Source organism: Parvularcula dongshanensis, from assembly GCF_014199615.1.
Taxonomy (GTDB): domain Bacteria; phylum Pseudomonadota; class Alphaproteobacteria; order Caulobacterales; family Parvularculaceae; genus Parvularcula; species Parvularcula dongshanensis.
Window position 1 is genome coordinate 57,672 of the sequence record NZ_JACHOB010000005.1, and the last position, 56,570, is coordinate 114,241.

53 protein-coding genes (2 of these 53 cut by a window edge) are annotated in these 56,570 nt (G+C 67.1%); 24 read left to right on the forward strand and 29 right to left on the reverse strand.

Annotated features, from left to right (window positions below; genetic code table 11):
* Positions 1-90: the start of a PEP-CTERM sorting domain-containing protein gene (locus GGQ59_RS11260; protein WP_183818637.1), read on the reverse strand. Its footprint begins 495 nt before the window's first position; 90 of the gene's 585 nt are visible here — the first part of the coding sequence; its start codon is at positions 88-90; its stop codon lies off the left edge, out of view.
* A gap of 569 nt (positions 91-659) precedes the next feature.
* The gene (locus tag GGQ59_RS11265; RefSeq protein WP_183818639.1) at positions 660-1,235 is read right to left on the reverse strand and encodes a PEP-CTERM sorting domain-containing protein; all 576 of its coding nucleotides are present in this window, start codon (positions 1,233-1,235) and stop codon (positions 660-662) included.
* 281 nt (positions 1,236-1,516) lie between these two features.
* Between GGQ59_RS11265 and GGQ59_RS11270 the strand changes: the two genes are divergently transcribed.
* From GGQ59_RS11270 to GGQ59_RS11280, 3 genes are all read left to right on the forward strand, one after another.
* On the forward strand, positions 1,517-2,785 hold the full coding sequence (locus GGQ59_RS11270) for a putative DNA modification/repair radical SAM protein (RefSeq protein ID WP_183818641.1): 1,269 nt from the start codon (positions 1,517-1,519) through the stop codon (positions 2,783-2,785).
* 87 nt (positions 2,786-2,872) lie between these two features.
* The gene (locus GGQ59_RS11275) at positions 2,873-3,703 is read left to right on the forward strand and encodes a DUF1206 domain-containing protein (RefSeq protein WP_183818643.1); all 831 of its coding nucleotides are present in this window, start codon (positions 2,873-2,875) and stop codon (positions 3,701-3,703) included.
* A 31-nt stretch (positions 3,704-3,734) separates the two neighbouring features.
* Positions 3,735-3,911: a CsbD family protein gene (locus GGQ59_RS11280; RefSeq protein ID WP_183818645.1), complete on the forward strand. Its 177-nt coding sequence runs from the start codon at positions 3,735-3,737 to the stop codon at positions 3,909-3,911.
* A gap of 45 nt (positions 3,912-3,956) precedes the next feature.
* Here the strand turns inward: GGQ59_RS11280 and GGQ59_RS11285 are convergent, their stop codons facing one another.
* On the reverse strand, positions 3,957-4,739 hold the full coding sequence (locus GGQ59_RS11285; protein WP_183818647.1) for a hypothetical protein: 783 nt from the start codon (positions 4,737-4,739) through the stop codon (positions 3,957-3,959).
* A gap of 65 nt (positions 4,740-4,804) precedes the next feature.
* Between GGQ59_RS11285 and purD the strand changes: the two genes are divergently transcribed.
* Complete coding sequence (gene purD / locus GGQ59_RS11290; RefSeq protein WP_183818649.1) at positions 4,805-6,052, forward strand: phosphoribosylamine--glycine ligase; 1,248 nt, start codon at positions 4,805-4,807, stop codon at positions 6,050-6,052.
* On the opposite strand, the gene pdxH is transcribed toward purD, so the two are convergent.
* Positions 6,043-6,726 (reverse strand): pyridoxamine 5'-phosphate oxidase, encoded by a 684-nt coding sequence (gene pdxH / locus GGQ59_RS11295; RefSeq protein WP_183818651.1) that lies wholly within the window; start codon positions 6,724-6,726, stop codon positions 6,043-6,045. The two genes, purD and pdxH, sit on opposite strands and share 10 nt — an antisense overlap.
* 43 nt (positions 6,727-6,769) lie before the next feature.
* Between pdxH and aroC the strand changes: the two genes are divergently transcribed.
* On the forward strand, positions 6,770-7,888 hold the full coding sequence (gene aroC, locus GGQ59_RS11300) for a chorismate synthase (protein WP_183818653.1): 1,119 nt from the start codon (positions 6,770-6,772) through the stop codon (positions 7,886-7,888).
* Positions 7,889-7,920: 32 nt separating this feature from the next.
* Positions 7,921-8,256 carry a DUF6460 domain-containing protein gene (locus GGQ59_RS11305; RefSeq protein ID WP_183818655.1) on the forward strand — a complete coding sequence of 112 codons (336 nt, stop codon included), beginning with the start codon at positions 7,921-7,923 and terminating at the stop codon, positions 8,254-8,256.
* A gap of 54 nt (positions 8,257-8,310) precedes the next feature.
* Here GGQ59_RS11305 and recA read toward each other — a convergent pair whose 3' ends face one another.
* A complete protein-coding gene (gene recA / locus GGQ59_RS11310; RefSeq protein WP_183818658.1) occupies positions 8,311-9,381 on the reverse strand; it encodes a recombinase RecA in 1,071 nt (356 codons plus the stop codon).
* A 236-nt stretch (positions 9,382-9,617) separates the two neighbouring features.
* Between recA and GGQ59_RS11315 the strand changes: the two genes are divergently transcribed.
* Entirely contained in the window at positions 9,618-9,812 is a 195-nt protein-coding gene (locus GGQ59_RS11315) for a DUF6324 family protein (RefSeq protein WP_183818660.1), read from the forward strand.
* Entirely contained in the window at positions 9,809-11,905 is a 2,097-nt protein-coding gene (locus tag GGQ59_RS11320; RefSeq protein ID WP_183818662.1) for an AsmA family protein, read from the forward strand. The genes GGQ59_RS11315 and GGQ59_RS11320 overlap by 4 nt, the downstream gene beginning before the upstream one ends.
* Here GGQ59_RS11320 and GGQ59_RS11325 read toward each other — a convergent pair.
* Positions 11,880-13,586, reverse strand: a complete 1,707-nt coding sequence (locus GGQ59_RS11325) for a long-chain-fatty-acid--CoA ligase (protein WP_183818664.1) — start codon at positions 13,584-13,586, stop codon at positions 11,880-11,882. The two genes, GGQ59_RS11320 and GGQ59_RS11325, sit on opposite strands and share 26 nt — an antisense overlap.
* Before the next feature lie 178 nt (positions 13,587-13,764).
* On the opposite strand from GGQ59_RS11325, the gene GGQ59_RS11330 reads away from it, so the two are divergent.
* Both GGQ59_RS11330 and GGQ59_RS11335 read left to right on the forward strand, forming a co-directional pair.
* The gene (locus GGQ59_RS11330; protein ID WP_183818666.1) at positions 13,765-14,553 is read left to right on the forward strand and encodes an SDR family NAD(P)-dependent oxidoreductase; all 789 of its coding nucleotides are present in this window, start codon (positions 13,765-13,767) and stop codon (positions 14,551-14,553) included.
* A 12-nt stretch (positions 14,554-14,565) separates the two neighbouring features.
* Positions 14,566-16,194, forward strand: a complete 1,629-nt coding sequence (locus GGQ59_RS11335; protein ID WP_183818668.1) for an alpha-amylase family glycosyl hydrolase — start codon at positions 14,566-14,568, stop codon at positions 16,192-16,194.
* Positions 16,195-16,196: 2 nt separating this feature from the next.
* On the opposite strand, the gene GGQ59_RS11340 is transcribed toward GGQ59_RS11335, so the two are convergent.
* Together GGQ59_RS11340 and panD are read right to left on the reverse strand one after the other, a co-directional pair.
* A complete protein-coding gene (locus tag GGQ59_RS11340; protein ID WP_183818670.1) occupies positions 16,197-17,837 on the reverse strand; it encodes a M20/M25/M40 family metallo-hydrolase in 1,641 nt (546 codons plus the stop codon).
* A gap of 67 nt (positions 17,838-17,904) precedes the next feature.
* Positions 17,905-18,261 carry an aspartate 1-decarboxylase gene (panD, locus tag GGQ59_RS11345; protein ID WP_183818672.1) on the reverse strand — a complete coding sequence of 119 codons (357 nt, stop codon included), beginning with the start codon at positions 18,259-18,261 and terminating at the stop codon, positions 17,905-17,907.
* 125 nt (positions 18,262-18,386) lie between these two features.
* On the opposite strand from panD, the gene GGQ59_RS11350 reads away from it, so the two are divergent.
* Complete coding sequence (locus tag GGQ59_RS11350; RefSeq protein ID WP_183818674.1) at positions 18,387-19,166, forward strand: ferredoxin--NADP reductase; 780 nt, start codon at positions 18,387-18,389, stop codon at positions 19,164-19,166.
* A 53-nt stretch (positions 19,167-19,219) separates the two neighbouring features.
* Here the strand turns inward: GGQ59_RS11350 and GGQ59_RS11355 are convergent, their stop codons facing one another.
* The 4 genes from GGQ59_RS11355 to GGQ59_RS11370 form a co-directional block, all read right to left on the reverse strand.
* Positions 19,220-19,723, reverse strand: coding sequence for a type III secretion system chaperone family protein (locus GGQ59_RS11355; protein WP_183818676.1), 504 nt, complete (start codon positions 19,721-19,723; stop codon positions 19,220-19,222).
* A 235-nt stretch (positions 19,724-19,958) separates the two neighbouring features.
* Entirely contained in the window at positions 19,959-20,225 is a 267-nt protein-coding gene (locus tag GGQ59_RS11360; protein ID WP_183819054.1) for an accessory factor UbiK family protein, read from the reverse strand.
* Positions 20,222-20,710 (reverse strand): CreA family protein, encoded by a 489-nt coding sequence (locus GGQ59_RS11365; protein WP_246408767.1) that lies wholly within the window; start codon positions 20,708-20,710, stop codon positions 20,222-20,224. Before GGQ59_RS11365 ends, GGQ59_RS11360 begins: the two co-directional genes overlap by 4 nt.
* 56 nt (positions 20,711-20,766) lie before the next feature.
* On the reverse strand, positions 20,767-21,468 hold the full coding sequence (locus GGQ59_RS11370) for a PspA/IM30 family protein (protein WP_183818680.1): 702 nt from the start codon (positions 21,466-21,468) through the stop codon (positions 20,767-20,769).
* A 106-nt stretch (positions 21,469-21,574) separates the two neighbouring features.
* Here GGQ59_RS11370 and GGQ59_RS11375 point away from each other — a divergent pair, with 106 nt between their 5' ends.
* Genes GGQ59_RS11375 through GGQ59_RS11390 form a run of 4 tightly spaced genes read left to right on the forward strand, consistent with a single transcriptional unit; the run spans position 21,575 to position 24,447 of the window.
* Positions 21,575-22,582 (forward strand): ion channel, encoded by a 1,008-nt coding sequence (locus GGQ59_RS11375; RefSeq protein WP_183818682.1) that lies wholly within the window; start codon positions 21,575-21,577, stop codon positions 22,580-22,582.
* Entirely contained in the window at positions 22,582-23,223 is a 642-nt protein-coding gene (locus GGQ59_RS11380) for a DUF2491 family protein (protein WP_183818684.1), read from the forward strand. The genes GGQ59_RS11375 and GGQ59_RS11380 overlap by 1 nt, the downstream gene beginning before the upstream one ends.
* 15 nt (positions 23,224-23,238) lie before the next feature.
* Positions 23,239-23,661 (forward strand): DUF350 domain-containing protein, encoded by a 423-nt coding sequence (locus GGQ59_RS11385; RefSeq protein WP_183818686.1) that lies wholly within the window; start codon positions 23,239-23,241, stop codon positions 23,659-23,661.
* A 57-nt stretch (positions 23,662-23,718) separates the two neighbouring features.
* Positions 23,719-24,447, forward strand: a complete 729-nt coding sequence (locus GGQ59_RS11390; RefSeq protein WP_183818688.1) for a DUF1190 domain-containing protein — start codon at positions 23,719-23,721, stop codon at positions 24,445-24,447.
* A 3-nt stretch (positions 24,448-24,450) separates the two neighbouring features.
* On the opposite strand, the gene GGQ59_RS11395 is transcribed toward GGQ59_RS11390, so the two are convergent.
* On the reverse strand, positions 24,451-25,485 hold the full coding sequence (locus GGQ59_RS11395; RefSeq protein WP_183818690.1) for a PAS domain-containing protein: 1,035 nt from the start codon (positions 25,483-25,485) through the stop codon (positions 24,451-24,453).
* A 123-nt stretch (positions 25,486-25,608) separates the two neighbouring features.
* Here GGQ59_RS11395 and GGQ59_RS11400 point away from each other — a divergent pair, with 123 nt between their 5' ends.
* Positions 25,609-27,096 (forward strand): phosphomannomutase/phosphoglucomutase, encoded by a 1,488-nt coding sequence (locus tag GGQ59_RS11400; RefSeq protein WP_183818692.1) that lies wholly within the window; start codon positions 25,609-25,611, stop codon positions 27,094-27,096.
* 68 nt (positions 27,097-27,164) lie between these two features.
* Here GGQ59_RS11400 and GGQ59_RS11405 read toward each other — a convergent pair whose 3' ends face one another.
* The 13 genes from GGQ59_RS11405 to GGQ59_RS11465 form a co-directional block, all read right to left on the reverse strand.
* The gene (locus GGQ59_RS11405) at positions 27,165-28,169 is read right to left on the reverse strand and encodes an SDR family oxidoreductase (protein WP_183818694.1); all 1,005 of its coding nucleotides are present in this window, start codon (positions 28,167-28,169) and stop codon (positions 27,165-27,167) included.
* Between the two features lie 83 nt (positions 28,170-28,252).
* Positions 28,253-28,585 carry a hypothetical protein gene (locus GGQ59_RS11410; RefSeq protein ID WP_183818696.1) on the reverse strand — a complete coding sequence of 111 codons (333 nt, stop codon included), beginning with the start codon at positions 28,583-28,585 and terminating at the stop codon, positions 28,253-28,255.
* 56 nt (positions 28,586-28,641) lie between these two features.
* A complete protein-coding gene (gene mgtE, locus GGQ59_RS11415; protein ID WP_246408768.1) occupies positions 28,642-30,120 on the reverse strand; it encodes a magnesium transporter in 1,479 nt (492 codons plus the stop codon).
* A gap of 79 nt (positions 30,121-30,199) precedes the next feature.
* Positions 30,200-33,154 carry a response regulator gene (locus GGQ59_RS11420; protein ID WP_183818698.1) on the reverse strand — a complete coding sequence of 985 codons (2,955 nt, stop codon included), beginning with the start codon at positions 33,152-33,154 and terminating at the stop codon, positions 30,200-30,202.
* A gap of 169 nt (positions 33,155-33,323) precedes the next feature.
* The gene (locus GGQ59_RS11425) at positions 33,324-33,569 is read right to left on the reverse strand and encodes a DUF1467 family protein (RefSeq protein ID WP_183818700.1); all 246 of its coding nucleotides are present in this window, start codon (positions 33,567-33,569) and stop codon (positions 33,324-33,326) included.
* 2 nt (positions 33,570-33,571) lie between these two features.
* Positions 33,572-35,239: a ribonuclease J gene (locus GGQ59_RS11430; RefSeq protein ID WP_183818702.1), complete on the reverse strand. Its 1,668-nt coding sequence runs from the start codon at positions 35,237-35,239 to the stop codon at positions 33,572-33,574.
* Between the two features lie 40 nt (positions 35,240-35,279).
* Complete coding sequence (locus tag GGQ59_RS11435; RefSeq protein ID WP_343074332.1) at positions 35,280-36,056, reverse strand: type III pantothenate kinase; 777 nt, start codon at positions 36,054-36,056, stop codon at positions 35,280-35,282.
* Between the two features lie 42 nt (positions 36,057-36,098).
* Positions 36,099-36,824 carry a biotin--[acetyl-CoA-carboxylase] ligase gene (locus GGQ59_RS11440; RefSeq protein ID WP_183819060.1) on the reverse strand — a complete coding sequence of 242 codons (726 nt, stop codon included), beginning with the start codon at positions 36,822-36,824 and terminating at the stop codon, positions 36,099-36,101.
* A complete protein-coding gene (gene nuoN / locus GGQ59_RS11445) occupies positions 36,821-38,263 on the reverse strand; it encodes an NADH-quinone oxidoreductase subunit NuoN (protein ID WP_246408769.1) in 1,443 nt (480 codons plus the stop codon). The genes GGQ59_RS11440 and nuoN overlap by 4 nt, the downstream gene beginning before the upstream one ends.
* Positions 38,260-39,867: an NADH-quinone oxidoreductase subunit M gene (locus GGQ59_RS11450; RefSeq protein ID WP_183818706.1), complete on the reverse strand. Its 1,608-nt coding sequence runs from the start codon at positions 39,865-39,867 to the stop codon at positions 38,260-38,262. Before GGQ59_RS11450 ends, nuoN begins: the two co-directional genes overlap by 4 nt.
* A gap of 9 nt (positions 39,868-39,876) precedes the next feature.
* Positions 39,877-42,036: an NADH-quinone oxidoreductase subunit L gene (gene nuoL, locus GGQ59_RS11455; RefSeq protein WP_183818708.1), complete on the reverse strand. Its 2,160-nt coding sequence runs from the start codon at positions 42,034-42,036 to the stop codon at positions 39,877-39,879.
* Positions 42,037-42,040: 4 nt separating this feature from the next.
* Complete coding sequence (gene nuoK / locus GGQ59_RS11460) at positions 42,041-42,346, reverse strand: NADH-quinone oxidoreductase subunit NuoK (protein ID WP_183818710.1); 306 nt, start codon at positions 42,344-42,346, stop codon at positions 42,041-42,043.
* Positions 42,343-43,020, reverse strand: a complete 678-nt coding sequence (locus GGQ59_RS11465; RefSeq protein WP_183818712.1) for an NADH-quinone oxidoreductase subunit J — start codon at positions 43,018-43,020, stop codon at positions 42,343-42,345. Before GGQ59_RS11465 ends, nuoK begins: the two co-directional genes overlap by 4 nt.
* Before the next feature lie 364 nt (positions 43,021-43,384).
* Here GGQ59_RS11465 and GGQ59_RS11470 point away from each other — a divergent pair, with 364 nt between their 5' ends.
* From GGQ59_RS11470 to GGQ59_RS11495, 6 genes are all read left to right on the forward strand, one after another.
* Positions 43,385-46,450 (forward strand): TonB-dependent receptor domain-containing protein, encoded by a 3,066-nt coding sequence (locus tag GGQ59_RS11470; RefSeq protein ID WP_183818714.1) that lies wholly within the window; start codon positions 43,385-43,387, stop codon positions 46,448-46,450.
* Between the two features lie 95 nt (positions 46,451-46,545).
* Positions 46,546-47,931 carry an MATE family efflux transporter gene (locus GGQ59_RS11475; RefSeq protein WP_183818716.1) on the forward strand — a complete coding sequence of 462 codons (1,386 nt, stop codon included), beginning with the start codon at positions 46,546-46,548 and terminating at the stop codon, positions 47,929-47,931.
* 7 nt (positions 47,932-47,938) lie between these two features.
* Entirely contained in the window at positions 47,939-48,691 is a 753-nt protein-coding gene (gene ccmC, locus GGQ59_RS11480) for a heme ABC transporter permease CcmC (protein ID WP_183818718.1), read from the forward strand.
* Positions 48,692-48,788: 97 nt separating this feature from the next.
* Complete coding sequence (locus GGQ59_RS11485) at positions 48,789-49,277, forward strand: cytochrome c maturation protein CcmE (RefSeq protein WP_183818720.1); 489 nt, start codon at positions 48,789-48,791, stop codon at positions 49,275-49,277.
* Positions 49,278-49,311: 34 nt separating this feature from the next.
* Complete coding sequence (locus tag GGQ59_RS11490; RefSeq protein ID WP_183818722.1) at positions 49,312-49,752, forward strand: hypothetical protein; 441 nt, start codon at positions 49,312-49,314, stop codon at positions 49,750-49,752.
* 23 nt (positions 49,753-49,775) lie between these two features.
* Positions 49,776-51,113: an MFS transporter gene (locus tag GGQ59_RS11495; protein ID WP_183818724.1), complete on the forward strand. Its 1,338-nt coding sequence runs from the start codon at positions 49,776-49,778 to the stop codon at positions 51,111-51,113.
* A gap of 3 nt (positions 51,114-51,116) precedes the next feature.
* Here the strand turns inward: GGQ59_RS11495 and GGQ59_RS11500 are convergent, their stop codons facing one another.
* Together GGQ59_RS11500 and GGQ59_RS11505 are read right to left on the reverse strand one after the other, a co-directional pair.
* Positions 51,117-52,301, reverse strand: coding sequence for an NAD-dependent epimerase/dehydratase family protein (locus GGQ59_RS11500; RefSeq protein ID WP_183818726.1), 1,185 nt, complete (start codon positions 52,299-52,301; stop codon positions 51,117-51,119).
* 197 nt (positions 52,302-52,498) lie between these two features.
* Positions 52,499-53,971 carry an undecaprenyl-phosphate glucose phosphotransferase gene (locus GGQ59_RS11505; protein WP_183818728.1) on the reverse strand — a complete coding sequence of 491 codons (1,473 nt, stop codon included), beginning with the start codon at positions 53,969-53,971 and terminating at the stop codon, positions 52,499-52,501.
* A gap of 263 nt (positions 53,972-54,234) precedes the next feature.
* On the opposite strand from GGQ59_RS11505, the gene cysQ reads away from it, so the two are divergent.
* Together cysQ and queG are read left to right on the forward strand one after the other, a co-directional pair.
* Entirely contained in the window at positions 54,235-55,032 is a 798-nt protein-coding gene (gene cysQ, locus GGQ59_RS15055) for a 3'(2'),5'-bisphosphate nucleotidase CysQ (RefSeq protein ID WP_246408770.1), read from the forward strand.
* Positions 55,020-56,069: a tRNA epoxyqueuosine(34) reductase QueG gene (queG, locus tag GGQ59_RS11510; protein ID WP_246408771.1), complete on the forward strand. Its 1,050-nt coding sequence runs from the start codon at positions 55,020-55,022 to the stop codon at positions 56,067-56,069. The genes cysQ and queG overlap by 13 nt, the downstream gene beginning before the upstream one ends.
* A gap of 48 nt (positions 56,070-56,117) precedes the next feature.
* Here queG and GGQ59_RS11515 read toward each other — a convergent pair whose 3' ends face one another.
* Positions 56,118-56,570, reverse strand: the 3' end of a protein-coding gene (locus GGQ59_RS11515) for a cytochrome c1 (RefSeq protein WP_221401015.1). 489 nt of this gene lie beyond the right edge of the window; the window shows 453 of its 942 coding nt (coding positions 490-942); the start codon falls outside the window, past its right edge — the gene reads right to left on this strand; its stop codon occupies positions 56,118-56,120.

Consider the following 56,570-nt stretch of genomic DNA (forward strand, 5'->3'; position numbering starts at 1 on the left):
GTTGTAGACGACGACGCCAGCGTTGGCGGCGGCAAAGCCGAGGGCGGCAACCGAAGCGGCGGCCGCGAGGCTGAGTTTACGCAGTTTCATTCTATGCTCCCATCATTGCTCCGGGGAACGAGACGGACGACCCGTCTTGCTGCCCCGCAGTAATCATTTGGAAAGCATGGAGGGTGCCGACGCAAGCGATTTGGAAACCAAGTCCGGTCAAGTTTTCGTTGATACAAGCCGGACAAGTCGTAGGCGACCCAAAATCGCCTAAAAGGTGTGGAGTTCCTGTCAACCGGCGAAGATTTCTGACGTTTTCGTGACCTCACCTCACGAACGCCGACGGTTCGTAACGACGAATCGAACATCTGTTAAGCACGTTTCGCAGCAGACCGGTGATTCGCGAGGATGAGGAGAACCGGCCGAGGGTCGGGTTCGAATCCGGTACAGCGCGATTGTTCAGTTCGGGACGATGCGACCGCGCTCACCTCTCCGCCCCAACTGCCGGGAAACTCGAAGAGGGTCGGCCCATTAGCCGGACCCGAAGGGTCTCCCCTGCGCGATCTTGGCTATGCGTATGGGCGATCTTGGCCGTGCGGCTGGACGATAGAAAAAGGGCGCGTCCGACTGGACGCGCCCTCATAGGCTTCGGTGATCCTGTATGCCGAGGCTTACGCGTCGGCTTTCTTCTTCTTGCGCATCAGGCCGCCGCCGGCAGCCGCGGTCAGGAAGAGAAGGCCCGCAGCGGGCACCGGAATGGCGTCACCGTTGATGATTGCCGTGTACTGCGGCGAGAAGGGGTTGTCCCTCGAGAAGCCCGTCCCGCTGAACACCAGGGTGAGGGTCTCACCCGGCATGACGCCCAGGGTCGCCAGGTTCAGGATCTGGTTGCCGTTTCCAGCTTCGTCATCCGTGATCGTGAACATGCCGGTCGTGCCCATGTCGCCGTTCACGGACAGCATGAAGTCGTAGATCCCAACGCCTTCCGGGGTCGGCATCGACTGATCGACGTCGAAGCTGAACGTCAGAAGCCCGACATCGGCGCCGGCCACGATATCGATCGTGTTGTTGGCAGGCACGAGGACGCCGCCATCGTTGACGTCGTTGTTCTCGATCCGCACCGGCGAGGTCGAGGTAACGACGTTGCTGTCGCTCACGACGACGATCTCCGCGTGGGCCGCGGTGCCAATGCCGAGCGCCAGAGCGCTGACCGCACCGATCGCGCCGAGTTTCTTCGCAAACTTCATTGCTTCCCTCCTTCTGCAACTTCGCAACAAGAACCAGGGGACGGCTGTCCCGCCAACTCAGTGAAAGGCTAACACAACGTAAAAGTGGTCGGTAAGAGGCGAGCGTGTGGAATCGTCCTTAACTGCAGCGTTTGTGAAGTTAACGCCCCGTCACGACAACCGGACGATGAAACGGACGGCACGAAACTCCCTCCTCAGTAGTGCGTTTGCCCTAGGCTAATCGGTATGCCTTTTGGGTTAACCTTATTGAACGTTTGGGTTTTCCGCACCAAATACCGGTCATGCCGCTCAGCAGTAAGACCGTCGAGAAGCTCCGCATCCTCGCCGATGCGGCCAAGTACGACGCGTCGTGCGCGTCGTCCGGCTCGACGAAGCGCAACTCGATCGGCGGCTCCGGCGTCGGCTCCATCGAAGGCATGGGCATATGCCACGCCTATGCCCCGGACGGACGCTGCATCAGCCTGCTGAAAGTGCTCCTGACGAACTACTGCATGTTCGACTGCGCCTATTGCGTGAACAGGGTGAGTTCGAACGTCGAGCGGGCGAGCTTCACTCCACGCGAGGTCGCCGACCTTACCCTCGACTTCTACAAGCGTAACTACATCGAGGGGTTGTTCCTTTCCTCCGGTATCATCCGCTCGCCGGATCACACGATGGAACAGATCGTGGAGGCAGCCCGCATCCTGCGCGAAGAGCACGACTTTCGCGGCTACCTCCACCTCAAGACGATACCCGAGGCGGACCCGACGCTAATCGAGGCGGCGGGACGTCATGCCGATCGCGTGTCGATCAACATCGAGCTGCCTTCGGTCCGCAGCCTCGAGGCGTTGGCGCCCGAGAAGTCGCGTCCCGGGATAGAAGGCGCCATGGCCAAGGTGCGGGCGCAGATCGACGGCGCGAAGGACGAGGCGAAGTCCGCGGCGAGGGCCGGCCACAAGGCGGCGAGCAAGCTGTTCGCGCCGGGCGGACAATCGACCCAGATGATCGTCGGCGCCGATGCCGAGACCGATGCGCAGGTGATCGAGACCGCCGCTTCGCTCTACGGCCGGCACAAACTGCGGCGGGTGTACTACTCGGCCTACTCTCCCATACCCGATGCGAAGGCGGGCCTTCCGGTCGACGCGCCGCCGCTGGTGCGGGAGCACCGACTGTATCAAGCCGACTGGCTGACGCGGTTCTACGGCTTCGAAGCTTCGGAAGTCGCGAGCACCCTGAAGGGCGGCATGCTCGATCTGGACCTCGATCCGAAGACGGTCTGGGCCCTGCAGAACCGCGGTTTCTTCCCTCTCGACATCAACATGGCGGACCGTGAGGCTCTTCTTCGCGTCCCGGGCCTCGGCGAGAAGGGCGTCGAGAAGATTTTGGCTGCGCGGTCCAAGGGCGTTCTGCGCTATGCGGACCTCACGCGACTTGCGGCCAGCGTGAAGCGGGTCGCCCCCTTCGTCGTCACGCCTGACTGGCGGCCCGGGGGTCTTCTCGACCAAGAGAGCCTCGAGATGCGGTTCAAGCCCAAACCTCGGCAGGCCGACCTCTTCGGGGCCGCCGCTTAGCGGGGTCGTTGACCAAAACGCAGTGCGGATTGGGAGAGTCCGGCCCCCGCACGTGTTCCTTCCGCGCTGACAACGCACGGGGAACAGATGACGCCAGACCGCAAGAACCTCTACCAGAACATAGCGCGCGCCGGCTTCGCCGCTCGCGGCGTGACCTACTGCCTCGTCGGCGGGCTGGCCTTCGCCGCGGCGATCGGCTCGGGCGGGCAGACGACGGGCAGTACGGGGGCGCTGCGGACGCTCGCAGACTCCACCTGGGGCACCGTTCTTCTGGTCCTGATCGGCGTCGGCCTGTTCGGCTACGGCATGTGGCGCTGCCTGTCCGCCGCGCTCGATCTCGAGAATCAGGGCGGCGGCGCCAAGGGGAAGGCGCGACGGATCGGTCACTTCTTCAGCGGTCTCTTCCACTTCGTGCTCGCGGTCTATGCGTTCATGCTCGCCTTCGGCCTCACCGGCGGTGGCGGCGGCAACCGGGCCCAAAGCTTGACGGCGCGGATCATGGAGTGGCCGGGCGGGCGATGGATCGTCTTGGCGCTCGGCGTGATCGGCGTGATCGTCGCCCTCGAGCAGGCCGACAAGGCGATCCGCGAACGCTATCGCAAGCGGACCCGCATCCCCGAGAAGGGTGGCTGGGTGAACCGCGGCATCAAGATCGGCGTCCTCAGCCGGGCGGTGGTCTTCGGAATCGTCGGCGGGTTCCTCGTCTATGCTGGCCTGACAGCCAATCCCGACCAGGCGCGCGGCGTCGGCGGCGCGCTCGACTGGCTCCAGTCCCAGGCTTGGGGCGGTATCCTATTGGCGGTCGTCGGCCTCGGTCTCGTCGCCTTCGGCCTCTTCGGCTTCATCCAAGCCCGCTACCGCATCATCCCCGATCCCGAGGACGGTGCGTCCCACTCCCACCGCGCTTACCCGGCGTAGCGGCGGCAAGCGAAACTCAAGGAGACGTCCAATGGCAGACGAACAGCACGCGAAGGGCGAAGCGAAACGCACCTCCGGCACGATCAAGGAAGGGGCCGGCAAGCTGACCGGCGACCGCGACCTCGAGGCCGAGGGCAAGGCGGACAAGACCGAAGGCTCGCTCCGGAAGGCGGCGGGCAACGTCAAGGACGCGTTGAAGGGCAAGTAGCCCTCTTACGGACTCCGTGCGCCTTCGGGCGCACGGGGCCCGCTTTCACTCCCCTTCGGCGCCGTCCTGCCCGCTGCCGATGAAGTTTTGCGGCGTGAGGTAGTCCGACGCGCCGCCATTGTTGAGCGCGCTCGCGCCGCTCGAGGTCATCGGTGAGTTGCCTCTCTGGCGCTGACGGTAGGCCTTGGCCCTCGCTTCCTCGCGAAGCGCCCTCGCCTCGTCCGGCGGTACGCCGGCCTGCGGCGCATTCTCCCAGACGGTCCACGCTTCGCCCAACGCTTCCAACGGGTCCGGCCCGTAAGCCGGACGCGGCACGCCGCCGCGCCAGCGGTCCTCGGCCGTTCGCGACCAGTCCTCGCCGTGCCGGATCGCGTTCTGCCAGCCCGGCACCTCTGCGCCGCCCGCGCAGGCGGCCGCTCTTTCTTCCTCTTCGAAGACCGCGTTGCAGTCGATGCCGAGGAGGCCGGAGGGGCCTTGCGTGACGTCGGCGTCCGGCAGGGAGACGTCGGGCAAGGCGCTCCGCGGTGTCGGCGCGGGGGGCGGCGCGGGCGCGGGATCGGGTCGGTCTTCCGCAGGTTCCGGGGGCGCCTCGTTCGGTTCGGCGCCCTCCCCCTCGCGCGCCCGGACGACGGCCGATCGGGGAGTTTCGGGCACGACGGCGACGATGGTGACCGGGATCGCGTCCGGCCGGCGCTTCGGCGGCTCGGGATCGAAGGCGAGGAGCAGCACGGCGCCGAGGCCGAAATTGATCGCGAGCGCGCCGACGACCGGCCCGCCCCGGCGCCGAGCGCGCGCCGCCAGACCGTCACTTCCCCCGAATCGTCCCATTGCGCGCAAAGTGCGGTGCCGCCACACGGAACGCACCTGACAATCGCGCAAAAGGGGACGCTGGCATGGACATCCTGCTGATCGGTTCGGGCGGCCGGGAGCACGCCCTGGCCTGGAAGATCGCAAAGAGCCCGCTGGTGGGACGCCTCGTCTGTGCGCCCGGCAACCCCGGGATCGCGAACGTCGCCGACTGCGTTCCCCTTCCGGAGGACGTGGCGGCCTACGCCAAGGCAGAGGGCTTCCACCTCGTCGTCGTCGGCCCTGAACAGCCCCTCGCCGAAGGGCTCGCCGACGCCTGCGAGGCGGCGGGGGTGGCCTGCTTCGGGCCGAGCAAGGCCGCAGCGCAACTCGAGACGTCGAAGGCGTTCGTGAAGGCGCTCTGCCGAGAAGCGAACATCCCGACCGCGCGGTCAGAGACCTTTACGGACGCGGCGTCGGCCCATGCCTACCTCGCCGAGCGGTCCGCGCCCTACGTCGTCAAGGCCGACGGCCTCGCGGCCGGCAAGGGCGTCGTCATCGCGCAAAGCCTCGACGAGGCGAAGGCGGCGGTCTCCGAAATGCTGTCCGGCCGGTTCGGTGAGGCGGGTGCGCAGGTCGTGATCGAGGAGTACCTCGAAGGCACCGAGGTGTCGCTGTTCGCGCTGACCGATGGCGACACGATCCTGCCCTGCGGCGCGGCGCGCGATCACAAACGAGCCTTCGACGGCGACCAAGGACCGAATACCGGGGGGATGGGCGCCTACGCGCCGCCCGACAACCTCGACGCCGGGATCGAAGAGCAAGCCTACGCCGAGATCATCCGCCCTGCCCTGGACGCGATGCGTCGCCGCGGCACCCCCTATAAGGGTGTCCTCTACGCCGGGCTCATGCTGACCGCGGACGGGCCGAAGCTGATCGAGTTCAACTGCCGCTTCGGCGATCCGGAGTGCCAGGTGCTGATGCGCCTCTTGCGCTCGGACATCCTTCAGGCGCTTTGGGCCGCCGCCACGGGGCGCCTCGGCGGGGTGGGACTCGACTGGTACACCGAGGCCTGCGCCCTCGTCGTCATGGCGACCAAGGGCTACCCGGACACCTATGAGAAGGGGTCGGAGATCAAAGGCCTCGCAGACGCCGAGGCGAAGGGACTCGTCGTCTTTCACGCCGGAACGAAGGCGGACGGGGACCGCCTGCTCGCGAATGGCGGGCGCGTCCTCAACGTCACCGGCACGGGCGCGACCGTCGGGGACGCGGCGCGAGCGGTCTATGACGGGATCGGCGCGATCGACTGGCCGCAAGGCTTCTATCGCACCGATATCGGTCGCCCTCAGGGGTAGAGGCGCGTCTTCCGCCAGGCGGGACCGTCCCGCTCGAACAGCAGGCGGTCGTGCAGACGGTACGGCCGGTTGACCCAGAACTCGATGCTCATCGGCTTGAGGCGGTAGCCGCCCCAGAACGGCGGGCGCGGCACGTCCTGTCCGTCGAAACGCGCTTCGACTTCGTCGACCCGCCCTTCCAGCGTCTTCTTGTTGGCCAAGGGGTGAGACTGCCGCGAGGCCCAGGCTCCGGTCTGGGCGCCGCGGGACCGGGAGGCGAAGTAGGCATCGGCCTCGTCGTCCGCGACCTCTTCGACCATGCCCCGTACGCGGATCTGTCGCCGGATCGACTTCCAATGGAAGGCCATCGCGGCACGCGGATTCGCCGAGAGCTCCCTGCCCTTCGCCGAGTCCTTGTTGGTGTAGAAGGTGAAGCCGTCGTCCAGATCCTTGAGAAGGACGACCCGGACGTCGGGCAGCCCGTCCGCATCGACCGTCGCGAGGGAAAGCGCGTTGGGATCGTTCGCCTCGTGCTTCTTCGCGAGTTCGAGCCAGTCGCGGAACAGGGCGAAGGGGTCGTTCTTCGTGAAGACCTCGCCCTGATCGTCGTCCACGGCGAAGGCTTCCTGCGCCTTGGCTTCGCGGGTGTAGTCCTCGTCGGTGGGCGAGCGCGGGATGAGGGTGTCTTCGGTCATGCGGGATAGCTAGAAGGATCGCTGAGGCCCGCAAGGAGGGATCATGTCTCACAACACCTTCGGGCACCTGTTCCGCGTCACGACCTTCGGCGAGAGCCACGGTCCGGCCATCGGCTGCGTCGTCGACGGCTGCCCGCCGGGGGTGCCCCTGCCCACCGAGACGATTCAGGCCGCGCTCGATCGGCGGCGGCCCGGCACGTCGCGCTTCGTCACGCAGCGGCAGGAGGCCGACGCGGTGCGCGTCCTGTCCGGCGTCTTCGAGGACGAGCGCACGGACGGCCCCCGCACGACGGGTACGCCGATTGCCCTCCTGATCGAGAACACCGATCAGCGCAGCCGGGACTACGCCGAGATCCGCGACACCTACCGGCCCGGCCATGCCGACTACGCCTACGACGCGAAGTACGGCCTGCGGGACTACCGGGGCGGCGGCCGATCGAGCGCGCGGGAAACGGCCTGCCGGGTCGCTGCGGGCGCCGTCGCGAGCGCGGTTCTCGACCACCTTTATGACGGCGCCGTCCGCATCCGGGGCGGCCTCGTCGCCATGGGCCCGCACGAGATCGACCGGTCGCGGGTCGATTGGGACACGGCGGCGGACAACCCGTTCTGGTGCCCGGATCCCCTGGCGGCGCAGGATTGGGAAGGCCTGCTCGACTCGGCCCGCAAGTCCGGCGACTCGCTCGGCGCGCTGATCGAGATCACGGCGTCCGGCCTGCCTGCCGGGCTCGGCGCGCCGGTCTACGGTAAGCTCGACGCGGAGCTCGCGGGTGCCCTGATGTCGATCAACGCGGCCAAGGGCGTCGAGATCGGCGAAGGCATGGCGGCCGCGCGGCTTTCGGGCACGGCGAACGCCGACGAGATGCGCAGCGGGGACGGCGGCCCTTCGTTCCTCTCCAACCATGCCGGCGGGGTGATGGGCGGGATCAGCACCGGTCAGGACCTCGTCGCCCGCGTCGCGATCAAGCCGACCTCGTCGATCCTGACGCCGCGACGCACGGTGAAGGCGGACGGGACCGAGACCGAAGTCGTCACGAAGGGCCGCCACGACCCCTGCGTCGGCATCAGGGGCGTGCCGGTCGCCGAGGCGATGGTGGCTTGCGTGCTTGCCGATCAGGCGCTGCGGCACCGAGCGCAGACGGGCCGCCTCGGCGCGGCAGGCTAGCGCCGGGCCGTGGCCGCGCTTACCTTCCAAGGATGAGCGAGACCTACGAGACGCAAGCCCCGCCCCCGCCGAGCGACCGGTCGCGCTACGCCGCGCCTCGCCGCTCGCACGCCGTCAGGGGAACGGTGGTGACGTTGATCAAGCTGATCGTCGCCTGCCTGGTCGTCGGCTTTCTGCTCGCCCTTCTCGGGGTGAACCCGGTCGAGCTCTGGCAGAGCCTATGGCGGGCCGCGGTCGAGGGGGTTCGCAACGTCTTCGACTTCGGCACGGACGGCATCGCGCTCGTCCTCGGCCTGATCGCGACGGGCGCCGTCGTCGTGCTCCCGATCTGGCTCGTTACCCGCCTCCTCAAGATGCGCGGGCGCTGAACGCGAAAACGCCGCCCCGGAGGGCGGCGTTTCGGTTCTGGCCTGCCGCCGGACTTATGCTTCGGCCGCGTCGTCCTGAGCGTCGGGGCCCACCAGCATGTCGTCGGCGATGAGACCCGCATTCTTGCGGACGGCCGCTTCGATCTGGTTCGCGATGTCTTGGTTGTCGGCGAGGAACTGCTTCGCGTTCTCGCGGCCCTGGCCGATCCGCTCCGAGTTGTAGGAGTACCAGGCGCCCGACTTCTCGACCACGTTGGCGAGGACGCCGAGGTCCAGAAGCTCGCCGGTCTTGGAGATGCCCTGGCCGTACATGATGTCGAACTCGACCTGCTTGAAGGGCGGCGAAACCTTGTTCTTGACCACCTTCACGCGGGTCTGGTTGCCCACGACCTCGTCGCGCTGCTTGATCGCACCGATCCTACGGATGTCGAGGCGGACCGAGGCGTAGAACTTGAGCGCGTTGCCGCCCGTCGTCGTCTCGGGGCTGCCGAACATGACGCCGATCTTCATCCGGATCTGGTTGATGAAGATGACGAGGCAGTTCGAGCGCGCGATCGAGCCCGTCAGCTTGCGAAGCGCTTGCGACATCAGACGCGCCTGAAGGCCGGGCAGCGAGTCGCCCATGTCCCCTTCGAGCTCGGCGCGGGGGGTGAGCGCCGCGACCGAGTCGATGACGAGGACGTCGATCGCGCCCGAGCGCACGAGCGTGTCCGCGATCTCGAGCGACTGCTCGCCCGTGTCGGGCTGGCTGATCAGCAGCTCTTCGAGGTTCACGCCCAGCTTGTTGGCATAGGTCGGATCGAGCGCATGCTCGGCGTCGATGAAGGCGGCCGTGCCGCCCTTCTTCTGGCACTCGGCGATGGCGTGCAGCGCCAGCGTCGTCTTGCCCGAGCTCTCCGGCCCGTAGATCTCGACGATCCGGCCCTTGGGCAGGCCGCCGATGCCGAGCGCGATGTCGAGGCCGAGCGACCCCGTCGAGATCGACTCGATCTGCACGATGTTCTCGGCCGAGCCGAGCTTCATCACGGAGCCCTTGCCGAACGCTTTGTCGATCTGTGACAGCGCCGCCTCGAGCGCCTTCGCCTTGTCCATTCCGCCGTCCACAACTTTGAGATTCTGCGCCATACCGCGTCCTAACCTGAGGGGCTTCTGTCTTCCGTCAACCGGAATCTCATGTACCTCGTTTGTTCTCATTCTGCAAGTTCGGAACGCGAGTAATCACGCGGGTTCTGGAAAAATGTTCTCCGGCTGTTCCGCCCGGTATGGCCGTAGAGCAGCACCATTGACGCCACTGCCGAACTCGGCTGTGCGCGAGCGCCAAGCGACCTATCCTCGCCTCTCATGACTCGGGACGAAACGCCATGGGCCTGAACACGCAGAGCGACGAAGGAGCGGACCTGACGATCGGGCCGACCGATCAAGGCATGGTCCGCATCTACGTCTTTTCCGACCGCATCGACGTACCGCTCGACTTCGATCCTGACGATGCCGAGGCGATCGCCGAGGAGTTGATCGCCGCCGCCAAGGCCGCGCGCATGGGAAGGACCAAGCGATGAAGAAGATTCTGGTCGGGCTCGGCGTCCTCGTCGCTCTCCTGATCGTCGCGGCCCTGGTCGCGCCGATGCTGATCCCCAAGGACACGCTCGAGGCACAGATCGAGACCCGCGCATCGGAGGCGCTCGGCCGACAAGTGACGATCGACGGCGCGCCGGACATCAGCATCTTCCCGCGAACGTCGCTCCAGGTACGCGGCCTGACCGTCGCGAACGCCGAGGGCTTCGATGCGCCCTACCTCCTGCAGGTCGGCGAGGCGAACATCGGCGTGAAGCTGTTGCCGCTCCTGTCGAAGCGCATCGAGATCACGCGCTTCGACCTCGACGCGCCCGACATCCACCTCCAGGCGACGCCCGAGGGCGAGGCGAACTGGACGCTGACGCAGCAGACCGAGGCGCAGGAGCAAGGCCCCCTCCCCGATCTTCGGCTCGGCACGGTGAACATCAATGACGGCGCGATCAGCTATGACGGCGGCACCGGGCGGACCTACGCGGCGACGGACGCGGACATCACGCTGAAGCTGCCGAGCCTCGACGATACGCTGGAGGCAGACGGCACGATGACCCTCGAAGGCCGTCCCGCGAGCTTCGAAGCGGAGGTGACGAGCCCGAGGAGCCTCGCCGAGCAGGGCGCCGCCGACATTGGATTGCAAGCGAAGGTCGGCGAGAACACGGTCGACGCGCAGGTCCGCCTGTCCGAGGGCCTCGCCTTCGGCGGGCAACTGGCCGTCGCCGTGCCGCAACTGCGCGACCTGATGGCGCTCGCGGGGACGGAGCCGCCCGCCGGTCCCGGCTTCGAGCGGCTCGCCCTTTCCGGCGAGGTGAACGGAACGCCCGAGCGCGTGACCTTCGCGGAGGGGACGCAGCTGCAATTCGACGCCATCGAGGGGACGGGCAACCTGACCGTCGACCTGTCAGGGGAGCGGCCCGCCGCGACGGGCGCGGTGCAGACGGGCGTCCTCGACCTTCGGCCCTACCTGCCCGAGGCGCCGGCGGAGGAACCGGCGGAAGGCGCGGGCTTCCCGCCCTGGTCCGAGGAACCGATCGACCTCTCGGCCCTCCGGACGGCGGACGCCGACCTCTCCTTCTCTGCCGATGCCATCGTCCTGCCGACGATCCGGGTCGGACAGAGCGCGGCGCGCCTGACGCTGGAGAACGGTCTGATGACGATGCGGCTCGAACGCATGGGCCTCTACAGCGGCTCCGGGACCGGGGCGCTGACGGTGAACGCCCGGGGGCAGACGCCCACCGTCGCCGCGCAGTTCAACCTCTCCGGCGTCGACGCACAGCAGCTCGCGACGGAGGTGATGAACACCTCGCGCCTCAGCGGTTCCGGCGACGTCGCCCTCGACCTCACCACCGCCGGCAACAGCCAGGCCGACTTCGTTCGCGGTCTCGACGGGACGGTGACGGCGAGCCTCGCCAACGGCGCGATCCAGGGCGTGAACCTCGGCAAGATCGGCCGGGCCGCGTTCGGCGTCGTCGACCAACTTCAGGGCGGCGGCCTCAACGTCGCGAACATCGCCTCCTCGCTGAACACCGTCGCGACCGAGGCGCGCGGACCTGCGGAGCAGACCGACTTCGCCTCCTTGGTGGTCGATCTCGGCATCGCGGACGGCATCGCGACGTCGAGGCAGATCGCACTCGATGGACCCTATTACGAGGTCACGGGCGACGGCACGGTGAACCTGCCCGAGCAGAGCATGAGGATGACGTTGCAGCCCAGCGTCGCTGGTCCTCAGTCCGATACGCGGCGGACCCTGCCCGCCCCCATCCTCGTCTCCGGCACCTTCTCGAACCCGAAGATCGGCGTCGACGCGCAGCCGCTGGCGCAGGCCGCGGCGAGCGGCGCGCTACGCAACGTGCTCGGCGGGCAAGGCATCAACCTCGGCGAGGGTGAGACCGTGCGCGAGGGCGTCACCAACCGCGCCCGCGACGAGGTCGGCCGCATCCTCGGACGCGGGCGGCCAGCAACCGAGGATCCGGACGCGCAAGCGCCGGAGGAGGAGACGGACGAGACCGAGGAAGAAGAGGAAGAGGAGGCCGACCCGATCTCCAGGGGCCTCGACTCTATCTTCGGCGGAAAAGGTCAGTGATGCCCTTCTTTTTCGTATCGCCCGCGACCGACTCCAGCGGCGCATCGCGGTCCAAGGCCCCCTCGTCTTCCGGCAGGACGTAGCCTTCGAAGCGCTTGCGGAGCTCGGTCTTCAGGACCTTGCCCGTCGCGCCCAGGGGGATCTCGTCGACCACCTGGACATCGTCGACCCGCGAGATCCGGGGCAGCTTCTCGTTGACGAAGGCCTTTACGGCCGCCGTATCCATCTCGGCACCCGGCGCCGCCTGCACGATCAGGAGCGGTCGCTCCTGCCACTTCGGGTGCGGCATGCCGATCGCGGCCGCCTGGCAGACGCTCGGATGGCGCAGCGCGACGTCCTCGATCTCGATCGTCGAGATCCACTCGCCACCCGACTTGATCACGTCCTTCGCGCGGTCGGTGATCTGCATCCGGCCGTCGGGGTGAATGACGGCGACGTCGCCGGTGTCGAACCAGCCATCCTCCGTCGTCGCCGTCTCGTCCTCGCGATAGTAGCGCTCGACGACCCAAGGGCCACGCACGTGCAGGTTCCCGTCGGTCTCGCCGTCCCAAGGAAGCGGCGAGCCGGCCTCGTCCACGACCCGCATGTCGACGAAGGGGAGCGCCTTGCCCTGGCGTAGCTGACGCTTCATGCGCTCTTCGGTCGGCAGGTCGTGGAAGCCCTCTTCCTCGTAGTTCGTCGTGCCGATGGGCGACATCTCCGTCATGCCCCATCCCTGACGCGTACGGACGCCGTAGGCCTCGTAGCCCTCGATGATCTTGCGGGAGAGCGCGGCGCCGCCGACCAGCGTGTATTTCAGCGCGCCGAAGTCCAAACCGTTCTCGTTCACGTAAGCCAGCAGGTTCAGCCAAACCGTCGGTACGCCGACGGCGTAGGTCACGCGCTCCTTCGCGATCAGCTCGTGCAGGCTCGCGCCGTCCATACCGGGGCCCGGCAGCACCAGCTTCATGCCGACGAGGAGCGCCGAGTACGGAATGCCCCAGGCGTTGACGTGGAACATCGGCACGACGGGCAGGATCACGTCGTCCGCCGCCGCCCCGATCGAGGTCGGCAGCAGGGAGGCGAAGGTGTGCAGGACGAGCGCGCGGTGGGAGTAGAGAACGCCCTTGGGCTGGCCTGTCGTGCCCGAGGTGTAGCAGAGCGCGCAGGCCGTATTCTCGTCGAAGCTCGGCCAATCGAAGACGTCGTCCTCGCCTGCGATCAGCGTCTCGTAGTCGGGAACCTCCCCGGGCAGCTTCGCCGCCTCCTCCGCCGTCGTCATGGCGACGACGCCTTCCACCATCGGCAGGTAGGGCGCGATCCCGAGGACGAGCGGAGCGAAGGTCATGTCGAAGAAGACGAAGCGGTCCCCGCCATGCCCCATGACGAAGCCCGCGTTCTGGGGACCGAGCTTGGGATTGATCGTGTGGCAGACGGCACCGAGCCCGGCCACGGCGTAGTAGAGCTCGAGCTGCCGGTGCGTGTTCCACCCCATCACCCCGACCCGGTCGCCGGGCTTCACGCCCATGCGGGTAAGCGCATGAGCCAGCTTCGCGACCCTGCGCCCGAACTCTGCATAGGTGTAACGGTGGATGCTGCCTTCCACGAGCCGGGTCACGATCTCCTGGTCCGCATGGTTGCGAAGGGCATGCTTGAGAATGCCCGTGACCAGCAACGGGTCGTTCATCATCAAGCCCTGCATGGCGCTTCCTTCCCTGACTCACGTTGTTTTCGGCCAGTTTGGCCGATGCCCGAGGGGCAGGCAACGCGAGTCTGAACCGCCGCGATCGGTCGCAGGGGCCGCGACTCGCCAAGATCCCCCCGAGCGCCATGTCCTGCCCGGCATGGGCCGAGCGGCTCGACAGACGAACGGATTGAACATGGACCTCGGGATCAGCGGCCGCAGGGCGGTCATCTCCGGCGGCGCGGGCGACATCGGCATGGCGGCGGCACGGTTCCTCCTCGCGGAGGGCGTGAAGGTGGTGCTGACGGACCTCAAGAAAGACGATCTCGAGGTGGCCCAGGACCAGCTCGGCGACGTCGAAGCGGTCATCGAAGCGGACCTTTCCACCCAGGACGGCGCGGACAAGGTGCTGGCGGCGATCGACGGCGACGTCGACATCCTGGTTCATGCGGCCGGCATCACAGGCGCCAAGGGCGATCCGCTGCAGATGAAGGAAGAGGACTGGAGCGAGGCCTTCCAGGTCGACTTCATGTCCGCCGTCCGCATGGCGAAGACCTTCATCCCTCCCATGGGCGAGCGCGGCTGGGGCCGAGCGGTCTTCGTGACGTCCGAGAACGCGGCGCAGTCCTATCCGGACGAGGTCGTCTACAACATGGCCAAGGTCGGCGTCCTCTCCTTCATCAAGGGCGTCAGTCAGACGGTCGCGAGCAAGGGCGTGCTCGTGAACTCCGTCGCGCCCGCCTTCATCGAAACCAACATGACCGACGGCATGATGGAGAAACGGATGAAGGAGCAGGATTCCAGCTTCGACGAGGCGGTACAGTCCTTTCTCAAGGAGGAACGCCCCTACCTCGTGCTCGACCGCCGGGGCCAACCCGACGAGGTCGGCGCCGTCATCGCGTTCCTCTGTTCCGAACTCGCAAGCTTCGTCACCGGATCGAACTATCGCGTCGACGGCGGCGCGGTGATCGGGCTCGACATCTAGGAGCGACGGGGCATGGGGCAGAAGAGCGACGGGGGCGGCGCGGGCCGCCCCTGGTGGCATGGCGCGGCCATCTATCAGATCTACCCGCGCAGCTTCCTCGACACGACGGGCAGCGGGCTGGGCGACCTTCCGGGCATCACGCGGAAGCTCGACTACGTGGCCGGCCTCGGCGTCGACGCGGTCTGGCTGTCGCCATTCTACCCTTCGCCGGACAAGGACTTCGGCTACGACATCACCCGGCACTGCCACGTCGACCCGCGCTTCGGCACGATGGACGACCTCGTCGCGCTCGTGGAACGGGCCCACGAACTCGGCATGAAGGTCATCATCGACGCCGTTCTGAACCACACCTCCGATCAGCACTTCTGGTTCAAGGAGAGCCGCCTCGACCGGACGAACCCGAAGGCGGACTGGTATCAATGGGTGGACCCGAAGCCGGACGGAACGGTGCCGAACAACTGGCTGAACCGGTACGGGGCGCCCCAGTGGACCTGGTGTCCGGTCCGCGAGCAGTACTATCGTCACCAATACCTGCCGAGCCAACCGGCGCTGAACCTGTCGAACCCCGACGTCGTCGAGGCGCGGCTGAAGTTCGTGGACAAGTGGCTCGACCGGGGCGTCGACGGCCTGCGCTTCGACGCGGTCGCCGAGTACTATGCCGACGAAGGGTTGCGGGACAATCCGCCCGCCGATCCGGACGACGACGAAGTGACGCCGGTTGGGCGCTTCAACCCCTTCGCCTGGCAAAAGCACGTCCATGACTGCAACGGCGAGCCGGTCGCAAAGTTCGTCGCGGGACTCCAGGACCAGGTCGAATGCGCCGGCTGCACCTTCACCTTCTCGGAGATCGACGTCCGCTGGGACGCCTATCGCAGCCTCGGCCGGTACACGGGCGGGAAGGAATTCAACGCGGCCTACACGCCCGACTTCATGGCCTCGTCCCTGCTGCCGTCCAACTTCGCACGGATCGCGGAGAGCGTGGAGCGGGAGTCCAGCCTGCGCAGCCTCGTCTGGGCCGTGACGAACCACGATGCGAGCCGGATGGTGTCGCGCTGGGCGCCGCAGGGGGCCGACGACGAGTTGAAGGCGAAGGTGTCGAAGCTCGGCTGCGCGATCCTGACCTGCCTCGATGGTCAGATCTCGTTCTTCCAAGGCGAGGAACTCGGCCTGCCCGACGCCGATTACGCCTATGAAGAGCTCAAGGACCCGCAAGGCATCGCTTTCTGGCCGATGGGCGGGGGGCGCGATCCCATACGGCACCCCTTCCCTTGGGACGGGACGCCGATGGCCGGCTTCACGACGGGCGGCACGCCGTGGCTGCCGGTGAAGGAAGAGGTCGCCCGGCTGAACGTGGCGACGCAGGACGGAGACGAAGCGAGCGTCCTGAACGCCTGGCGGCGGTTGTTGCGCCTCCGCCAAGAGACGCCCGCCCTGCGCTACGGCGCGATGACGGTCTTGGACGCCGACGATGCGCTGGGCTTGCTACGTCTGCGCCGCGAGCACGATGGCGAGGCGGTCGAAGCGGTATTCCGCCTGGCCGACGTCGAGATCGCGCCCGAACTGCCCGAAGGCGAGGTTCTGGACGCCTCCGCCGAAGGGCCGCTCGAACCCTTCGGCTGGAGGATCGTTCGGCTCGGTTGAGTTCAGTCCGCCCCGACGGCCGCTTCGTCACCCGCATAGAGATCGCCGAAGAAGTCGCCCCGGTTCCATTCGGGCCGTTCGTCGGCGTTCGCGATCGCCTTGGCGATCCGGTAGTTCAGCTCCGCGAAGCGCGCGCCGACGTCGTAGCGGATCGGCAGCCTCGGTGAGTCCGACACCTGGTGGTAGTGCGTGCTCATGAAGTTGCGGAAGCTCTGCTCGCCGCCGTTCGAGAAGCCGAGGAACAGGAAGACCGAGGGCACCCCTTCCTTGACGAAGCTGTAGTGGTCCGAGCGTACGAAGAGGACCATCTCGGGCACAGGGTCGGGCGCCAGGGTCACGTCCATACCCTCGGCCGCCTCCGCGACGATGTCTTGCAAGGTCGAGTGCTGCGCGCCGAAGGCGATGACGTCGGTGAAGTCGTGCATCAGGATGGGCATGTCGAGGTTCACGTCGGCGACCATCGCGCCTTGGGGCACGGTCGGGTTGGACGCGAAGTACTCCGAGCCCAAGAGCCCCTTCTCCTCCGCTGTGACGGCGACGAAGAGGACCGAGCGGCGCGGACGCTCCTCGTCCGTCGTGAAGCGGCGGGCCGCCTCCAGCATGGTTGCGATGCCCGAGGCGTTGTCCATCGCGCCGTTGTGGATGACATCCGCGCCCTTCGCGTGCTCGCCATCGTCGATGCCGACGTGGTCGAGGTGCGCGGAGAGGACGACGTACTCGCCCTTCAGCTCGGGGTCGGACCCTTCGATCATGCCGACGACGTTCGGTGCGGTGTAGTTCTCGAACCGACCCTCGGCACGGAGGGTCATCGTGCCGCCAAGGTCGATGGCCGCGATCCGGCCCGCCTCATCGGGCGTCGCCGCCGCATCGAGGTCCTCGCCCGCCGCCTCGAAGAGGCGCATCGCCGCGCTTCCGGACAAGTGACCGGTGACGACGTCCTCGTGACCGGCGTCGCGCCCGGCGAAGGTGTTGGCGGGCATGTCGGCGTAGCGGGCCATACGGGCGCGCATCTCCGGCGTCTCCTCCGCCGCGCTGCCGAGAACGAGGACGGCGCTCGCCCCGCGGGCGGCGGCGGCGGCGATCTTGGTGGTCGTCGATTGGAAGTGCGCCGCCTCTTCCGACGGCAGGCCGTCAGGGGCGCCCTGCAGCAGGAGGACGACCTTCCCGGCCGCGTCGATCCCGGCATAGCTGTCGATGCCGAGGGACGGTGCGTCGATGCCGTAGCCTGCGAAGACCACGCCGCCCTCGGCCGTCGCGATGGCGTCTTCGGCGCCCGGGTCCGACAACGACGGCGCGTCGAGCAGGAAGTCCTCGCGGTCTGTCAGGGTCAGGTCTTCGTCCGGCCCCTCGAACGTCGCCAAGGCCGTGCCGGGCGCGCCGCGATAGGCTCTGCGAAGCGGGACGTCCTGGAGGTAGCCGTCCTCGCCTGCGGGTTCGACGCCCATCTGGCGGAACTGCGCGACGACGTAGTCCACGGCCAGGTCGTAACCGCGAGTCCCGGCCTCGCGGCCTTCATACGCATCGCTCGCCAGGGTCGTCAGGTCGGCCTTGAACCGCCTCTCGGCGTCGTTTCCGCCCGTGGTCGCACAGGCCGCAGCGGTGAGGAGCGCCAGGACCGACGCGGTACGGGGAAGAAGCTTCATGATCGCCCTTGGGAAACTCAGGCGGCTAGATTGACCGCTTCTGCCCGAGGCGCAACTCCCGGCCCGATCAGACGATCTTCTTGATCGTGTTGTCGTCGTTCATGAGCACGACCGTCGGATGGTAGTTTCGGGCTTCGGAGGCATCGACCTGGCCGAAGGCGGCGATGATGACCTTGTCGCCCGCATGGGCGAGCCGAGCGGCCGCGCCGTTGAGCATGAACTGCCCCGAGCCGCGCTCGCCCGGAATGGCGTAAGTCGCGAGGCGGGCGCCGTTGGTGACGTTCCAGATGTCGACGTGCTCGTGGGGAAGGATACCGGCCGCGTCCAGTATGTCCTGATCGATGGCGATCGAGCCTTCATAGTGAAGATCGGTCATGGTCAGCGTCGCGCCATGGATCTTCGCTTTGAGCATGTTCAGCAGCATTGAGGCCCTCCGTGGGTCGCCCCTTACATATAGGCATTGTGCGCCGCAACGCGCAGAGGGTTGATCAAAGCGGCGGCTTGGCCAAATAAGGCCGGACTCCTTTCCAAAGACTCTAAGGCTTGCCGATGTCCAGCGCCTTCACGACCGAGCGCGTGCTCTCCGTCGACCACTACACCGACCGCTTGTTCAAGTTCCGGATCACCCGGCCTCAGACCTTCCGTTTCCGGTCGGGCGAGTTCGTCATGATCGGTATGAAGCCCGCCGAGGGTGAGAAGGCGCTCGTGCGCGCCTACTCCGTCGCCTCGCCGGCCTGGGACGAGGAGCTCGAGTTCTTCTCGATCAAGGTCGAGGACGGTCCCCTGACCTCCAAGCTCCAGAAGATCGAGCCGGGCGACGAGCTGATCCTGGGCCGCAAGCCGACCGGCACGCTCGTGCTCGACGCGCTGACGCCTGCGAAGCGGCTCTACATGTTCTCGACCGGCACCGGCTTCGCGCCCTTCGCGAGCCTCGTCCGCGAGCCCGAGACCTATGAGAAGTTCGACGAGGTCATCGTCACCCATACCTGCCGCCTCGGCGCGGAACTGCAGTACTCGGCCGACGTGATCGGCAGCCTGCCGGAGGATCCGCTCGTCGGCGAGGAAGCACCGGAGAAGCTGCGCTACGTATCGTCGTGCACCCGCGAGGACCACGCGACGAAGGGACGGATCACCGATCTGATCACGAGCGGGCAGCTGTTCGAGCAGCTCGGCGTGCCGCGCCTCAACCCCGAGACCGACCGGGTGATGATCTGCGGCAGTCAGGAAATGATCGCCGATACCAAGGCTCTGACGATGGAGCACGGCCTGACCGAGGGCTCGAACGCCAAGCCGGCGGAGTTCGTGGTCGAGAAGGCCTTCGTCGGTTGACGAAAGAAGGGGGCCGGTGACGGCCCCCTACCCTGCCGGTCCAGCGCTGGACATCAGGCGTTTCCGACGGTCTCGAGCACGCAGGCCTCGATCGCCTCGGCGGCGGTCTTTCCGCCCCACATGACGTAGTTGAAGGCCGGGTAGAACTTCTCGAACGCCTCTACCGCGCCGCGCAGCAGGATCTCCGCCTGGCTCGGATCCATGGACTGCCCCGCGGGCAGGACCGCGCCGTTGCGGTAGATGAGGCCGCCGCCGCTCTCCCACAGGTCAAAGTGGCCAAGCCAGAGCCGCTCGTTGACGAGGGCGAGGAGCGCGCAGACCTCGGCCCGCTTCGCTGCGGGCACCTTGATCTCGAGCGGCGCACCGATCTGCAGGACCTGCGCCTCCTCGCGCCAGGCGAACCAGACCGCCACGTCTCGCCAAAGCCCCGTGATGTTCACGTGCAGCTCGGTGGCATCAACGCGCTGGGCGTCGAGGTCGGAGGTGAGCGCCAGCCGCTCGATCGTATCGAGGGGGCCGATCGCTTCCAGTTCGAACTCGGCGGAGGTGAAGGCCATGGGCGGTCCTGATCGTTGCGCGACTTGTGCGACTCGAAGGGACGAACGCCCTCCGGACACAAGATATAGGGGCCTGATTTGCCGTTGTCGCCAACCCGCACCGGACAGTCTGTGTAGAAGTCGCCCCGAACCGAAAGATTTTTCCCGAAGCGGGACAGGTTGAGTCTGCGGCGCAACACACGCGCTCAGCGCGTGAATCATCCTTCCAAGGCGTGTGGAAAACCTTAAGGCTTCCTTAACGCCCTTCGCCGCCCTCGGGCGCTCCGCCCTTCAGCTCGGCGACCTCGGCGGACAGCCGCTCGACCTCCGCCAGCGCCTTGGCGGCCATCTCCTTGACCGCCTCGAACTCCTCGCGCGGGACGAGTTCCATGTCGGCGACGAAGCGCTGAAGCTGGCTGTGAAGCACCGTCTCCGCCTCGCGCCGAACGCCGTCGGCGGCGCCCGCCGCCTCGGCGATGACGCGCGCCATGCCGTCGAAGAAGGGAGAGTTGGTCTGCATCAGGAGGCCTCCGGCTTTCCGCCCGTCCACGTGACGTCCTGCCCGTAAAGGGCGACGGTGGACAGGGACATCTTCGCCGACCCTTCGACGGGCCGACGGGAGTAAGCGATGTACATCAGCGTGTCCGCCTGCGGGTCGTAGATTCGCCGCACGATGATCGACTTCAGCACGATCGACCGGCTCTGCGAGAAGACGCTCTCCCCGCCCCGGCCCATGTCGATGTCGCCGATGACGATCGGACCTGTCTGACGGCAGGCGATCGAACTGTTGGACGGGTCCTCGAACCAGTTGCCGTTCTTCGCACGGTCGAGCACGCCCCTGTCGAAGTAGGTGATGTGGCAGGTGACGCCCTCCACGTCCGGGTCCGCCATCGCCTCGACCTTGATCTCGTTGCCGAGGAAGTCGTTCTTGAACTCGCCGACCTCGTCGTCCCCGCCGCAGGCGGCGAGGAAGGGCAGCAGGGTCAAAGCGGCAAGACGGCGTCGCAAGGGCGGCTCCTTCGAATCATCGCGCATGTGGGGACGCGAGCCGCGCCGCGAAAGGCTCAGGAGCTGCCGAGCTTCTTCGGCTCGCCCGACTTCGCCAGGGCCAGGATGTCATCGGTCGAGGACGACTGGTCGGTGATGCCTGCCTTGGCGAGGCGTTCGTCGAGGTCGCCGCCCTGCTGCGCGAGGTCGCGCGAGGCCTCGATCTTCGCGCGCGTCTCCGCCTGGCGCTGCTTGATCCGCTGAAGGCTGTCGGCCGCGTTGCCCAAAGACGAGTTCGCGCCGCCATGGCTGACGGAGGCGGCGGACTGCGCCTTAACGAGGGCTTCGTTCGCCTTCACCGTGTCGACCTCGCGGCGGAGCTGCTCGATCGTGCGGTCGTTGTCGCGGATCGCGCCGCGCAGATCCTCGATCGTCCGGTCGTAAGTGGCGATGACCTCTTGCTCGGTCTGGCCTTGCTCCTCGATCTGCTTGACGGCGTTGGCGACGTCACGGGCAAGGTCTTCGTCGCCCTTGTCGAGCGCGGCGCGAACCTGTCCCATGCGGCGTTCGTAGTCCGCTTGGAGGCCGTCGAGCTTCTGCTCGGCCAACTTCTTCTTCGCCATGATCGAGGCGAGCTGGTCCTTCGCCTTGCCGTTCGAGACCTCGGCGTCGCGAAGCTCCTGGTCGAGGATGCGCATCGCGTTGGCGTCGACCGCCTTCTGCCCCGCCTCGTTGGTCGCGCCTCTGAGCGCCGTAAGCAGCTTGGACAGGAACCCCATGGATCGCACTCCCTCTATCGCGTCGTCCCTCGCGAGGTTCGACCTGTTGTTGATGTGACCGCCTGTCAAGATTAGCAAGGGAGTGGGAACATCGAGGGGACGCGGCTTGCCGATCATCCTAAGACGGCTCGTGATCGCGACGATCGAGGCGCATGGCTGGGTCATGACGCTGGCCGCGGCTGTCCATATCGGCGTCACCTGGCTCGTGCTGCGGCTTCTCGGCGAGACGGCGCTGACCGGCGAGGCCTTCGGCTACTACTACCTCACCACGGTCACGACGGTCGGCTATGGCGACCTTTCGCCCGAAGGCACGGCGGCGCGGTGGTTCGCCGGCCTCTGGCTGATGGTCGGCGGCATCGCGCTCTTCACGACGGTGCTCGCGAAGGTGCTAGGAACGGTCAGCGCGGCGTGGAGGCGGCGGATGGAAGGGTACGGAGATCACGGGCAGCTCGAAGGGCACACCGTCCTGATCGGCTACGAGCCGGGGCGGACGAAGCGCCTGATCGCGGAGCTGCGCGCGGACGACGGCGCGGCCGGCGGCACGGACGACGCGGAGATGGTCGTCGTCTCGACCAGCGAGGCGAAGCTGCCCGAGGACGTACGGCTCGTTCGGACCGAGCGCCTGGCCGACACCGACGCGCTGAAGCGAGCGGGCCTCGAAAGCGCCGACCGGATCATCATCTACGCGGATAGCGACGACGTAACGCTCGCGGCGTGCCTGGCCTCGGCGGCGGTGAACGGGGAGGCGCATACCGTCGCCTACTTCAAGGACGGCGACACGGCCGCCCTCGCCCGCCACCACTGCCCGCACCTGGAGACCGTGACGTCCCCGTCCGAAGAACTCGTCGTCCGCGCCGCGCGCGACCCCGGCGCGAGCGCGGTCCTGATGGCGCTCGTCTCCGCCACCGACGAGGCCGGGGCCCTCTACTCGACCAAGGGCGAGCGGGTCGGCGCGCCGACGACCGCCGCCCGCGTTACCGACTTCCTCCGCGACAAGGGCGCGACGCTGCTCGCGCTGCAGGACGGCGGCGCCCCTGCTCTTTGCTTCGGCCCCGAGCAGGATGTCGCCGTGGACACGGTCGTCTTCTACGTCGCCCGCTCGAGGGTCGCCTGATGGTCCTCGGCAAGCTCATTCGCTCCTTCGGCAGCGAGCCGCCCAAGCGCGCGCTTCCCATCGTCGGCCCCGCCACGCTCGGCCGCTCGGTCCGCCTCGACCCTTCCATGCTCGCGGCGATGGAAGGCGCGCTCGGCGAGCCCGTCTCCCCCGACCTCGTCATCACCGGCCAGGGCCTGATCGCGATGGAGGACGATGCGGGGACGACCTACCTTCACCGGTTCTACGACGACGAAGACCGCATGCTGCAGGCGTTGACCGACAGCGAGGACGGCGGCGATGCGCTCGAGTGGTCCTTCTACGTACCGGCGGGGTCGGAGTACCTCGCCTCCGGTACCAGCGTGTCGGACTGGACCGCCCGCCTCTCGCGCGCCCACATCGAGCACGACGGGGAGCGCTTCGAGCGCACTTGGTACGACGACGACACGCGCGAACAGCCGCCGGTGCGCTTCACCGAGCTCGTCTACGAGGACGAGACCGGACAGACGGGCCGGAACCTGCCGCAGGAGTGCATGGTCTACGCCCGCGACACCGCGCAAGGCGAACTGCTGCTCCTCGCCCTCGTCATGGGCGAAGGCGAGGAGGCGAGCTTCGAGCGCATGCTCGGCACGGGGCTTCGGCCCCATCAGGTAACGGTCTAAAAGAGGGGATACGGAATGTTCGACGTCGGCACGGGGCTTTCGAGCCTGGGACAGGGGCTGCTGCCCTTCCTCGTCTACTTCATCGTCGGGCTCGCCCTGACGGGCGGGTTCGCCGCGCTCTACGCGGCGGTGACGCCGCACGAGGAGCTGAAGCTCATCAAGTCGAACAACGCCGCCGCCGCGGTCAGCTTCTCGGGCGCCCTTCTCGGCTTCGCCCTGCCGATGGCGCACCTGATCGCGCAGGCGGTGACCGTGTTCGAGTTCCTCTTCTGGGGAATCGCGGCAGGCCTCGTGCAGCTTGCCGCGTTCTTCTTGTTCCGCCTCGTCTTCCCGCGCATCAGCGTAAGGATCGAGGGCGGCGAGATGGCCGCACCGGTGGCCCTCGCCGCGACGCACGTCGTGATCGGCCTCATCAACGCGGCGAGCCTGACGTACTGAGGTCAGAACATTGATAGGGCGCAGCGAAGCGTCCACATTCGGATCCAGGAGGCTCCCATGAAACGCTCGCGCGCCGTACCGCTTGTCCTCATGTCAGGCGCTGCCGGCATGGCCGGTTGCGACGGGGCCGACCAGGCCGCGCGCGACGCGCCTCCCGCGCCGACCTTCCCGACCGAAGCCGCCTGCCTCGACACCGGCGTCTTCGCGGCCAAGGCCTGCGCGGACCTCGTCGTGCAGGAAGGCCGCGAGGCGCCGCCCGCGCAGGCGATGAACTACGCGAGCGTCGATGAGTGCCGCGCCGACGACTACTTCCAGGACGACTACTGCGTCGCGAAGTACGAAGAGGCGCTGCAGCTGAGCCAGGACTACGCGCCCTCCTACGACAACGTCGCGGCCTGCGAGGCGGACTATGGTCCGCAAGGCTGCGGCCGGCAGACGGTCCAGGGTGGCGGCGGCGGCTATTGGAGCCCCTTCTTCACCGGCTTCCTGGTCAGCTCGGCGATCAACGGCATCTTCGCGCAGCCCCAGCCCTACTATCGCGACTATTATGGCGGCGGTTACCGGACGCTCGGCGGCTACGGCTTCGACGGGCGGGGCCGCGGCACCTACGTGCCGCAGCAGGCCTACCGGCAGACGCAGACCGTGACGACCGGTCGGACCAATGCCGTCAAGGCCCGCACGGGCCAGCTCCGCGCGACGCCCACGCGCGCGAACGCGCAGCGGACCTCGGTGGCGCGGCGCGGCGGCTTCGGCGGACGATCGGGCGGCCGCGGTTACGGCGGCTGAGGCTTACGTCTCGAAGCGCAAGGTCACCCGAGTTCCCGGCCTCTCCTGATCGGGCCAACGAGGCTGGACGGAGACGTCGCCGCCGATTCGCTCGACGAGGGACAGGACGATCCGTCCCCCAAGACTATCCGCCCGAGGCCAGGCGCCGTCGGGCGTTCCGCAGCCATCGTCGAGGACATGAAGCTCGGCGGTGTTCTCGTGGCAGGTCAGCTCGATTCGGACTTCGCCCTCGTCCCGTTCGCCGAAGGCGTGCCGGAAGGCGTTCGTCAGCACTTCGGAGAGGTAGAGGCCGAGGCGCGCTGCCGTATCGATGGCAATGCTGGCCTTCGCGATCTCGACGTTCAGCCTGACCTCCGGGCGACCGTCGATCTCGTGTACGGCGGACGCGATTCGCGACAGGTAAGCGCCCGGATGGATCCGTTCGTTCTCTTCGCCGCCTGTCCGCGTCGCGAACTCGTCGTAGAGTAGGCTGATCGCCTCCACGCGCCGGCTGATGGTCTCCGCGAACTCGGGTGCCTGACGCTGCTCCGCCGCTTCGAGGCGAATCATCGCCAGGATCATGGCGAGGTGGTTCTTCACGCGGTGCTGGAGTTCGCGCAGCCGCTCGTCGAGTTCGCGGGCGCGTTCCTCGTGATCCTCCGAGGTCTGCCGCCTCGTCTGGACGCCGAGGAAGTAGGTGACCTTTCCGCAGGGATCACGCAGCGGCGTGATGAGGAGACGATTGAGGAACGGCGTACCGTCCGCCCTGTAGTTCAGGATGTCGACGGAGACTTCCTCCCCGCCTTCGATCGCGGCGCGGATCTTGGAACGGTCGCTCTCCCTCGTTCCGGGTCCTTGAAGGAAGCGGCAGTTTCTGCCGACGACGGCGTTGGCGCTGTAGCCCGTATCGCGCACGAAGGCGGAGTTCACGTAGACGATCGGACAGTCGTCCTGGTTCGGGTCCGCCAGCACCATCGCGAGCGGGAAGCTCGCCAGCGTCTTCTGCGACAGATCCCCCGGGAGAGGAGACGGCAACGGGAATGTCTGGTGTTCGTTCATCGAGCGGAAGGTTAGCAGCGCCGTCACACGAACGTTACTCACGTTTTGTACTGGCTTCACTCACCGGCATGCTTGCTCTGCTCCATCAGGCCAGTAAGTCTCGGCGAACCCTAGGAGGACGCGATGCTGCCCAAACCCGAGACCGGCCTGAAGCCGAACACGCTCGCCTACGAGATGACGCCGCTCGTCAAACCGACGGGCTTCCGCGAGTACGACGCGCGCTGGATCTTCGAAGAGGAGATCAACCGCCTCGGCATCCAGGCGCTCGGCGCCGGCCTCGGCACGCTGATCCACGAACTCGGCAAGGAGCCGGCTTGCGTCGTCGGGCACGACTTCCGCTCCTACTCCTCCTCGATCAAGCAAGCGCTGATCGTCGGTCTGATGAGCGCGGGCGTGAAGGTCCACGACATCGGCCTCGCCCTGTCGCCGGTGGCCTACTTCGCGCAGTTCGAACTCGGCGTTCCTTGCGTCGCCATGGTGACCGCCAGCCACAACGAGAACGGCTGGACCGGCGTGAAGATGGGCGTCGACGCCCCCCTGACCTTCGGCCCGGAAGAGATGGGTCGCCTCAAGGAGATCGTTCTCTCGGGTTCGTTCAAGGGTCGCGAGGGCGGCGGCTACACCTACGTCACCGACATGCGCGAGCGTTACATCGCCGACGTGACGAGCCGCGCGAACCTCTCGCGCAAGATCAAGGTCATCGCCGCCTGCGGCAACGGCACCGCTGGCGCCTACGCGCCCGAAGCGCTCGAGCGGATGGGCGCGGAAGTCGTGCCGATGGACGCCGAGCTCGACTTCACCTTCCCCAAGTACAACCCGAACCCCGAAGACATGAAGATGCTGCACGCGATGCAGCAGGCCGTGCGCGAACAGGGCGCGGACGTGGCCTTGGGCTTCGACGGGGACGGCGACCGCTGCGGCGTGGTCGACAATGAGGGCGAGGAGATCTTCGCTGACAAGATCGGCGTCATGCTGGCGCGGGACATCTCCGCCCAGCACGAGAACGCGAAGTTCGTCGTCGACGTGAAGTCGACGGGCCTCTTCACGACCGACCCCGTCCTGAAGGATCAGGGCGCGCAAACCGTCTACTGGAAGACCGGCCACAGCTACATCAAGCGCAAGACGACCGAGATCCAGGCGCTGGCGGGCTTCGAGAAGTCAGGGCACTTCTTCTTCCGCCCGCCCTACGGCCGCGGATATGACGACGGCCTCGTCGCGGCGGCGGCGATCCTCAACATGCTCGACCGCAACCCCGACAAGACGATGGCGGACCTCCGCCGTGACCTGCCGCGTACGTACCAATCGCCGACCATGTCCCCGCACTGCGACGACGACAAGAAGTACGACGTGGTCGAGAAGATCGTCGCGGAGCTGAAGGGCCGCTCCGACATGATCGGTCAGAAGGTGGTGGACGTGAACGACGTCAACGGCGTCCGCATCACGGTGGAGGACGGCACCTGGGGCCTCATCCGCGCCTCTTCGAACAAGCCCGAGCTCGTCTGCGTGGTCGAGAGCCCGGCCTCGGAGGAGAACCGGAACGCCATGTTCCGCGAGCTGCAAGGCGTCCTCGCAGAGCACCCCGAAGTCGGCGAGTTCAATCAGACCCTCTGACGGGAGGAGCGGGGCGGCGCCCTAGCGGGGGCCGCCCGTCGTTCCGCCCATCGGCGCTAAGCGATCAATCAGGGCTGCCCGCTGCCGCCCGCCGCGCCGTAGATCTGACCGGTGGCGTAGCTCGCATCCGAGGCCGCGAGCTGCACGTAGATCGACCCTAGCTCCGCGGGCTGGCCTGGCCGCCCGAGCGGCGCGTCACCGCCGAATTCCTGCAGCTTGTCCATGGTCGCGCCGCCCGCGACTTGCAGCGGTGTCCAGATCGGGCCCGGCGCGACGCCGTTGACGCGAATCCCCTTCGGACCGAGCTGCTTCGCCATCGATCGCGTGAAGTTCAGCATCGCCGCCTTCGTCATCGCGTAGTCGACGAGGTCCTTCGACGGATCGGTCGCCTGCTCGGAAGTCGTCTGAATGATCACCGAGCCCGGCTTGAGGTAGTCGAGCGCCGCCTTGGTGATCCAGAACATCGCGTAGATGTTCGTCTTCATCGTCGCGTCGAACGCTTCGGTCGTGATGTCCTGAAGCGTCGGCTTGGTCTGTTGGCGCGAGGCGTTGTTGACCAGGATGTCGAGGCCGCCGAGCTCTTCGGCTGCCCGCGCGACCATCGCCGTGCAGTGCTCCTCGTCCCGGATATCGCCGGGCAAGGTCACCGCCTTGCGCCCTGCCTTCTCGATGAGGGCGACCACCTCCTGCGCGTCCGGCTCTTCGTCCGGAAGGTAGCTGATGGCGACATCCGCGCCCTCGCGGGCGTAAGCGATCGCGGCCGCCCTGCCCATGCCGCTGTCCCCGCCCGTTATCAGCGCCTTGCGGCCCATAAGGCGGCCCGAGCCCTTGTAGCTCTCCTCGCCATGGTCGGGACGCGGCTTCATCTTGCTGGCGAGGCCTGGGAAGGGCTGCTTCTGCTTCTCGAAGGGCGGTTGGGGGTACTTCGTCGTCGGGTCCGTCATCGGGGCGGCGGTCGCTGCGCCTTGCGCGCTGCCGGATTGCTGCGCGCGGGCCCCGGTGACCGAAGCGCCGGCGCCGAGCGCCGCGGCCGCGCCCAGAACGTGACGGCGGGAGAGGTGATCGTTGGACATGGAGAGGCTTTCTCGTCGAGTGCCCTCCGGAAACGTCTTGGCGCCGCGACCGGTTCGCTAAGCCGTTCGGAAAGCTTCGGACTTTACGCCGCAGCCGTAGCGCCCGCCGACCCTGCGCCCTGCCCCTCGCCCGCCTCCTTCGCCATCTGCGCACGCAGCTGCCGGTTCGGGTGGAGCAGGTAGCGATAGATGCCGATGAGATTGATGACGAACATGACGGCGTTCTGAACGAACAAGGCCGTCCCCTCTTCCCGCATCAGCGCCGTGACCATCCAGGCGACCGACGAGACGGTGAACACGACGAAGGCCCACCCGGTAACGCGCACGCCGAGGTTCAGCGACACCAGGACCGCGGCGAGGATCCCAGTGCCGGTGGCCGCCCAGGAGAAGGCGTTGTCGATGAGGCTGTGTTCCATGGAGAGGGCTCGCTTGCTCGGCTAGCTAACCCGCTGGCCCGGCGCTTCGTTCCGCTTCAGCGACCGACGAGGAACACGGCCGCAAGGCCGAGGAAGGCGAAGAAGCCGACGACGTCCGTGACCGTGGTGACGAACACGGCCGAGCTGACCGCGGGGTCGGCGCCGGCCTTCTGCAGGCCGAGGGGAACCAGCGTCCCCGCGAGGCCCGCGCAGACCATGGTGATGATCATCGCCGCAGCGAGGACGCACCCCAGGATCAGGCCGTCGCCTGCCTCCCCATAGCCCGCCAAGTCGTACCAGAAGCCCGCCGCGACGCCGAGAAGGATCGCGAAGGCGATGCCGTTGATCAGGGCCACGATGGTCTCGCGCGTGACGACGCGGATGGCGTTGGCCCCTGTGAGGTTCCGCGTCGCCAGGTTCCGAACGGCGACGGTCAGCGTCTGCGTGCCCGCATTGCCGCCCATGGAGGCCACGATCGGCATGAGGACGGCAAGCGCGACCGCCTGCGCGATGGTCGCGTCGAAGAGGCCGATGATGAAGCTCGCCAGGATCGCGGTCAGAAGGTTCACCGAAAGCCAGGTGAAGCGCGAGCGTGCGACCTGACGCACAGGGATCGACAGGCCGCCCTCTTCCCGGTCGACACCGGCGAGGGCGAGCATGTCCTCGTCGCGCTCCTCGTGGACGATCTCGACCACGTCGTCGACGGTGATCATCCCGACGAGCCGCTGGGATTCGTCCACCACCGGCGCGGAGATCAGGTTGTACTTCTCGAAGAGGTAGGCGACCTCCTCCTGGTCCATCAGGTCACGGACGAGCGGGTGATCCTCGAGGATCAGAGTCTCGATCACCGTGTCGCGGGGCGCCTTCAAGAAGCGCGAGAGGGGCACCACCCCGACGACGCGGAAGGTCGGGTCGACGACGTAGATCTCGTAGAAGCGCTCGGGAAGGTCGTCCTGACCACGCAGGCGGTCGATGATCTCGCCGACGGTCCTGAAGGCAGGGGCCGCGAAGACCTCCCGCTGCATCATCCGCCCGGCGGAGTCGTCCGGGTAGTCGAAGGCCGCCTGCAGCGCGAGCCGGTCTCGGACCGGCATCTCGGCGAGAACCTCGGCGCGGTCGTCCTCGTCCAGATTCTCGATGACGAAGGCGGCGTCGTCGGTGTCGAGTTCGGCGACCGCGAGGGCGAGCTGGTCGTTCGGGATCGCCTCGACCAGCGCATCGCGGACGTCCTCGTCCAGCTCGACGAGGGTCTCGGCGTCGAAGGCGTCGCCGAGGAGCGTGAAGAGGCCGCCGCGGTGGCCCTCCTGCATCTGCTCCATCAGGTCGGCGACGTCGGCGGGGTGCAGCTCCGCGGTCAGCCGCCTGACTTCCGCGGCGTCCTCTACCTCGACGGCGTCGTCGACCGCCCGCACGAAGTCGGGATTGAGCGACATGCGCTCGTCGAGCGGCGCTTCTTCGACGACCGCTTCCTCGGCGGGGGCGTCGGCGGATGCGTCGTCGCCAGGCACGAGGCGGGTATCGGGCTCGTCGGTCAAGTCCGGGCTCTAAAGTAGGCGTTGGGGCGGCGGCTTTGGGCTGCCACGAAACGCGCCTTCGAGCAAGGGCGCCGCCCCGTCAGGCGCTGGCGACCTCGTCCTTACCGGTATCGTCCCCGCCAGCCCAACGCGTCAGGATCGTCTGGAGCGCATCCTTGCGGATGGGTTTAGACAAGTAGTCGTCCATCCCGTGAGCGAGGCACTCGTCCCGCTGCCCCTGGAGCGCGTGCGCCGTAAGGCAGACGACCGGTGTGCGCGGACGGTTCTCCTTGTGCTCGAGTGCCCTGATGGCGGCCGTCGCTTCGTAGCCGTCCATTCGCGGCATGGAGAGGTCCATCAGCACGATGTCGAACCGGTCGGCCTTGTAGGCCTCGTAAGCTTCCTGCCCGTCCTCGGCGTAGGAGACCGCGTACCGGCCCTCGCCCAGGAGGTTCCCAAACACCAGCCTGTTCACCGCGTTGTCGTCCACCACCAAGATGCGCAGCATCGCACCGGCCTCGTCAGGCATGGCCGGCGGGGTGCCCACGGGCGCCGCGACCGCCTCCAGCGCCGGGTTCGAGCGCGCGAAGGCATTGGTGAGCGCACGATAGAGCTGCAGCGCGCGGACGGGTTTGACGAGGTAGCCCTCGGTCCCGATCTCGCGGAACGCGGCGATCGAGGCGTCGTCGTCGGCGGACGACAGGACCACAACCTTGGTCATGCTGAGCATCTCCGACTGGGCGATGTGCCGGGCCACGTCGAGGCCATCGACCTCGGGCATGTGGTAGTCGAGAACGACCGCCTCGAAGGGATGGCCGTCGGTCGCCGTGCGGTCGAGAAGCTCGATCGCCTCGCGCCCCCCGGCGGCGCGGGTCGGCAGGAGACCCCAGGAGCGGCATTGCTCCTCGAGGATGTCGAGGTTGACGTCTACGTCGTCGACGAGAAGCACGCGGGCCGTTGGAAGCTGCTGCATGCCGATCGGGGCCGTGCCCGTATCGTCCGCGACCGGAAGGGGAAGCTCCACCCAGAAGGTGGATCCTGCGCCCAGCGTCGAGTCGACGCCGATGCGCCCACCCATCATCTCGGCGAGGCGGCGGCAGATCGTCAGGCCTAGCCCCGTGCCGCCATAGATGCGTGTCGTCGACTCTTCGGCCTGAGCGAACTCTTCGAAGATCGTCTCCAGCTTGTCCTCGGGAATGCCGATGCCGGTGTCGCGAACCTCGATACGCCAACGGGACTCGCTGCCTCGGGCCTTGCGCACGTCGATCTTGACGTAGCCCTCCGGCGTGAACTTCACGGCGTTGCCGGTCAGGTTGGTGACGATCCGGCGGATGCGGCCGCCATCGCCGATCAGCGAGGCGGGAAGGTTCGGGTCGCAGCGCACGACGATCTCGACGCCCTTGTCCTGCGCCGTCGTCGTCAGCAGCGTGGCGACGTCCTCGACGGCTTCGCGCAGGTCGAAGGGATGGGGGTCTAGTTCCAACCGGCCTGCGTCGATCTTCGAGAAGTCGAGCACGTCGTTGATGACCGTCAGGAGCGCGTTGCCGGACTTGAAGATCGTGTCGGCGAAGAGCTGCTGACGCTCGGTCATCTCCGTCTGCGAGAGAAGCTCGGCCATGCCGAGGATGCCGTTCATCGGCGTGCGGATTTCATGGCTCATGTTGGCGAGGAAGTCCGACTTCGCCTTGCTCGCGGCCTTGTACTTCTCGGTACGCTCGCGGACGCGCTCTTCGAGCGTCTCGATGAGCGCGTCGTGATCGCGCTTCGCCGCGACGAGCGTGCCGGCCAGGATGCCGATCTCGTCGGGCTTCTGACACGCCATGACGAGCTTCGGATCGTCGAGCCGCTGCTCGTCGACGGGACGACCGAACACGGCGGCGATGTCGCCCAAAGGCCGGATGAACCGGCGGCGGATGAAGAGCCCGACGAGGAACGCCTGCGCCAGAAGGCTTCCGAGAAGCAGCAAGGTGACGAAGAGCGGGGCGCGCAGCAGGGACATCATGATCGTCCGCCGCTCGATCAGATCGATCAGCACCCAGTCCGGGCCGGTGAAGTGGTGGTACCGGACGATCCATCGCCCGTCCGCCGAGACGAAGGCGCCCGCGCCCTCTTCCTGGGCTTCGAGTTCGTCGGTCAGGGTCGCGACTGGATAGAGTCTTCCCAGGTGTTCGATCTGCTCGGGCGTCGCGGTTGCGGAGAAGCCGAGTTCGGGCGCCACGATGACCGTGCCGTCCGTGGTCGCAACCAGGCTCGAGGCGACCTCGGCCTCGGTTTCGAGAAGGGAGAGCAGGCGGCTGTTGAGCGCGAGGGTCGTGTCCCAGGCCCCGACGATTTCGTCGCCTTCGATGATCGCGGTCTGGCAGCTTGCGGCCAGCGAACGCCCCGTAGGGTCCCACCCGACCTGGACCGGACCTTCGCAGACGGTCCGCCCCGAAGGATCCAAACTCTCGACGACGTATCCCCACACGGCGAAGTCGGAGGGCGCGTCGTAGCGATAGTAGGATAGCCTGTCCGGCCGGTCCGGCGCGAAGACGACCATGTCGTTGTCGGGCAGCGCGAGCGCTATGCTCTCGACCTTGCCCTCGAAGGCCGCCGCGGCGGTCCTGATCGCCTCCAGCGCCGCGACCATCCGGCGCTTGCGGTCGAGGGTCACCTCGCCCGGCGCGACGAAGGCAGCGAAGGATTCGTAGTGGCGACCGCTGAGGGTGGTGCCTTCGTAGTAGCGGTCGGAAAGCCTGGTGGTGCCGTCGGGCCGCAGTTCGAAGGCGTCGGCGAAGGTCGCTTCCACCTCCGCGTCCGTCAGCCCGGCAAGAAGATCCTCGTACTCGGCGTTGGCCGTCGCGTGAGCGTCCGACACGCGTGCGAAGGGCCGGTCGGCCCGACGTCCGCGTTCGATCATGAAGCGCGACTCGACCGCGACAGCGCGGTCGGCGATGTAGTCGGTGGACAGGACGAAGCAGACCCAACCTGCGGCGATGCCGGTCACGGCCGCGACGCCGGCCAACATCCATCCCAGCTGCCGCCCCAGCGGCCTCTTCGCTCGTTCGCTCCGCATGAACTCGCCCCAGTCCGCAGCGCAACCGGCTTCGCCCCGCTGCGTTGCAGAAAAGTTAAGTTCGTCGGTCGTGTTGCGCCGAAATGGCGAATCTCAGCGTTTTCACACGCGCAGGTTGGGTTCCACGCCGACCGCACCGCCTACAGTTGGTAGCGCTAACACGCTGCGGTCAGACGTCAGGCTCGAGCACGCCGGTGCTGATCACCGCGAAGACCACGACCCAGAGAACCGCCGCGATGAGGCTCGTCCTCTTTACCTTGAACCATAGCTCCGGCGACACGGGCGCCCCCCGCTCGACACCCTTGGGATGGTTAGCCTCGTCCTCCCAAACGCCGCGCACCCGCATAGGGAGGACGGCGAAGAGAACCGTCCACCACAAGAGCAGGTAGACGATGACGCCGCCGACCGGACCCATGGCTAACCCCTCGTGATCATCACGGCGATGTCGGACCGTTTGCCCCAGCGCGCCGAGAGTTCGCTTCGAACACCTCGACGAACGGCGCCCTCGATGTCCTTGTCGCTGCCGCGCTTCGCCTTGGACAGGTTGGCCAGCGCGTCCTCCGCGGCCTCTTCGATGACCGCGTGCAGATCGTCGCCGTCATTGTCCTCGCGCGGCACGCCCTTGATCAGGACCTGAGCGCCGCCCCGCTGGCGATCGTCGCCATCGAACGCGACCGCGACGACGATGATGCCGTCATTGGCAAGGTAGCGCCTGCCCCGGATCACACCGTCGCCTTCGGGCAGGAGAATCTTGCCGTCGACGTAGAGGCGGCCGGCCGGAACCTCGTCGATGCGTTCGGGCGTGCCGGGTCCCAAGCGGATCACGTCGCCGTCCCGAGGAACGATCGTCCGCTCGGTGCCGAGGGAACGGGCGAGCTTCGCGTGCTCCCGCAGGTGGCGTGCCTCGCCATGCACCGGAATCGCGCATTGCGGCTTCACCCAGCGATACATGTCCTTGAGCTCGTCGCGGCAGGGGTGGCCGGACACGTGAACGAAGGCGTCCGCCTCGGTGATGACCGCCACGCCCTGATCGGTCAGCATGTTCATCAGGGCGTAGATCGGCTTCTCGTTGCCGGGAATGATCTTGGAACTGAAGATGACGGTATCGCCGCTCGACAGGGTGAGCTCGGGGTGGTCGTCCCGGGCGATCCGCGCGAGGGCCGCCCTATCCTCGCCCTGGCTGCCGGTGCAGAGGTAGAGCACTTTGTCCTTCGGCAGGTAGCCCGCCTCGTTCGGTTCGACGAAGCTGATGCCCTCGGGCAGGAGACCGACTTCGCGCGCGACGTCGATCATGCGCAGCATCGACCGGCCGAGCAGGCAGACGGAGCGGTCGGCGGCCTTCGCCGCTTGGCACGCCGAGACCAGCCGGGCCACGTTCGAGGCGAAGGTCGTCACCGCGACCCGTCCGGTCTGATGACCGATCACCTGCTTCAAGGTCTCGGCGACATCGGCCTCCGAACCCGATCGCCCTTCGGAGAAGACGTTGGTCGAGTCGCAGATCATCGCGAGGACGCCCTCGCGTCCGATCTCCGCGAGCCGGTCCCCGTCCGTCCGGTCGCCAAGGACCGGTCTCGGATCGAGCTTCCAGTCGCCCGTATGGAGGATCGTGCCGAAGGGTGTGCGCAGCACGACCGCATTGGGCTCGGGGATCGAGTGGGTCAGCGTGACCAACTCGATGTCGAAGTCACCGAGTTTGAAGCGCGCCTGAAGGTCGATGATCTTTATCGGCGCGTCGGTGATGCCGACTTCCTTCAGCTTTCGCCGAACGAGTTCGGCCGTGAAAGGCGTCGCGTAGATGTCGCAATCGAGGTCGGGCCAAAGATGGGCGACCGCCCCGATGTGGTCCTCGTGGCCATGGGTCAGGACGAGGCCGAGGAGGTCGCCGCCCTCGTCCAGCTCGTCCAGGAGATAGCCCGGATCGGGCGTGATGAGGTCCACGCCGGGCACGCTGTCGTCGGCGAAGGTCACGCCGCAGTCGATCATGATCCACTTGCGCGCGTCGGGCGGACCCAGCGCGAAGAGGTTCATGTTCATGCCGATCTCGCCGGTCCCGCCGAGCGGCAGGAAGATCAGTTCGTCGTCCATAAGTTCGTCTTCCGTTCGGCGCGACGTCCGCGCCCTCTCATCATTCGTCAGGCGCCAGGCGGCGCGCGATCTCTGTCAGGCCCCGTATCGTGAGGTCGGGGTCGAAGTGGTCGATGGCATCGGTCGCGCCTCTGAAGAGCGAGCTGACGCCCCCCGTCGCGACCACCGTCATGGGACGGCCGTACTCGGCCTTGATCCGGCCGATCAGCCCCTCGATCAGCCCGACGTAACCCCAGAAGACACCCGACTGCATCGCCTCGACGGTGCCGGTGCCGATCGTCCTGTCGGGGCGTGCGATCTCGATCCTCGGCAGGCGTGCGGCGGCGGTGTGCAGCGCCTGGACCGAGAGGTTGATGCCGGGGGCGATGACGCCGCCCTCGAAGGCGCCGTCGGTGCCGACGACATCGAATGTGGTGGCGGTGCCGGAATCTACAATGATCAAAGGGCCGCCATAGGCGACGAAGCCGCCGACCGCCCCGACGAGGCGATCGGCCCCGGCCTCCGAAGGGCGTTCGATCCGTACTTCGATGCCGGGGATGTCCGGACCGACGATCATCGGCTCGCAGTTAAGGTAGCGGCGCGCGAGGTTGCGCAGGTTGAAGAGCGCCTGAGGCACCACGGTCGAGACGATGCAGGCCGACAGGTCCGTCAACGCACCCTGCCCGCCCATCGCCATGAGCTGCGACAGCCAGACGGCGTACTCGTCGGCCGTCCGCTGCGGCGCGGTCGCGGTGCGCCATTGAGCGATCGCCTCGCCGTCCCGGACGAGCGCGAACACGGTGTTGGTGTTGCCGACGTCGACGGCGAGCAGCATCAGTCCTTACCTCGCGGCGCCTGCGGCCGCAGCTTCACTTCGTACCTAGGCCGGGCGTCCAGAAAAGAACACGTCTCCCGCCGTCACACGATGAAGACCGGCGCCGGTACGCAGAAGGAGCGTCCCGTCAGCGTCTATGCCTTCGAAGATACCCGAGATCTCCGCCCCGGGCAGGCGGGCGGTGAGCCGTTCACCGAGGCCGTGCGCGGCGTCGAGCCAAGCTTCCCGCAGCGGTACCAAACCTTCCTCGTTCCAGCGCGCCAACCAGCCGTGGAGACTACCGTCGAGGTCGGTGAGCACCTGCCCCGCGTCGGCGCCCACCGCCAAGGCGGCTGTCCGGTAGGCTGCGACCGAGGGTGCCGAAGCGAGGTTGATCCCTATGCCGAAGGCCGATGCGGCCCTCGGTTGAGCGGTCAAGAGTTCGACCAGTATGCCCGCAACCTTCGCGCCGCGCAGCAGAACATCGTTGGGCCATTTGAGCGTGAGCGTGGCGGGCTCGATCCCAGCCGAGATGCAAGCGTCCCGAACCGCGAGGGAGGTCGAGAAGGCCCAAGCAGCCGGGGCGCCGTCCCGAAGAGGCAAGGCTTGGGGCATGAGCAAGGTCGCGAACAGGTTCCCTTCCCCACCGTGCCAGCGCCGCCCCCGCCGGCCGTAGCCGGCGGTCTGACGATCCGCCTGGAACCATACGGGGCCGTCCTCTCCACGCTCGAACGCGGCGCGGGCCTCGGCACTGGTCGAACCGACCTCGCCGAGGGCGCGGACCGGCGTCAGAACAGCGGCGCCGCCGCCGCCTCTGCGACGGCGCGGAGCGGCCCGATCGCGACGAGGATGCCGACCACCGTGACGATCGAAGCGAGCGCCGCGGTCAGGCGAACGGCCGGACCGTTCTCCCGCACGAAGCCCGTCTGCGGCTCGTCGAACCAGATCGTCTTGATCACCGACAGGTAGTAGTAGGTCGCAACGACCGAGGTGATCACGCCGACCGCCGCCAGGACGTAGAGCCCCGCGCCGACCGCGGCCATGAAGACGAAGAACTTGGCGAAGAAGCCGATGAAGATCGGGATGCCCGCCAGCGAGATGAAGAGGAAGGTGAAGGCGAAGGCGAGGCCGCGCTGGGTCTGGGAGAGGCCGGCGAGGTCGGAGATGTTCTCCGCCATCCCTTCCGACCGCCGCATCGAGAGGATGCAGGCGAAGGTGCCGAGCGTCATGATCAGGTAGATCACCATGTAGATGACGACCGAGGAGATGCCCGCTTCGGTCCCGGCCGCGAGGCCCATCAGGGCGTAGCCGATGTGGCCGATCGAGCTGTAGGCCATCAGGCGCTTGATGTTGGTCTGAACGAGGGCGGACAGCGCACCGACGATCATCGACGCCGCCGACAGCAGCCAGACGATGGGTTGCCACTGATCGATCAGGCTTGGGAAGGCCTCGACCAGGACCCGGCCGAACAGGACCATGCCTGCGAGCTTGGGCGCCGCCGCGAAGAAGGCCGTGACGGGCGTCGGGCTGCCTTCGTAGACGTCGGGCGTCCACATGTGGAAGGGCGCAGCCGACACCTTGAAGGCGACGCCGGAGATCAGGAAGACGAGGCCGAAGGTCAGGCCGACCGGGCTCTCCACCCCGCCGGCGACGGCGGCGATGGCGTCGAACTGCGTAGACCCGGTGAAACCGTAGACGAGCGACGCGCCGTAAAGCAGCAAGCCCGAGGACAGGGCGCCGAGCACGAAGTACTTCAGGCCCGCTTCCGTCGAGCGGCGGCTGTCTCGGTTGAACGCCGCCATGACGTAGGCCGCGAGCGACTGAAGCTCGATGCCCATGTAGAGCGAGATCAGGTCGGTCGACGACACCATCAGCGCCATGCCGACGCAGGCGAGCAGGATGAGGACCGGATATTCCGGCCTGGCGAGCCGCTCGCGCTGGAAGAAGCGGTCCGCGAGCAGAAGCGAGATCAGCGCCGCGACGAAGATGAAGGCTTTGGACGAGCGCGCGAGCGTGTCGTCGACGAACGCGCCTTCGAACGCACTGACCGTCTCCGCATGGCCGGTGACGAGCACGATGAACACGGCCGCAACGAGGCAGACCGCGGCGCCGAGCCCGACTTCGCGTGCGCGATCGCCGCGAAGGTACACACCGACGAGCAGCAGAACCATCGCTGCGATCGAGAGGAACAGCTCCGGTAGGAGGAGCGTCACGTTATCGCTCAGGGTCAATGTACGCCCTCCGGCTCGGTGGTTGTAGCTGCAGGCTCGGCGGCGTCGGTCTCGGCGACCGCAACGCCCGCCTCTAAGCGTGCGAGCACGTAGTCCGTGCCCGTCTCGAAGACGTTCAACGTCGGCGTCGGGTTGACGCCGAGGTAGAGCGCGAGCGCCGCGAGGACGGCGAGGAGCCCCCCCTCGCGCTTGTTGACGTCGGGAATGGTTTCCAGGGCCTCGTTCTTGATCACACCGAAGACACCCTCACGGTAGAGCCTCAAGCCGTAGGCGGCGGACAGGATCATGCCGAGCGTCGCGAGCGCCGCGACCCAGGTGTTGACGCGGAACGCGCCGATCAGCGGCAGGATCTCGCCGACGAAGCCCGAGATGCCAGGCAGGCCTATGTTCCCCATGGTGAAGAACAAGAAGAACGCCGCGAACCACTTCATGCGCATGACGAGGCCGCCATAGGCCGCGATCTCGCGCGTGTGCATGCGATCGTAGAGAACGCCGACGCACAAGAAGAGCGCGCCCGAGATGAAGCCGTGGCTGAGCATCTGGAACATGGCGCCGTCGATGCCCTGCTGCGTGCCGGTGAAGAGGCCCATCGTCACGAAGCCCATGTGGGCGACGGAGGAGTAGGCGATCAGCTTCTTCATGTCCTCCTGCGCGAAGGCGACCAGCGACGCCCAGATGATCGCGATGATCGACAGGGTGAAGACGAGCGGCGCGAAGTCGACCGAGGCGTCCGGGAACATGGGCAGCGAGAACCGTACGAAGCCGTAGCCGCCCATCTTCAGAAGGATCGCCGCGAGCACGATCGACCCGGCGGTGGGCGCCTGAACGTGGGCGTCCGGCAGCCAGGTGTGCACGGGCCACATCGGCATCTTGACCGCGAAGCTCGCGAAGAAGGCCAGCCAGAGCCAAGTCTGCACACCGGGGGCGAAGTCGTACTGCAGGAGTTGGACGATGTCCGTCGTGCCCGCCTCGAGGTACATGTAGACGAGCGCGATCAGCATAAGCAGCGAACCGAGCAGCGTGTAGAGGAAGAACTTGAAGGCGGCGTAGACCCGGCTCGAGATCGTCCTTCCGAAGAGCACCTTCTCGCCCTTCGACCCCCAGACGCCGATGATCAGGAACATCGGGATCAGGCTCGCCTCGAAGAAGACGTAGAAGAGGACGAGGTCGAGCGAAGAGAACACGCCCATGATCATCGTCTCGAGGACCAAGAAGGCGGTCATGTAGTCGGCCACGCGCGTCTTGATCGAGTCCCAGGACGCAAGCACGCACACGGGCATGATGAACGCCGTCAGGACGACGAAGAGGATCGACACGCCGTCGACCCCCATCTTGTAGGTGATGCCCTGGCCCAGCCAGTTCACCTGCTCGACCAGCTGAAAGCCCGTCTCGTCCTTGTCGTAGATGAGGAAGTAGATCCCCATGGTGAAGACGAAGACGATGGCGGTCGTCCAGAACGCCACGTTGCGGGCGGCCTGGTCGACGAGGTGCTGCTCGTCGTCGCGGCTCATGGCCCGGCGAAGCAGGATGAAGAGCGCGCCCACCAACGGCAGGAAGGTGATGAGCGTCAGCCAGGGGACGTCTGAGGGGGATTCAGCGATCACGGACGGGCCTTAAAGCAGGATCATCAGGAGGAGGACCGTCACGCCGATCAGCATGACGAAGGCGTAGTGGAAGACGTAGCCTGTCTGGCCACGAACGACGGCACGAGCGCCGCCCGAGGTGATGCGCGACAGGCCGTCCGGACCGAGGGCGTCGATGGTCGCCTCGTCGCCCTTCTTCCACAAGAAGCGCCCGAGGATGCGCGCTGGCTCGAGGAACAGGCGGCGGTAGAGGCCGTCTATGTACCACCGGTTCGACAAGAAGCCGTAGAGCAGCCCCCCCTGCCCGATCAGGCCGGGCCGGAACGGATCGCCTCCGCGGTACTGGAACAGGGCCGCGAGGAGGCCCGCCAGCATGGCGACGAAGGGCGAGACGAGGACCCAGGTCGGGAACTCGTGATGGCCGCCGGCTTCTTCGCCATGAGCCTCGGCTCCGTGCGACTCGTCGGCATGCGCCGTGTCGGTCGCGTGCCCGCCGACGCCGGTCGGCTCGGCCGCGCCTTCTGTTTGCTCCGTATCGACCCCGACCGGCTCCTCTCCGCCGGTATCGGCGGTCGACGCGATCGATTCGTACGTGTCGCCCGTGTTCAGCGACGCCGCCCAGAAGCGCCCCGCGCCGTCGCCGACGAAGGAGCTGTAGAACATGATGCCCGCAACCACCGCCCCGAGGGCGAGAGGCACCATCGAGAACATCATCACGCCCGGCACGTGGTGGGGGTGTTTGCGGACCGACTCGGGGGCGCGCCACTTGCCGGAGAAGGTGAGGAAGACGAGCCGCCAGGAGTAGAAGCTGGTCAGCGCCGCGACGAGGAGCCCGATGACGAAGGCGTAGGTCGCGAAGCCCGCGCCCTCGCCGATGCCTTCGTAGGCCCCCTCGATCATCATGTCCTTGGAGACGAAGCCGGCGAAGCCGAACGGCGCGCCGAACAGGGTGACGAGCGGGATGCCCACCCCCGTGATCGCGAGCGTGCCGATCAGCATCAGCGCGAAGGTCGCAGGCATCTGTTCACGCAGGCCGCCCATGCGGCGCATGTCCTGCTCGTGGTGGCTGAAGTGGATGACCGCGCCCGCACCGAGGAAGAGGAGCGCCTTGAAGAAGGCATGCGTCGTCAGGTGGAACATCGACGCGCCGTAAGCGCCGACGCCCGCCGCGAAGAACATGTAGCCGAGCTGCGAGGCCGTCGAGTACGCGATGACCCGCTTGATGTCCTGCTGCACCAGCGCGACGGACGCCGCGAAGATAGCCGTCGTCGCGCCGATGAAGGTGACGAATGCGGAAGCCCCCGGCGCCGCGGCGTAGAGATCCGACATCCGGCAGACGAGGAAGACCCCCGCCGTCACCATGGTCGCGGCGTGAATCAGCGCCGAGACCGGCGTCGGCCCCTCCATCGCGTCGGGCAGCCAGGTGTGCAGCAGGAACTGCGCGGACTTACCCATCGCGCCGATGAACAGAAGGATGCCGATGATCTCGAGCGCCGGCGGCGTGCGGTCGAGGAAGCCGATCTGCAGCTGGTCGAGCGGCACCGCCGCCTCCGCGCCGAAGGGCTGGACGGCCGCGTTGTTGCGGACCGCGTCGAGGATCACGTCGAACTCGACCGACCGGAAGACGAAGAAGCAGGCCATGATGCCGAGCGCGAGGCCGACGTCGCCGACGCGGTTCATCACGAACGCCTTGATCGACGCGTCGTTGGCGCTGTCCTTGAAGTGGTAGAAGCCGATCAGGAGGTAGCTCGCGAGACCGACCCCTTCCCAGCCGAAGAAGAGCTGGATCAGGTTGTCCGCCGTCACCAGCATCAGCATGGCGAAGGTGAAGAGCGAGAGGTAGGCGAAGAAGCGAGGCCGCGAGGGGTCTTCGTGCATGTAGCCGATCGAGTAGACGTGCACGAGCGTCGACACCGTCGTCACCACGATGAGCATCACCGCGGACAGCGTGTCGACCCGCACCGCCCAGTCGGCGACGAGGTCCCCTACCGCGATCCAGGTGAAGAGCCTCAGGACGTGCGGCTGCGCGTCGCCGAGCCAGAAGCCGAAGAAGGTGATCCAGGCCAGGAAGCAGGCGATGCCGACGAGCACGCTCGTCACCACCTCGGCCGCGCGGGCGCCGCCGGTATGGCCGAGCGGCATGGCGAGGATCGCGCCGAGGAGCGGCAGGAGGACGATCAGGACTTCCATGAAATCAGTTCCGCATCGAATCGGCGGCCTCGACCGAGATGTCGCCGCGGTTCCGGAAGAAGGTGACGAGGATCGCGAGGCCGATCGCGGCCTCCGCCGCCGCCACGGTCAGCACGATGAAGGCGAAGACCTGGCCGACGAGGTCGCCGAGGTAGATCGAGAAGGCGACCATGTTGATGTTCACGGCGAGCAGCATCAGCTCGATCGACATCAGGATGACGATGACGTTCTTCCGGTTGAGGAAGATGCCGCCCGCGCCGATCGCGAAGAGGATCCCCGCGACGAGGAGGTATTGTCCGAGGTCGATCATAGCTGAATCCCCTTGCGGCTCGGAACGGAGACGACCTCCACCCCCTCCTCGCGCTTGCGCCCGACCTGACGCCCGACGTCCTGCGTCTTGACGCCGCGGCGCTCGCGGAAGGTGAGGATGATCGCGCCGATCATGGCGACGAGGAGGATGAGCCCTGCGATTTGGAAGAAGTGCACGTAGCGGGTGTAGAGCACCATGCCGAGCTGCTCGGCGTTGTTCGGCGCCTGCAGCACGCGGTCGCCCTGATCGACCTCGTTATCGGCGCCCGGCTCGACCACCTGCACGCTCTCGACGACGGGGACCTGGCGGACGGCCATCGCTTCGTCCGGAATCTGCCAGGACGCGACGATGAAACCGATCTCGACGGTGAGCACGATCGCCACGACGAAGCCGATGGGCAGGTACTGCGCGTAGCCGGACCGAAGCTCGGCGAAGTCCACGTCCAGCATCATGACGACGAAGAGGAACAAGACCGCGACCGCCCCGACGTAGACCACGATCAGGAGGAAGGCGAGGTACTCGGCGCCCATCAGCACGAAGAGGCCCGCCGTCGAGATGAAGGCGAGGATGAGGAACAGGACCGAGTGAACCGGGTTGCGCGACAGGATCACCCCCAACCCGCATCCCACGGTCAGGACCGCGAACACGTTGAAGGCGAGTTCGACGAAGCTCATGCGAAGCGCTTTTCGGGTTACGGGGCGGCACCGACCGGTCGCCCCTCACTTGAGTTGCGCGCCGGTTAGCCGATCCCCCTCGCCCGGGTAAAGCCCGCTCGGTGCGGCCATTCCTGCTCGCGGAGAGTCGCGCGGAACGCCTGCGTGACGTATCTGCAACATCGTAAACGCCGATGTTCGCGGGTGCAGAACGCTTCCTTGACCGTTTGGTAAACCCGGACATAGTGCCCGCAGACGTGCGTCGTGCGGTGCTGGCGTCAGTGGGATCTCGACAGACCTGCAGCCCCAGAGCGACCGTTCGAAGAAGCGCACCGAATCGGGAGGGACGGCACCTTCGAGGGCCATCCGTTCAACTGGAGGACAAATGTCCAAGTCTAAGCTGATGGAGCGCCTGCTCCAGACCACGATCGTCGCAGGTGCGATGGCCGCCGCTGCTCCTGCCCTCGCGCAGGAAACCGCCCAGTCCGGCGATGGCGCTCCGCAGGACGTCATCACCGTTACCGGTTCGCGCATTCAGCGGGACGGCAACCTCGTGGAAACGAGCCCAGTCACCCAGATCGGTGCGGCCGAGTTCGACGAGCGCGGTGTGGTGCGGGTCGAGGACGTGATCAACACGCTGCCGCAGGCCTTCGGTGCGCAAGGCTCGACGGTGGTGAACGGTGGTACCGGCACGGCCTCGCTGAACCTGCGCGGCCTCGGTTCCAACCGCACGTTGGTCCTGATCAACGGCCGCCGCATGCCCTACGGCTCGATCAACATCGCCGCGCCCGACGTGAACTTCGTCCCGGCCCAGTTGATCCAGAACGTCGACGTCCTGACGGGCGGCGCTTCGGCGACCTACGGTTCGGACGCGGTCGCGGGCGTCGTCAACTTCGTCCTCGACACGGACTTCGAAGGCTTCCGCATCGATGGAAACCTGTCGAGCTTCCAGCACAACAACAACAGCGACACCTTCCAGGACCTGTTGAGCGGCTACCAGGACCTCAACCCGAGCCAGTTCCGCGTTCCGAACGGCTCGACCTGGGACGGCGCGGCGGTCGACGTAACGGCGATCATCGGTGGCGAGTTCGGTGAAGGCCGTGGCCACGCGACCGCCTATGTCGGCTATCAGAACCAAGAAGAGGTTCTTCAGGACGGCCGGGACTACTCCCAGTGCGCGCTCGGCACGAGCGGTGGCGAGTTCACCTGCTCCGGCTCGAGCACGAACCAATTCACCAACATCCTGGACTTCGCGGGGCTGCTGCCGACCGGCACGTCCGCACGGGTCGATCCGACGAACGACACCTTCATCGCGCGCGACGGGGTGACCGACACGTTCAACTTCAACCCCTACAACCACTACATTCGTCCGTCCGAGCGTTATCAGTTCGGCGCCTTTGCCGACTACGAGCTCACCGACAGCGTCGATGTGTATACCGAACTCATGTTCATGGATAACCGGACCAACGCGCAGATCGCGCCGTCCGGCGTGTTCGGCTACGGCGTTGCCGGGGACAATGGCGGGATCAACTGCGACAACCCCTTCCTGTCCGATCAGCAGGTCGAGTTCATCTGCGGCAGCCGCGGCCTCGACCCGGCTGACGATCCGGAAGGTGACGGCTTTGGCCCTGTGGCCGGTGTCGGTGACATCCTGTTCCTTCGCCGCAACGTCGAAGGCGGCAACCGTAACCAGGACATCCGCCACACGACCTATCGCGGCGTCGTCGGCCTGCGGGGCGAGATCGGCGATACGGGTCTGAGCTGGGACGTCTCCGGCATGTACTCCAACGTGCACCGCGCGGACGTCTACAACAACGACTTGTCGATCATCAACGTTTCGAACGCGCTGTACGCTGTGACCGATCCGGACACGGGCGATACGGTGTGTAAGATCAACGTCGACTCCGATCCGGTGAACGACGACGCGAGCTGCGCGCCCTACGACATCTTCTCCGGTGCCGGTCCGAGCCGGGCTTCCCTCGACTACGTCGTCAGCCCGCTGAACCGGGACGGCACGGTCGAACAGGTCGTCGTGTCGGGCGTCCTCTCGGGCACCCTCGAAGAAGTCGGCGTCGTCTCGCCGTTCGCAGACGAAGCGGTAGCCTTCGCGGTCGGCGCGGAGTACCGCCGCGACCGGCTCGACTCGAACCCCGACCGCGGGTTCCAGACCGGTGACGGTGCGGGTCAAGGCGGCCCGACGACCCCGATCGAGGGTGCGCAGGACGTCTACGAACTCTTCGTCGAGCTCAACGTGCCGATCCTTCAGAACAAGCCGTTCGCCGAACAACTCGGTATCGACGGGGCGTTCCGTACCTCGAGCTACACCAACTCGTCGGTCGGCGTGCAGAACACGAGCTTCTCGGCCGAGTCGTACAAGATCGGTGCCGACTGGGCGCCGATCGCGGACGTCAGGTTCCGTGGCTCCTACCAACGAGCGGTCCGTGCGCCGAACATCTTCGACCTGTTCGACGCACAGAGCATCGGCCTGTTCGACCTCGATTCGTACGCCAACGGTCTTTATGACCCGTGCGCGGGCGATCTAGACGCGACCACGGCGACGCCTGCGCCGTTCTACACTGCGGCACAGTGCGCCAACACCGGCGTCAGCTCGACGCAGTACGGCACCATCGTCGACAACCCGGCGGGCCAGTTCAACGCGCTCTTCGGTGGTAACCCCGACCTCGATCCTGAAAAGGCGGACACCTACACGATCGGCGTCGTCATCGAGCCTGAAGCCCTGGACGGCTTCATCCTCTCGGTCGACTACTTCAACATCGAGGTGGACGGCTTCATCGGTACGGTGCCGCAACAAGTCGCGCTCGACGAGTGCGCGACGACGGGTGACGAGTACTTCTGCGGTCTCATCAACCGCGGTAACGGTGCGACGCTCTGGGCGAACCAGACGGGCTTCATTCAGGCGACCAACCTGAACACGGGCTCGCTCGCCACGTCGGGTATCGACGTGCTCAGCACCTACTCGTTCGCTGTGGCCAACGCAGGCGACGTGACGCTGGACTTCGTCGGCACGTGGCTGGACGACCTCAGCACCGAACCGATCCCGGGCTTCGAACCCTACAACTGCGTGGGCTTCTATGCTGGCCGCTGCGGCACGCCGAACCCGGAATGGCGCCACAAGTTCTCGGCCCGTTGGGACACGACCTTCGGTCTCGGCCTGACGGCGACGTGGCGCTACTTCGACAACGTCACGCAGGAAGGCGACGATTCGGGCGATCCCGACTTCGCCCTCGGCGACCAGACCTACATCGACCTGTCGGCGCGCTACGAGCTCAACGACAGCACGCGGCTCCGCGTGGGCGTGAACAACGTCTTCGACAAGATCCCGCCGATCAGCTCGGTTGCCGGCACTGCGCCCGGCAACGGCAACACCTACCCGACGGTCTACGATGCCCTCGGCCGGTACTTCTTCGTCGGCGCGACGGTCGACTTCTGATCTCTGTCGGCAACGACATCGGAAAGGGCGCCTCCGGGCGCCCTTTTCTTTTGGGCTGGTTCAGCCGCGTCGGCTTTGCTGCTAGCGGCCCGTTCATGGCCGCCCGTTCTGCCACCGTCCGATCCGCCTTCGCGCTTGCCTGGCCGGCGAGCCTAGCGGCAATCGTCACGCCCGTTCTGGGGCTGATCGACGCCGCCGTCCTCGCGCGGGCGGCCGGGCCGACGGACATGGCTGGCGTCGCGCTCGCCGCGGCGGTTTTCTCCCTCCTCTACTGGTCCTTCGGCTTCCTGCGGATGAGCGTCGCCGGGCTGACCGCGCAGGCCGACGGCCGGAACGACGAAGGCGGGGTTCGGGTCGCGGTCGTCCAGGGCCTCCTGATCGCCGCGGCGGTCGGCTTCAGCCTGCTCCTCCTGAAGAGCCCGATCGCAGCCCTGTCGGAAGTGGCGATGACGCATGGGACCGAAGCCTCGGACGGTGCGGCGGGGGCCATGCGGACCTACCTCGCGATCCGTCTCTTCGCCGCGCCCTGCGTCATGGTGACCAACGCGCTCGTCGGTTCGCTGACCGGTCAGGGGCGGATGCGGGCGGTGATGATCGTCATGCTGAGCGTGACGGCGCTCAACGCCCTGCTCGACGTCGTCTTCGTCATGGGCATGGGCATGGGCGTCGCAGGCATCGCGCTCGGCACCGCCATCGCGGAGACCGTGGGCGCCCTACTCGCCGGCCTCGCCGTTCTGAGGGCGCTCGAACGGCGAGGCGGCGTGCGGCTTGGCTGGAACAGGGCTCGCCTGACGGAGGGCTGGCGCGCGGTCCTGTCGCTCAACCTCGACATCTTTCTGCGCACGCTGGTCCTTTCTCTCGTCTTCGCCTGGTTCGTGCGGGCGGGCGGCCAGTTCGGCGACGTGACCCTTGCAGCCAACGAGGTGCTTTTGAACCTCGTCCTCGTCCCAGGCCTCTTCCTGGACGGCCCGGCGATCGCGGCGGAAACCCTCACTGGCCGAGCCTTGGGCGCGAAGAACGAGCGCCCTGCCCGCTTCGCCGCCGCGGTCCGGGCGACGACGACCCTCTCCGCCCTGTTCGCCGGCGCGCTGTTCCTCGTCATGCTGGTCCTGGGGGGTGCGGCGCTCGCCCTGATCGTTCCGCCAGGCAGCGACGCGGCCGCGATCCTAGGCGAGGCGAGGCGATACCTTCCTTACGCGATCGCGAGCCCGCTCGTCCTCGCAGCCGCGTTCCAACTCGACGGGCTCTACATCGGCGCGACGCGAGGGCGCGCGCTGCGCAACGCGATGCTGGTCAGCGGCGTGGTCTTCACCGCTTTGATCCTCCTGCTGCCGGACCTGATCGGCAATCACGGCGTGTGGGCGGCCTTCGGCCTCTTCATGCTGAGCCGTGCCGCTACCCTTCTCGCCGCGTGGCCCGGCTTCGCCGCGCTGACGCGCGATGTGCCGCCCTTCACGCGGGAGCGACCGCAGACTATCTAGCGGCGTCATGGGCATGCTTACCCAGCTTTCCAACCCCGCTCGGTTCCTGAGCGTGACGCGCCCCGTGCTGCCGGCGGCGGGCGTGATCGCGCTTCTCTGCCTCGGGGTCGGCAGCTGGCTCGCCTTCTTCGGCTCGCCGCCCGACTTCCGCCAGGGCGAGAGCGTACGCATCATGTACGTCCACGTCCCCGCCGCGTGGGGCGCGCTGCAGACCTACGCCTTCGTCGCGATCGCCTCGCTGATCGGCTTCGTCTGGCGGCATCGCCTCGCCGACGTCGCCGCACGCGAGGCGGCGCCCCTCGGCCTCGCCTTCACCGTCCTGGCCCTCGTGACCGGCAGCTTGTGGGGCAAGGTCACATGGGGCGTCTTTTGGGACTGGGACCCACGGCTGACGTCTATGATGGTCCTCGCCTTCCTCTATGCGGGCTACCTCGCGATCTGGCGGGTGATGGACGAGGCCCAGGCGGCGCGAACGGCGGCCCTCCTCGCCATGCTCGGCGCGGTGAACCTTCCGATCATCAAGTTCTCCGTCGAGTGGTGGGATACGCTGCATCAGAAGGCGACGGTGATTCGCGCCGACGGTCCGGCGATGCCCGCATCGATGCTGTGGCCGCTGGGCCTGATGACCCTCGGCTACGCCGCCCTCTTCGTCTTCGTCCTCTTGTTGCGGATGCGCAGCGCCTTGGCGCGGCGTCGGGCCGGCGTTCCGGCCCGCCCGTCCCGCGCCGTGCTGGAACCCGCGCCGGAGGTAGCTTCGTGACCGCCGATCCCACGCCCTACATCGCCGCGGCCTGGCTCCTCTCCTTCGGTGTCTTGGGAGGCATGACGGTGCAAGCCCTCTTGCGGGCGAGGCGCTCATGAAGGCGACCGCCCCTAGCCGCCGTGCCCTTCCGTTCCGCCGCCGCCAGCGCCGGGCGCTCCTCCTCGGCCTGGTGCTTCCGGCCTTCGCGGGCGCGACGGCGCTCGCGGTCACCGCCATCAGCCGGACGCAAGTCTACGCCTACGCACCGTCCGCCCTTCCGGCGTCGGACGAGCTCGCGGGCCGGACCGTCAAGCTCGGCGGCCTCGTCGAGGAAGGCAGCTTGCGGCACGGCGCGGGCACCGAGGTCTACTTCGCCGTGACGGACGGCGCCGCGACGGTTCCCGTCCGCTTCGACGGGTTCCTGCCCAGCCTCGTCGCCGAGGGCGACGGCGCGGTCGTGACGGGGACCGTCTCTTCCGATGGCACGTTCGAGGCGACGCTCGTCGCGGCCCGCCACGACGAGCTCTATATGGCGCCCGAAGTCGCCGACGCCTTGAAGTCGACGGGACGCTACGACGAGTACGTGGCGCAGAAGCGCCGCTAGGGCTAAGGTCGCCCTCCGTCGTCAAGGAGCGTCCATGCGGTTCCCCATCCTCGCGCTGTCGCTCCTCCTTCTTGGCGCCTGCGCCCTGACGCCAGAACCCTGCACGCGCGATTACTTCGCCTATCAGGCCGACCGCATGCAGGACCACTTCGTCCGCCGTAACCGCAGCGAGGTTCGGCGCCTTCGCACACTGCGCGACGACCTCCGCGCCGATAGCGGTCCGGATGTCTTCACCGCCCTCGCGCTGGTCGCCGCCAAGCGCGACCTCGAGGCTGTCGCCGCCGACTTCCGCAGCAACGTCATCCCCGAGGCGCGGCGGATCGCGGACTTCTGTGAGATCGACGGCGGGTTCGACTTGATGATGAACGCCTTCTTGGCTGAGCAGGGCATCGACGCCGACCTGGTCCGAACGCTCGGGCTGCTCGACCTCTTCGAGTCCGACGGCCTGCGTACCAGCATCGAGCCCTCGTTCTGACGACGGCGCAGCAGCCTCGATTCGTGCCGTCGCTACTCGCCTCGCGTCGATTCTGGCCGCTCTTCGGCGTTCAGGCCTTGGGCCCGTTCGCCGACAACGTCCTGCGGGCCGCGACCATCGTCGCGGTGGCGTCGGCGGCCGGCGCGGCGTGGGGCACGGCCGACTTCTCCTTGCCGCTGGGATGGAGCGCGGAAGCCGGCAGCTTCGTCTCCATGGGCTTCACCCTACCGATCTTCTTGTTCTCGATGATCTCTGGTCAGGTCGCGGACAAGGTCGACCGTCATCGCCTCCTGTGCTTCGTCAAGGGGGCGGAGATCCCGATCATGATCTTCTCGGCCTTCTGCTTCTGGTTCGGAAGCGGCCTCCTGCTCCTCTTCTCCCTCTTCCTGATGGGGGCGCAGTCGGCCTTCTTCGGCCCGCTCCGCAACACGCTGGTGCCGCAGTACTTCGCGGGCGACGAGCTGCCGCGGGTCAACGGCTACTTCAACGCGCTCCAGTTCGCCGCGATCGTCGCGGGACTTCTTCTCGGCAGCGTGCTGACCAACGCTCCGGCCTTCGGTTCCCCGCAAGGGGGTCGCCTCGTGGTGTCGGCGCTCCTCCTGGCGACGGCCGTGGGCGGAACGCTTATGGCCCTCTTCACGCCGCCCGCCCCGGCGCCCGGCCTCTCCCGCATCGACTGGAACGTGCTTCGGGTGGCGGGACGTTTCTATCGCCGCGTGGCGGACATGCCCCGCGTCTTCTGGCCGATGATGGGCGTCGGATGGTTCTGGATGGGCGGCGCCATCATCCTCGCGAACCTGCCGACCTGGGTTTCGGTCAGCCTGGGCGGCAGCGATCTCGACCTCGGCTTGTTCATGGTCCTCTTCGCGGTCGGCGCAGGCGTCGGCTCGGTGACGGCCGGCATCGCGGCCTCGCGCAGCGGTGCGCCCATGACCGTGGCAGGCGTCGGTGTGGTGCTGACGATCCTAGGGGCGGTCCTCGTCTTCCTGACGAGCGCGCCCTACGACCCTGGCGCCGGACCCGTCTTCCGGATGGAGAACGCTGCCCTCTTCGGTGCGATCGTCCTGACCGCCGCGGGCAACAGCGTGTTCGGCGTGCCGGTGATCGCCACCCTGCACGACCGCGCGCCGGCAGGCGAGCGAGCCCGCATCATGGGCACTTCGAACATGACCAATGGCGGGCTCGCGACCCTCGGCGCGCTCCTCGTGCCTCTTGCGAGGCCCGTCGGCGTCGGTCCGACCGGGACCTACCTGGCGGTCGCAGGCCTCCAGGTCGGCCTTCTCGGCTTCATGCTTCTGCGGCGGCGGCAGGCTGTCAGGGCGGCGAAGAGCGCCGCCCCGATGCCGGCGCGGAACGGTTGATCGTCAGGGACGGTCCGCTCGCGTCCCGGCGTTCCAGTACGAGCCGCAGGGGATGCGGCGCTTGTCGCAACGCCCGGCATATTTGCGGGCGATCTGCGTGACCTCTTCCATCAGCCCTTCATCGAGGGTGATCGGATTGAGCCCCATGTCGAGGAACTGCTTGTTCTCGACGCGCAGCTCGTTCTCGTCCGCTTCGTTGCGCGGATTGCGGACGCGGTCGATCGGCACGCCGGTCTTGTCAGAGATCATCTTCGCCAGGTCGCGGACCCGGGCGGTCTCCGTCATCTGGTTCAGGATCTTCACCCGGTCCCCCCGCGCCGGCGGATTCAGAAGGGCAAGCTCGACGCAGCGCACCGTGTCCGAGATGTGGATGAAGGCCCGCGTCTGCCCGCCCGTGCCGTGAACCGTCAGCGGGTAGCCGATCGCCGCCTGCATCAAGAAGCGGTTGAGCACCGTGCCGTAGTCGCCGTCGTAGTCGAAGCGGTTTATCAGCGCCTCGTCCCGCTTCGTCTCCTCGGTCTGGGTGCCCCACACGATCCCCTGGTGAAGGTCCGTGACGCGAAGATGATCGTTCTTCGCGTAGTAGGCAAAGAAGAGAGCGTCCTGCGTCTTCGTCATGTGGTAGATCGAGCCGGGATTGGCCGGGTAGAGGATCTCCTGGCTGACCTCGCCGGCTGCGCCGGCATCGACCTTCACGGTCAGGTAGCCCTCCGGAATCGACATCCCCGCCGTGCCGTAGCCGTAGACGCCCATCGTGCCGAGGTGGACGATGTGCACGTCGAGGCCGCTCTCGACGATCGCGGCGAGCAGGTTGTGCGTGGCGTTCAGGTTGTTGTCGACGGTGTAGCGCTTATGCCAGCTCGACTTCATCGAGTAGGGCGCCGCGCGCTGCTCGGCGAAGTGCACCACGCTGTCCGGTTCGAACCGGCGGAGCAGACCCAAGAGTTCCGCATAGTCTTGCGAGACGTCGATCGTCGACGTCTCGATGCTCGCGCCCGTCACGCGGTGCCATGCCGACACCCTGTCGGACAACGGCGCGATCGGCGTCAGGGATTGCGTCTCCAGCTCCACGTCCGTCTTCCGACGGACGAGGTTGTCGACGATCATCACTTCGTGCCCCTGCGCAGACAGGTGCAACGCCGTGGGCCAGCCACAGAACCCGTCACCGCCAAGGATCATGACCTTCATCGGGTAAGCCTCCGAATCTTGCCTTTGGTCATAAGTAGCGCGGGGGTATCCGGCAACTGGCACGGGGTGCGCTGCGGAAGAGATAGACTTGTCGCTCTCACGCGGATGTGATAACCACCGAGCCGGACAGGGGGCTGGCAGAGCGCGTCCGCGGAAGGGAGTGGCCCGGGAAGGCCGCTCCCTTCGTCGTTTCGGCCTCAGTAGGCGTTCCTGGGAAGGACGACGGCGAGCACGGTCATCAGGATGATCCTGACGTCGAACCACAAGGACCAGTTCTCGATGTAAGCGAGGTCGTAGCGGACCCGTTCGGCCATGGAGCCATCCTCGGAGGTCTCGCCGCGGAAGCCGTTGACCTGCGCCCAGCCGGTGATGCCGGGCTTCACCTTGTGCCGGCCGGCGTAGTCCGCGATCACGTCCATGTAGTACTTGTCGTGCGCGATCGCGTGCGGCCGCGGCCCGACCAGGCTCATGTCGCCACGAAGCACGTTCCACAGCTGCGGCAACTCATCGAGGCTGTAGCGGCGCAAGATCCGTCCGACGCGGGTGATCCTGTCGTCGTCCTTGCGGGCTTGGATGACCTTCTCGCCGTTCTCCATCACGCGCATCGTGCGGAACTTCACGATCGGGAAGATCTCTCCGGCGAAGCCCTGGCGATTCTGGATGAAGAAGATCGGTCCCGGGCTGTCGAGACGGACGGCGATCGCGCAGACGATCATGACCGGCAGCGCCAGCAGGAAGATGAGGCTGCCGATGATCTTGTCCTCGACCGTCTTCACGAAGCCGCCCCACCCTTCGAGCGGGCGGCGGTGAAGCGTCAGGAGGGGCATCGCGCCGATCGTCGTCACCTGCCCCATGCCGCGCTCCAGCCAGAGCGGGTCGGGGCACATCGCGACGTGGCAGGGCAGCGCGGACAGGCGGTGCATGAGATGCTCCATCCGGCCCTCTTCCTGCGGCGGAAGACAGAGGATGAGGTCGTCGAGCTGACCGGCCTCGATCATCGCGTTCGCGCGCGCCAGCGTCCCGTGGCCGGGCGTGTCCAAGCCTTCCGCAGAGAACCTCGCCACCACGCTGAGACCGCTCTCCCGCTCGGTCGCGTGGCGGATGAAGAGGTCGGCCGCGTGCCCTTCCCCGACGACACCGACCTTGCGGCACAGGCTGCCGCCCTCCGCGGCGAGGCGTTTGAGGACGCTCGCCGTTACGAAGCGGCCGACGATCAACCCGACCGTCGTGCCCCCGGCCCAGGCGGCGAGCCATGGACGCGGCAGAAGGCCGATGATCCCGAAGGCATAGCAAAGCGCAATCAGGCTAAGCAGGGTCAGCGCCCAGCGCCACACGATGCCGCGCAGCGCGGCCCAGGTTTCGAGGAGCTGATCAAAGCGGAAGTAGCCGCCCTGACGCAGCGCCTCGACCAGCGCGAGGCCACCGAGGAAGCCGGTGCAAACTAGGATGACCGGATCGCTCTGCGCCGTCATCCCGTTGATCGGCTTGCCGTAGTCCGCGACCGCGACCGCCGCGAAGGCGGCGCCCGTCACGATCAGAACCGTCAGGGCCTGCGCGATGTCGCCGGCCATCTCCCGTGACAAGACGGGTCTGCGCCGCGGCGGGGTCATCGCCGCACGGCTGCCCTCGATGCTGGCCTTGCCCATAGGCTTGAGCGTCGACTGCTTCATCCCATCGCCGACCGCAACACCCGCACCAACACTCGCCCCCAACTCGGGAGAGATCACTATGGCAGCCCCTGCGGTCTCCTCCTTACGCAACTGTGACTCGAACATTTTAACGTCGTTCTCCAGGGACGAGCGACAGCGCTCCCGACTGAGCCCCTCCTCGCCCCCGCCCACCATCCTGGCCGGTCCGGAACCGAGTTAACGCGGCGTTCTTCCCTTCGCACGCAAGAAGCTTACCACGTCGCCACGCTTCGCCGAGAGTTTCTATGGATCACGATCTCAACACCCTCATCGACCTTGCCCACCGCGCGGGAAAGCTCGTGATGGACGTCTATGAAGGCGACTTCGTGACGCGCGAGAAGGAGGATGGCTCAGCACTTACTGAGGCCGACGAAAGGGCGGAGAAGCTGATCCTCGAGGGGCTTGCGAAGGCCTTTCCGGACGTCCCGGTCCTGGCGGAAGAGGCGGCTGCGCGCGGTGAGATCCCCGAGCTCGGCGGCCGGTTCATCCTCGTGGACCCGCTCGACGGCACGCGGGAGTTCTCGAATCGGACGGGCGAGTTCACGGTGAACATCGCGCTGGTCGAGGACGGCGTTCCGGTGATGGGCGTCGTCTACGCGCCCGCCATGGCGAAGATGTACGCCGGCGCGTCCGGCCGCGGTGCGTGGCTACAAAGCCTGGACGCGAAGCAGACCCGAAGCGACGCCGCTGACGCCACCGAGATCAAGACACGCAAGCGCCCGGCGCAAGGCTTGGTCGCCGTTGCGAGCCGGTCCCACCGTTCGGCCGAGACCGAGACCCTCCTTGCGGACCTCGGGGTCACCGACTTCGAACCGGCTGGATCTTCGCTGAAGTTCTGCTTGGTCGCGACCGGCGAAGCCGACGTCTACCCCCGCCTGGGCCGCACGATGGAATGGGACACGGCGGCGGGCCAGGCCGTTCTCGAGGCGGCCGGCGGGCGCGTCCACGTGCTCGATTCGAGCGGCACGGAGGGCGAGCCTCTGCGCTACGGAAAGGCCGAGCGGGGTTACGACAACCCCCACTTCATCGCTTGGGGGGAGTGACGGACTCCAGATCGGAGATCGCCGCACAGGCGGCAGCTCTCGGGTTCGACGCCTTCGGCGTGACGAGAGCGAACCTGCCGCCTTCGGCACGCGAGGGCCTGGAAGCCTTCTTGAATGCGGGCCATCACGGCACGATGGGATGGCTCGAAACGCGCGCGGAGCAACGCGCGGACCCGCGGGCGCTCTGGTCTGAAGCCGCGAGCGTCATCGCGCTCGGCGTCTCCTACGGACCGGACCAGGACCCACGCGCGCGTCTCGCCGACGCGGGCATGGGGAACATCTCCGTCTACGCGCAGGGCGACGACTACCACGACGTGATCAAGAAGCGCCTCAAGCAGTTGGGGCGCTGGATGGCGGCGCGTTACGACTGCGCGCTGAAGGTCTTCGTCGATACGGCACCGGTCATGGAGAAGCCGCTCGGCGCGCAGGCGGGGATCGGTTGGCAAGGCAAGCACACGAACCTCGTCAGCCGCGAGCACGGCTCCTGGCTGTTCCTCGGTTGCATCTACACGACCCTCGAACTCGAGCCGGACACGCCGCACCCCGACCGGTGCGGCTCGTGCGATGCCTGTCAGACGGCCTGTCCGACCAACGCCTTTCCCGCCCCCTACCAGCTCGATGCGCGGCGTTGCCTCTCCTACCTCACGATCGAGCATGACGGACCGTGGCCGGAAGAGTTTCGCGCCGCGATGGGCAATCGCATCTATGGTTGCGACGACTGCCTCGCCGCCTGCCCCTGGAACAAGTTCGCGGGCGAGGCTCGGGAGGCGAAGTTGAAGGCGCGCGACGAGCTGCGCGCTCCCCGCCTAACCGAGCTCGCCGCCTTGGACGACGCGGGGTTCCGGGCGCTCTTCCGGAAGAGTCCGGTCAAACGGATCGGCCGCGACCGCTTCGTGCGCAACGTCGTCTATGCGATCGGGAACAGCGGCGACGCCTCGTTCCGCCCTGCCCTGATCCCCCTCCTGTCCGACGAGAGCGAACAGGTTCGGGACGCCGCGAGGTGGGCGGACGAGCGGCTGGAAACCGCGACCGAATAAAGAAAGGCCCGCCACCAGGGCGGGCCTTTGATCGAACCGAAGAACGGGTCAGTGCTCGACGTTGCGCCAGATCTGGCGGTAGCTGGCATAGACGATGCCTGCGAAGGCGAAGAGGTAGAGGAGGACGAACCCGCCCATACGCTTGCGCTGCTCGAGTTCCGGTTCGGCAGCCCACTGAAGGAAGGCGACGACGTCCTCGGCCATCTGCTCGACCGTGCAGTCCGTTCCGTCCTCGTAGGTGACGAGGCAGTCCTGCGACAGCGGCGGCGCCATCTTGAACGAGCCGCCGTCCGGCGCGTGAACGCCGGGCAGAAGATGGCCGTCCTCGTCCAGGTACTCCGCCTTCATCAGGCTGAGCGTGTCGCCGTGATAGTAGGGGTTGTAGTACTGCCCCGGGGGGACGGTGATCTCTTCCGGAATCTCGGCGGGTCCTTTCGGCAGGCCGGGATAGCCGGTGATCAGGCTGTAGATGTAGTTCCGACCGTCCTCGCGCGCTTTGAC

Coding starts and splice junctions, on each gene's coding strand:
- GGQ59_RS11275 (WP_183818643.1), top strand. CDS start 2,873: ATGACGCCAGACCGCAAGAACCTCTACCAGAACATAGCGCGCGCCGGC.
- GGQ59_RS11400 (WP_183818692.1), top strand. CDS start 25,609: ATGCTGCCCAAACCCGAGACCGGCCTGAAGCCGAACACGCTCGCCTAC.
- ccmC (WP_183818718.1), top strand. CDS start 47,939: ATGGGCATGCTTACCCAGCTTTCCAACCCCGCTCGGTTCCTGAGCGTG.
- GGQ59_RS11380 (WP_183818684.1), top strand. CDS start 22,582: ATGGTCCTCGGCAAGCTCATTCGCTCCTTCGGCAGCGAGCCGCCCAAG.
- GGQ59_RS11370 (WP_183818680.1), bottom strand. CDS start 21,468: ATGGGGTTCCTGTCCAAGCTGCTTACGGCGCTCAGAGGCGCGACCAAC.
- GGQ59_RS11430 (WP_183818702.1), bottom strand. CDS start 35,239: ATGGACGACGAACTGATCTTCCTGCCGCTCGGCGGGACCGGCGAGATC.
- aroC (WP_183818653.1), top strand. CDS start 6,770: ATGTCTCACAACACCTTCGGGCACCTGTTCCGCGTCACGACCTTCGGC.
- GGQ59_RS11335 (WP_183818668.1), top strand. CDS start 14,566: ATGGGGCAGAAGAGCGACGGGGGCGGCGCGGGCCGCCCCTGGTGGCAT.
- GGQ59_RS11410 (WP_183818696.1), bottom strand. CDS start 28,585: ATGGAACACAGCCTCATCGACAACGCCTTCTCCTGGGCGGCCACCGGC.
- nuoK (WP_183818710.1), bottom strand. CDS start 42,346: ATGATCGACCTCGGACAATACCTCCTCGTCGCGGGGATCCTCTTCGCG.
- nuoL (WP_183818708.1), bottom strand. CDS start 42,036: ATGGAAGTCCTGATCGTCCTCCTGCCGCTCCTCGGCGCGATCCTCGCC.
- GGQ59_RS11500 (WP_183818726.1), bottom strand. CDS start 52,301: ATGAAGGTCATGATCCTTGGCGGTGACGGGTTCTGTGGCTGGCCCACG.
- GGQ59_RS11330 (WP_183818666.1), top strand. CDS start 13,765: ATGGACCTCGGGATCAGCGGCCGCAGGGCGGTCATCTCCGGCGGCGCG.
- GGQ59_RS11505 (WP_183818728.1), bottom strand. CDS start 53,971: ATGAAGCAGTCGACGCTCAAGCCTATGGGCAAGGCCAGCATCGAGGGC.
- GGQ59_RS11490 (WP_183818722.1), top strand. CDS start 49,312: ATGCGGTTCCCCATCCTCGCGCTGTCGCTCCTCCTTCTTGGCGCCTGC.
- GGQ59_RS11465 (WP_183818712.1), bottom strand. CDS start 43,020: ATGAGCTTCGTCGAACTCGCCTTCAACGTGTTCGCGGTCCTGACCGTG.
- GGQ59_RS11475 (WP_183818716.1), top strand. CDS start 46,546: ATGGCCGCCCGTTCTGCCACCGTCCGATCCGCCTTCGCGCTTGCCTGG.
- GGQ59_RS11355 (WP_183818676.1), bottom strand. CDS start 19,723: ATGGCCTTCACCTCCGCCGAGTTCGAACTGGAAGCGATCGGCCCCCTC.
- GGQ59_RS11285 (WP_183818647.1), bottom strand. CDS start 4,739: ATGGGACGATTCGGGGGAAGTGACGGTCTGGCGGCGCGCGCTCGGCGC.
- GGQ59_RS11265 (WP_183818639.1), bottom strand. CDS start 1,235: ATGAAGTTTGCGAAGAAACTCGGCGCGATCGGTGCGGTCAGCGCTCTG.
- GGQ59_RS11485 (WP_183818720.1), top strand. CDS start 48,789: ATGAAGGCGACCGCCCCTAGCCGCCGTGCCCTTCCGTTCCGCCGCCGC.
- GGQ59_RS11390 (WP_183818688.1), top strand. CDS start 23,719: ATGAAACGCTCGCGCGCCGTACCGCTTGTCCTCATGTCAGGCGCTGCC.
- recA (WP_183818658.1), bottom strand. CDS start 9,381: ATGGCGCAGAATCTCAAAGTTGTGGACGGCGGAATGGACAAGGCGAAG.
- GGQ59_RS11305 (WP_183818655.1), top strand. CDS start 7,921: ATGAGCGAGACCTACGAGACGCAAGCCCCGCCCCCGCCGAGCGACCGG.
- GGQ59_RS11270 (WP_183818641.1), top strand. CDS start 1,517: ATGCCGCTCAGCAGTAAGACCGTCGAGAAGCTCCGCATCCTCGCCGAT.
- pdxH (WP_183818651.1), bottom strand. CDS start 6,726: ATGACCGAAGACACCCTCATCCCGCGCTCGCCCACCGACGAGGACTAC.
- GGQ59_RS11340 (WP_183818670.1), bottom strand. CDS start 17,837: ATGAAGCTTCTTCCCCGTACCGCGTCGGTCCTGGCGCTCCTCACCGCT.
- GGQ59_RS11470 (WP_183818714.1), top strand. CDS start 43,385: ATGTCCAAGTCTAAGCTGATGGAGCGCCTGCTCCAGACCACGATCGTC.
- purD (WP_183818649.1), top strand. CDS start 4,805: ATGGACATCCTGCTGATCGGTTCGGGCGGCCGGGAGCACGCCCTGGCC.
- GGQ59_RS11320 (WP_183818662.1), top strand. CDS start 9,809: ATGAAGAAGATTCTGGTCGGGCTCGGCGTCCTCGTCGCTCTCCTGATC.
- GGQ59_RS11315 (WP_183818660.1), top strand. CDS start 9,618: ATGGGCCTGAACACGCAGAGCGACGAAGGAGCGGACCTGACGATCGGG.
- GGQ59_RS11280 (WP_183818645.1), top strand. CDS start 3,735: ATGGCAGACGAACAGCACGCGAAGGGCGAAGCGAAACGCACCTCCGGC.
- GGQ59_RS11350 (WP_183818674.1), top strand. CDS start 18,387: ATGTCCAGCGCCTTCACGACCGAGCGCGTGCTCTCCGTCGACCACTAC.
- cysQ (WP_246408770.1), top strand. CDS start 54,235: ATGGATCACGATCTCAACACCCTCATCGACCTTGCCCACCGCGCGGGA.
- GGQ59_RS11395 (WP_183818690.1), bottom strand. CDS start 25,485: ATGAACGAACACCAGACATTCCCGTTGCCGTCTCCTCTCCCGGGGGAT.
- GGQ59_RS11385 (WP_183818686.1), top strand. CDS start 23,239: ATGTTCGACGTCGGCACGGGGCTTTCGAGCCTGGGACAGGGGCTGCTG.
- GGQ59_RS11425 (WP_183818700.1), bottom strand. CDS start 33,569: ATGGGTCCGGTCGGCGGCGTCATCGTCTACCTGCTCTTGTGGTGGACG.
- panD (WP_183818672.1), bottom strand. CDS start 18,261: ATGCTGCTGAACATGCTCAAAGCGAAGATCCATGGCGCGACGCTGACC.
- GGQ59_RS11405 (WP_183818694.1), bottom strand. CDS start 28,169: ATGTCCAACGATCACCTCTCCCGCCGTCACGTTCTGGGCGCGGCCGCG.
- GGQ59_RS11420 (WP_183818698.1), bottom strand. CDS start 33,154: ATGCGGAGCGAACGAGCGAAGAGGCCGCTGGGGCGGCAGCTGGGATGG.
- GGQ59_RS11325 (WP_183818664.1), bottom strand. CDS start 13,586: ATGCAGGGCTTGATGATGAACGACCCGTTGCTGGTCACGGGCATTCTC.